The sequence below is a fragment of the Streptomyces laurentii genome (genome assembly GCF_040635425.1).
Taxonomy (GTDB): domain Bacteria; phylum Actinomycetota; class Actinomycetes; order Streptomycetales; family Streptomycetaceae; genus Streptomyces; species Streptomyces laurentii.
The window spans coordinates 1-56,693 of record NZ_JBEYHT010000005.1 but is presented as its reverse complement, the minus strand read 5'-3'; the positions used below and the strand labels follow the sequence as shown (position 1 = coordinate 56,693).

At 73.6% G+C, this 56,693-nt stretch carries 49 protein-coding genes (1 of these 49 running past the window's edge); 24 read left to right on the top strand and 25 right to left on the bottom strand.

Annotation, left to right across the window (positions count from 1 at the left end):
• Positions 1 to 6,757, bottom strand: the 5' portion of a protein-coding gene (locus tag ABZ693_RS04795; protein ID WP_359873385.1) for a type I polyketide synthase. Its footprint begins 1,544 nt before the window's first position; the window shows 6,757 of its 8,301 coding nt (coding positions 1–6,757); its start codon is at positions 6,755 to 6,757; its stop codon lies off the left edge, out of view.
• Positions 6,758 to 7,432: 675 nt separating this feature from the next.
• Between ABZ693_RS04795 and ABZ693_RS04790 the strand changes: the two genes are divergently transcribed.
• The 9 genes from ABZ693_RS04790 to ABZ693_RS04750 all read left to right on the top strand — a co-directional run bounded on the left by ABZ693_RS04790 (position 7,433) and on the right by ABZ693_RS04750 (position 16,211).
• Complete coding sequence (locus ABZ693_RS04790; RefSeq protein WP_359873383.1) at positions 7,433 to 7,798, top strand: hypothetical protein; 366 nt, start codon at positions 7,433 to 7,435, stop codon at positions 7,796 to 7,798.
• Between the two features lie 438 nt (positions 7,799 to 8,236).
• A complete protein-coding gene (locus ABZ693_RS04785) occupies positions 8,237 to 8,506 on the top strand; it encodes a hypothetical protein (protein ID WP_359873381.1) in 270 nt (89 codons plus the stop codon).
• Positions 8,507 to 8,508: 2 nt separating this feature from the next.
• Complete coding sequence (locus ABZ693_RS04780) at positions 8,509 to 10,611, top strand: B12-binding domain-containing radical SAM protein (RefSeq protein WP_359873379.1); 2,103 nt, start codon at positions 8,509 to 8,511, stop codon at positions 10,609 to 10,611.
• On the top strand, positions 10,608 to 12,374 hold the full coding sequence (locus tag ABZ693_RS04775) for a B12-binding domain-containing radical SAM protein (RefSeq protein WP_359873377.1): 1,767 nt from the start codon (positions 10,608 to 10,610) through the stop codon (positions 12,372 to 12,374). The genes ABZ693_RS04780 and ABZ693_RS04775 overlap by 4 nt, the downstream gene beginning before the upstream one ends.
• Positions 12,367 to 13,266 (top strand): arginase family protein, encoded by a 900-nt coding sequence (locus ABZ693_RS04770; protein ID WP_359873375.1) that lies wholly within the window; start codon positions 12,367 to 12,369, stop codon positions 13,264 to 13,266. The genes ABZ693_RS04775 and ABZ693_RS04770 overlap by 8 nt, the downstream gene beginning before the upstream one ends.
• Entirely contained in the window at positions 13,263 to 13,823 is a 561-nt protein-coding gene (locus ABZ693_RS04765) for a GNAT family N-acetyltransferase (RefSeq protein ID WP_359873373.1), read from the top strand. Before ABZ693_RS04770 ends, ABZ693_RS04765 begins: the two co-directional genes overlap by 4 nt.
• Positions 13,820 to 14,752, top strand: coding sequence for a multinuclear nonheme iron-dependent oxidase (locus ABZ693_RS04760; RefSeq protein ID WP_359873371.1), 933 nt, complete (start codon positions 13,820 to 13,822; stop codon positions 14,750 to 14,752). The genes ABZ693_RS04765 and ABZ693_RS04760 overlap by 4 nt, the downstream gene beginning before the upstream one ends.
• Positions 14,749 to 15,390, top strand: a complete 642-nt coding sequence (locus tag ABZ693_RS04755) for a hypothetical protein (protein WP_359873369.1) — start codon at positions 14,749 to 14,751, stop codon at positions 15,388 to 15,390. Before ABZ693_RS04760 ends, ABZ693_RS04755 begins: the two co-directional genes overlap by 4 nt.
• Positions 15,387 to 16,211, top strand: a complete 825-nt coding sequence (locus ABZ693_RS04750; RefSeq protein WP_359873367.1) for a multinuclear nonheme iron-dependent oxidase — start codon at positions 15,387 to 15,389, stop codon at positions 16,209 to 16,211. Before ABZ693_RS04755 ends, ABZ693_RS04750 begins: the two co-directional genes overlap by 4 nt.
• A gap of 28 nt (positions 16,212 to 16,239) precedes the next feature.
• Here ABZ693_RS04750 and ABZ693_RS04745 read toward each other — a convergent pair whose 3' ends face one another.
• Complete coding sequence (locus tag ABZ693_RS04745; protein WP_359873365.1) at positions 16,240 to 17,337, bottom strand: NUDIX domain-containing protein; 1,098 nt, start codon at positions 17,335 to 17,337, stop codon at positions 16,240 to 16,242.
• Positions 17,338 to 17,738: 401 nt separating this feature from the next.
• Between ABZ693_RS04745 and ABZ693_RS04740 the strand changes: the two genes are divergently transcribed.
• Positions 17,739 to 18,431: a restriction endonuclease gene (locus ABZ693_RS04740; RefSeq protein ID WP_359873363.1), complete on the top strand. Its 693-nt coding sequence runs from the start codon at positions 17,739 to 17,741 to the stop codon at positions 18,429 to 18,431.
• Positions 18,432 to 18,505: 74 nt separating this feature from the next.
• Here ABZ693_RS04740 and ABZ693_RS04735 read toward each other — a convergent pair whose 3' ends face one another.
• The 3 genes from ABZ693_RS04735 to ABZ693_RS04725 form a co-directional block, all read right to left on the bottom strand.
• Positions 18,506 to 19,276 carry a DUF4232 domain-containing protein gene (locus ABZ693_RS04735; RefSeq protein ID WP_359873361.1) on the bottom strand — a complete coding sequence of 257 codons (771 nt, stop codon included), beginning with the start codon at positions 19,274 to 19,276 and terminating at the stop codon, positions 18,506 to 18,508.
• 227 nt (positions 19,277 to 19,503) lie between these two features.
• The gene (locus ABZ693_RS04730) at positions 19,504 to 21,957 is read right to left on the bottom strand and encodes an ADP-ribosyltransferase domain-containing protein (protein WP_359873359.1); all 2,454 of its coding nucleotides are present in this window, start codon (positions 21,955 to 21,957) and stop codon (positions 19,504 to 19,506) included.
• 115 nt (positions 21,958 to 22,072) lie between these two features.
• A complete protein-coding gene (locus ABZ693_RS04725) occupies positions 22,073 to 24,493 on the bottom strand; it encodes a SpoIIE family protein phosphatase (RefSeq protein ID WP_359873356.1) in 2,421 nt (806 codons plus the stop codon).
• 620 nt (positions 24,494 to 25,113) lie between these two features.
• Between ABZ693_RS04725 and ABZ693_RS04720 the strand changes: the two genes are divergently transcribed.
• The 4 genes from ABZ693_RS04720 to ABZ693_RS04705 all read left to right on the top strand — a co-directional run bounded on the left by ABZ693_RS04720 (position 25,114) and on the right by ABZ693_RS04705 (position 28,301).
• Entirely contained in the window at positions 25,114 to 25,455 is a 342-nt protein-coding gene (locus ABZ693_RS04720) for a GNAT family N-acetyltransferase (protein WP_359873354.1), read from the top strand.
• Positions 25,456 to 25,555: 100 nt separating this feature from the next.
• Positions 25,556 to 26,530, top strand: a complete 975-nt coding sequence (locus ABZ693_RS04715; protein WP_359873352.1) for a PfkB family carbohydrate kinase — start codon at positions 25,556 to 25,558, stop codon at positions 26,528 to 26,530.
• A gap of 69 nt (positions 26,531 to 26,599) precedes the next feature.
• The gene (locus ABZ693_RS04710; protein ID WP_359873350.1) at positions 26,600 to 27,310 is read left to right on the top strand and encodes a ribonuclease H family protein; all 711 of its coding nucleotides are present in this window, start codon (positions 26,600 to 26,602) and stop codon (positions 27,308 to 27,310) included.
• 265 nt (positions 27,311 to 27,575) lie between these two features.
• Positions 27,576 to 28,301, top strand: a complete 726-nt coding sequence (locus ABZ693_RS04705) for a GNAT family N-acetyltransferase (RefSeq protein ID WP_359873348.1) — start codon at positions 27,576 to 27,578, stop codon at positions 28,299 to 28,301.
• A gap of 132 nt (positions 28,302 to 28,433) precedes the next feature.
• Here the strand turns inward: ABZ693_RS04705 and ABZ693_RS04700 are convergent, their stop codons facing one another.
• The 4 genes from ABZ693_RS04700 to ABZ693_RS04685 all read right to left on the bottom strand — a co-directional run bounded on the left by ABZ693_RS04700 (position 28,434) and on the right by ABZ693_RS04685 (position 32,897).
• Positions 28,434 to 28,826, bottom strand: a complete 393-nt coding sequence (locus ABZ693_RS04700) for an STAS domain-containing protein (RefSeq protein ID WP_359873346.1) — start codon at positions 28,824 to 28,826, stop codon at positions 28,434 to 28,436.
• 161 nt (positions 28,827 to 28,987) lie between these two features.
• Entirely contained in the window at positions 28,988 to 29,920 is a 933-nt protein-coding gene (locus tag ABZ693_RS04695; protein WP_359873344.1) for a universal stress protein, read from the bottom strand.
• Between the two features lie 229 nt (positions 29,921 to 30,149).
• Positions 30,150 to 31,808 (bottom strand): FAD-dependent oxidoreductase, encoded by a 1,659-nt coding sequence (locus tag ABZ693_RS04690; protein WP_359873342.1) that lies wholly within the window; start codon positions 31,806 to 31,808, stop codon positions 30,150 to 30,152.
• A gap of 138 nt (positions 31,809 to 31,946) precedes the next feature.
• Positions 31,947 to 32,897, bottom strand: a complete 951-nt coding sequence (locus ABZ693_RS04685) for an AurF N-oxygenase family protein (RefSeq protein ID WP_359873340.1) — start codon at positions 32,895 to 32,897, stop codon at positions 31,947 to 31,949.
• A 173-nt stretch (positions 32,898 to 33,070) separates the two neighbouring features.
• Between ABZ693_RS04685 and ABZ693_RS04680 the strand changes: the two genes are divergently transcribed.
• Positions 33,071 to 33,508: a nuclear transport factor 2 family protein gene (locus tag ABZ693_RS04680; RefSeq protein ID WP_359873338.1), complete on the top strand. Its 438-nt coding sequence runs from the start codon at positions 33,071 to 33,073 to the stop codon at positions 33,506 to 33,508.
• Positions 33,509 to 33,586: 78 nt separating this feature from the next.
• Positions 33,587 to 34,486, top strand: a complete 900-nt coding sequence (locus ABZ693_RS04675; protein WP_359873336.1) for a sigma-70 family RNA polymerase sigma factor — start codon at positions 33,587 to 33,589, stop codon at positions 34,484 to 34,486.
• Positions 34,487 to 34,567: 81 nt separating this feature from the next.
• Here the strand turns inward: ABZ693_RS04675 and ABZ693_RS04670 are convergent, their stop codons facing one another.
• On the bottom strand, positions 34,568 to 36,223 hold the full coding sequence (locus ABZ693_RS04670; protein WP_359873334.1) for a serine protease: 1,656 nt from the start codon (positions 36,221 to 36,223) through the stop codon (positions 34,568 to 34,570).
• 132 nt (positions 36,224 to 36,355) lie between these two features.
• On the opposite strand from ABZ693_RS04670, the gene ABZ693_RS04665 reads away from it, so the two are divergent.
• Both ABZ693_RS04665 and ABZ693_RS04660 read left to right on the top strand, forming a co-directional pair.
• Positions 36,356 to 37,126 carry an RNA polymerase sigma factor gene (locus tag ABZ693_RS04665; protein WP_359873332.1) on the top strand — a complete coding sequence of 257 codons (771 nt, stop codon included), beginning with the start codon at positions 36,356 to 36,358 and terminating at the stop codon, positions 37,124 to 37,126.
• A 2-nt stretch (positions 37,127 to 37,128) separates the two neighbouring features.
• The gene (locus tag ABZ693_RS04660; RefSeq protein ID WP_359873330.1) at positions 37,129 to 38,163 is read left to right on the top strand and encodes a CU044_5270 family protein; all 1,035 of its coding nucleotides are present in this window, start codon (positions 37,129 to 37,131) and stop codon (positions 38,161 to 38,163) included.
• A gap of 40 nt (positions 38,164 to 38,203) precedes the next feature.
• On the opposite strand, the gene ABZ693_RS04655 is transcribed toward ABZ693_RS04660, so the two are convergent.
• A complete protein-coding gene (locus ABZ693_RS04655) occupies positions 38,204 to 38,392 on the bottom strand; it encodes a hypothetical protein (RefSeq protein ID WP_359873328.1) in 189 nt (62 codons plus the stop codon).
• A gap of 195 nt (positions 38,393 to 38,587) precedes the next feature.
• Between ABZ693_RS04655 and rpmG the strand changes: the two genes are divergently transcribed.
• From rpmG to ABZ693_RS04640, 3 genes are all read left to right on the top strand, one after another.
• Entirely contained in the window at positions 38,588 to 38,752 is a 165-nt protein-coding gene (gene rpmG / locus ABZ693_RS04650) for a 50S ribosomal protein L33 (protein ID WP_359873326.1), read from the top strand.
• 126 nt (positions 38,753 to 38,878) lie between these two features.
• Positions 38,879 to 39,901 carry a LysR family transcriptional regulator gene (locus ABZ693_RS04645; protein ID WP_359873324.1) on the top strand — a complete coding sequence of 341 codons (1,023 nt, stop codon included), beginning with the start codon at positions 38,879 to 38,881 and terminating at the stop codon, positions 39,899 to 39,901.
• A gap of 92 nt (positions 39,902 to 39,993) precedes the next feature.
• Positions 39,994 to 41,343, top strand: a complete 1,350-nt coding sequence (locus tag ABZ693_RS04640; RefSeq protein WP_359873322.1) for a carbohydrate-binding protein — start codon at positions 39,994 to 39,996, stop codon at positions 41,341 to 41,343.
• Between the two features lie 66 nt (positions 41,344 to 41,409).
• On the opposite strand, the gene ABZ693_RS04635 is transcribed toward ABZ693_RS04640, so the two are convergent.
• From ABZ693_RS04635 to ABZ693_RS04620, 4 genes are all read right to left on the bottom strand, one after another.
• Positions 41,410 to 42,729 (bottom strand): FAD-dependent oxidoreductase, encoded by a 1,320-nt coding sequence (locus ABZ693_RS04635; protein ID WP_359873320.1) that lies wholly within the window; start codon positions 42,727 to 42,729, stop codon positions 41,410 to 41,412.
• Between the two features lie 135 nt (positions 42,730 to 42,864).
• Positions 42,865 to 43,197: a hypothetical protein gene (locus ABZ693_RS04630; RefSeq protein WP_359873318.1), complete on the bottom strand. Its 333-nt coding sequence runs from the start codon at positions 43,195 to 43,197 to the stop codon at positions 42,865 to 42,867.
• 48 nt (positions 43,198 to 43,245) lie between these two features.
• Entirely contained in the window at positions 43,246 to 43,500 is a 255-nt protein-coding gene (locus ABZ693_RS04625) for a DUF6296 family protein (protein ID WP_359873316.1), read from the bottom strand.
• 63 nt (positions 43,501 to 43,563) lie between these two features.
• A complete protein-coding gene (locus ABZ693_RS04620) occupies positions 43,564 to 44,373 on the bottom strand; it encodes an N-formylglutamate amidohydrolase (protein WP_359873314.1) in 810 nt (269 codons plus the stop codon).
• Between the two features lie 311 nt (positions 44,374 to 44,684).
• On the opposite strand from ABZ693_RS04620, the gene ABZ693_RS04615 reads away from it, so the two are divergent.
• Entirely contained in the window at positions 44,685 to 45,305 is a 621-nt protein-coding gene (locus tag ABZ693_RS04615) for an HPP family protein (RefSeq protein WP_359873309.1), read from the top strand.
• Positions 45,306 to 45,311: 6 nt separating this feature from the next.
• On the opposite strand, the gene ABZ693_RS04610 is transcribed toward ABZ693_RS04615, so the two are convergent.
• The 10 genes from ABZ693_RS04610 to ectA form a co-directional block, all read right to left on the bottom strand.
• Positions 45,312 to 46,013 (bottom strand): LamG domain-containing protein, encoded by a 702-nt coding sequence (locus tag ABZ693_RS04610; RefSeq protein WP_359873307.1) that lies wholly within the window; start codon positions 46,011 to 46,013, stop codon positions 45,312 to 45,314.
• 188 nt (positions 46,014 to 46,201) lie between these two features.
• A complete protein-coding gene (locus ABZ693_RS04605) occupies positions 46,202 to 48,394 on the bottom strand; it encodes a CASTOR/POLLUX-related putative ion channel (protein WP_359873305.1) in 2,193 nt (730 codons plus the stop codon).
• A gap of 166 nt (positions 48,395 to 48,560) precedes the next feature.
• Positions 48,561 to 49,454: an ectoine/hydroxyectoine ABC transporter ATP-binding protein EhuA gene (ehuA, locus tag ABZ693_RS04600; RefSeq protein WP_359873303.1), complete on the bottom strand. Its 894-nt coding sequence runs from the start codon at positions 49,452 to 49,454 to the stop codon at positions 48,561 to 48,563.
• A 13-nt stretch (positions 49,455 to 49,467) separates the two neighbouring features.
• Positions 49,468 to 50,103: an ectoine/hydroxyectoine ABC transporter permease subunit EhuD gene (gene ehuD / locus ABZ693_RS04595; protein ID WP_359873301.1), complete on the bottom strand. Its 636-nt coding sequence runs from the start codon at positions 50,101 to 50,103 to the stop codon at positions 49,468 to 49,470.
• Entirely contained in the window at positions 50,103 to 50,777 is a 675-nt protein-coding gene (ehuC, locus tag ABZ693_RS04590; protein ID WP_359873589.1) for an ectoine/hydroxyectoine ABC transporter permease subunit EhuC, read from the bottom strand. Before ehuC ends, ehuD begins: the two co-directional genes overlap by 1 nt.
• 116 nt (positions 50,778 to 50,893) lie before the next feature.
• The gene (gene ehuB / locus ABZ693_RS04585) at positions 50,894 to 51,814 is read right to left on the bottom strand and encodes an ectoine/hydroxyectoine ABC transporter substrate-binding protein EhuB (protein ID WP_359873299.1); all 921 of its coding nucleotides are present in this window, start codon (positions 51,812 to 51,814) and stop codon (positions 50,894 to 50,896) included.
• Between the two features lie 100 nt (positions 51,815 to 51,914).
• Complete coding sequence (gene thpD / locus ABZ693_RS04580) at positions 51,915 to 52,814, bottom strand: ectoine hydroxylase (protein WP_359873297.1); 900 nt, start codon at positions 52,812 to 52,814, stop codon at positions 51,915 to 51,917.
• A 74-nt stretch (positions 52,815 to 52,888) separates the two neighbouring features.
• Positions 52,889 to 53,320 (bottom strand): ectoine synthase, encoded by a 432-nt coding sequence (locus tag ABZ693_RS04575; protein WP_359873296.1) that lies wholly within the window; start codon positions 53,318 to 53,320, stop codon positions 52,889 to 52,891.
• 53 nt (positions 53,321 to 53,373) lie between these two features.
• On the bottom strand, positions 53,374 to 54,660 hold the full coding sequence (gene ectB, locus ABZ693_RS04570) for a diaminobutyrate--2-oxoglutarate transaminase (protein WP_359873294.1): 1,287 nt from the start codon (positions 54,658 to 54,660) through the stop codon (positions 53,374 to 53,376).
• 128 nt (positions 54,661 to 54,788) lie between these two features.
• Entirely contained in the window at positions 54,789 to 55,325 is a 537-nt protein-coding gene (ectA, locus tag ABZ693_RS04565; RefSeq protein ID WP_359873292.1) for a diaminobutyrate acetyltransferase, read from the bottom strand.
• Between the two features lie 401 nt (positions 55,326 to 55,726).
• Here ectA and ABZ693_RS04560 point away from each other — a divergent pair, with 401 nt between their 5' ends.
• Positions 55,727 to 55,852, top strand: coding sequence for a hypothetical protein (locus ABZ693_RS04560; RefSeq protein ID WP_359873290.1), 126 nt, complete (start codon positions 55,727 to 55,729; stop codon positions 55,850 to 55,852).
• Positions 55,853 to 56,439: 587 nt separating this feature from the next.
• Positions 56,440 to 56,693: hypothetical protein (locus tag ABZ693_RS04555; protein ID WP_359873288.1), on the top strand; the 254-nt coding region annotated here is incomplete at its 3' end.

Below are 56,693 nucleotides of genomic sequence, written 5' to 3'. Positions count from 1 at the left end.
CCACCGACGAGAACAGTGCGAAGACGGCCAGGTCGTGGCCCAGGGTCAGCTCGTGCAGCGCGAGCGCGGCATCCGCCTTGGGCCGCAGGACCTGCCGCAGTCGCTCGGTGGTGAGCGCCGGGACGACGCCGTCGTCGAGCACCCCCGCGGCGTGTACGACGCCGGTCAGCGGGTGGGCCGCCGGCACCGCGTCGAGCAAGGCCGCGAGCGCGGTCCGGTCCGCGACGTCGCAGGCGTGTACGGCCGCCTCGGCGCCCAGCCCACGCAGTTCCGCGACGAGCTCCCGGGCCCCCGGGGCGTCCGGCCCGCGCCGGCCGGCGAGCAGCAGATGCCGGACGCCGTGCGCGGTGACCAGATGCCGGGCCACCAGCGCGCCCAGCGAACCCGTGCCGCCGGTGACCAGGACGGTGCCCTCCGGGTCGAGCGGCCGGCGCGGATGCCCGTGCTCGCGCGGCTCCGGCGCCGGGTCGGCCGACGGCACCAGCTTCGGCACGTACACCGTCCCCCGGCGTACGGCCGCCTCCGGCACCGAGCCCGTCGACAGGCCCGGCAGCAGGGCGAGCAGACCGCGCCGGCCATCGGAACGCTCGTCCGTGTCGACCAGAGCGAAACGGTCCGGATTCTCCCGCAGGGCCGAGCGGACCAGTCCCCATACCGGGGCGTGCGGGGGTACGGGCGTGGTCGCGCCGTCCGTATCCTCACCGGCGCCGTCACCCGCCGCGGCAACGGCACCGGACGTCACCAGGACGAGGCGGGAACGCGACAACTGCGGTCGAGCCAGCCACTCTTGAACAAGCGTCAGTGCCCAGTCCGCCGACCGCAGCAGCGCGGCTGCCGAGTCCCGGACATCGCCGGCGGTGTCGGGCGGCGGGCAGGGAGCCAGGACGACCGCGGCCGACCCGTCGCAGTCCGCCGGGGCGCGGTACACGGGGACACCGGACCCCGGCGGCGCGAGGGCGTCGACCGGAGGGGTGCCGGGCGTGCCCAGCACCGCCCAACGCGGCAACGCCCCAGGCATGGAGGATTCCGGGGGCGACGGCACCCAGTCGGTCCGGTAGAGCGTGCGGGTGGCGGCCGGTGCCGGCGTGGAGCCGGTACGCGGAAGGGGCCGGAGGGCCAGCGAACGGATCGCCGCCACGGGCGAACCCGTCTCGTCGGTCAGCTCCACTCCCGTCTGCCCGTCGGGTCCGGGCGTCAGCCGCACCCGCACCCGCCGAACGCGGCCCGCGCGCCATACCCGTACGCCGCTGAAGGAGAAGGGGAGGGACAGGGGACCGTCGGCAGCGGCCGTTCCGGAGCCGCTCTCGTCGTCCACGCCACCCAAGTGGTGCAGGGCCAGAGCGTGCAACGCCGCGTCGAGCAGCGCCGGATGCAGGACGAACCCGGAGCCCTCCGCCCCAGAGCGCGCCGCCTGGGCCGCTTCGGGCAACTCGACGTCCGCGTACAGCTCTTCCCCCTGTCGCCAGGCGGCCCGCAGGCCCCGGAAGGCGGGGCCGTAGCTCAGTCCGGAGGCCGCCAGCCGCTCGTACGGTCCGCCCATGGAGGCATCGGAGTGCGGGGGAGGAACCGTCCTCGGCGGCCGCGGCGGGTGAGACAGGGACGCTGCCTCCTCCTCGGGCGGAGGCGCCGGCGACAGCACCCCGGTCGCGTGGCGGACCCAGGGCCGGTCGTCCGCCGGAGGCTGCGGCCGGGAATGGACGAACACGGCCCGCCGGCCCGTCTCGTCCGCCTTCGTCACCTTCACCTGAACGGCCACGGCGCCGTCGGCGGGCAAGGGCAGTGGTGCGGTCAGCACGAGTTCGCCGAGGATGGCCGTACCCGCCGACTCGCCGGCGTGCAGGGCCATGTCGACGAACGCGGTCGCGGGCACCAGAACGTCCCCGGCCACCGCGTGGTCGGCGAGCCACGGGTGTGCGCGCACCGAGAGCATCCCGCTCAGCAGCAGTCCGTCGTCGTCCGCCGTAGGGGTGACCGACCGGAGGAAAGGGTGGCCGGCTCCGGTCTCCGGGGAGGATACGGACGGCGACTCGGGGTCGGGCTCCAGCCAGTAACGGCGGCGCTGGAACGCGTAGGTGGGCAGGGCGACGCGCCGACCGCCGCGTCCGGCGAAGACCGCCTGCCAGTCGACGGACACGCCGGAGGCGTGCAACGCGGCCACCGTGTCGACCAGGGCGTCCGCTTCCGGCCGCTTCCGGCACAGAGTCGGCACCACCAGGGGTACCGGGCCCGGCCGGTCGCCGTCCCCCTCGGACTCCGCGCCCGCCCGCGTGCTCGCGCCGGTCGAGGCCGAGGCGAGGCACTCGCCGACCAGGCCGGTGAGCACCGGGTCCGGCCCCAGTTCGACGTACGAGGCGGCGCCCCGCTCACCGAGGTACGCCACCGTGTCGGCGAACAGCACCGGGCGGCGGATCTGGTCCACCCAGAACTCCGGCGCGCACAGCTCCTCGTCGGCGGCCGCCCGGCCCGACACGGCGCTGATCAGGGGCAGTCGAGGCGGAGCGAAGGACAGTCCCCGGACCACCTTCGCGAAGTCGGCCAGTACGGGTTCCATCCGGGCCGAGTGGAAGGCATGGCCGACCCGTAGCGGCGTCACCGTACGGCCCCGTGCCCGGAAGCGGTCCGCGACCTCCCGTACCGCGGGCGCGTCACCCGAGACGACCACCGAGGCGGGCCCGTTGACCGCCGCGATCTCCACCGTGCCCTCGATCGAGGCGAGTTGGGCGGCCACGTCGTCCGCTCCGGCGGCCACCGCCGCCATCGCACCACCCGGGGGCAGGGCGTCCATCAGCCGGCCCCAGGCCGCCACGAGCGTGCACGCGTCCGTGAGGGTCAGCACCCCGGCGACATGCGCCGCCGTCACCTCGCCCACCGAGTGCCCGGCCACGAGACCGGGCCGTACGCCCCAGGCCTCGAACTGCCGGAACAAGGCCGTCTCCAGGGCGAACAGAGCCGGCTGTGCGAACCGGGTCGTGTCCAGGAGCGCGCCCGTCTCCGTACCGGGCCCGGCGAACACGACATCGCGCAGGGGCGCGGGCAACAGCGGGTCGAGCAGCTCGCAGCACTCGTCCCACGACGCCGCGAACGCCGGATGCCGCGCCCGTGACATGTACAACTCCCGTCCCATGTCGATGCGTTGGCTGCCCTGGCCGGTGAACAGCACGGCCGTCAGGCCCGCGGAGCCCTGGCGGCGGGAGATGCCCGTACGCACGCCCGGGGCGCGGCCGTCCTCCGCCACCGCCCGCAGGGAGGCGAGCAGCCCGGCCCGGTCCCGGGCCACCACCACGGCCCGGTGCTCGAAGGACGCACGCGTGGTGGCCAGCGAGAATCCGAGGTCCACCGGGGCCGCGTCCGGGGCGGCGGTCACCTGCTCGTACAGCCGTCGCGCCTGGGCCCGCAGCGCCGGCCCGGTCCTGGCCGACACCGGGAAGGCCACGGCGAGCGGGCCGGCGGATGTGGCCTCTCCGTCTTCAGACCTCCCGCCCGTCGCCTCGCCGCCCTGGACCCCGCCGCTTTGGACCTCGCCGTCCACGTCCCCGGCGTGCGGAGGCTCTTCGAGTACCACATGGGCGTTGGTGCCGCTGATTCCGAACGAGGACACCCCGGCCCGGCGCGGACGGTCCGCGGCGGGCCAGGCCACCGCCCGGTTCAGCAGCTCGACGCGCGCCGACGACCAGTCGACCCGGGGCGTCGGTTCGTCGGCGTGCAGCGTCCGGGGCAGCAGGCCGTGCCGCATCGCCTGCACCATCTTGATCACTCCGGCCACCCCGGCGGCGGCCTGGGTGTGGCCGATGTTCGACTTCACCGAGCCGAGCCGGAGCGGCCGTTGCCGCTCCCATGGCCCCGTCCGTCCATACGTCGCGAGGAACGCCTCCGCCTCGATGACGTCCCCGAGCCGGGTGCCGGTGCCGTGCGCCTCCACGGCGTCGACGTCCCCGGGAGTCAGCCCCGCGTCCGCCAGCGCCTGCCGGATCACCCGCTGCTGCGCCGGTCCGTGCGGCGCGGTCAGCCCGTTGCTCGCGCCGTCCTGGTTCACCGCCGAACCGCGCACCACGGCCCGGACCGGAAGCCCCGCGCGGCGCGCCTCGGACAGCCGGGTCAGCAGGAGCATCCCGGCACCCTCGGCCCATCCCGTGCCGTCGGCGGCCGCCCCGAACGCCTTGCAGCGGCCGTCCGGCGCCAGCGCCCGCTGCCGGCTGAACTCCACGAACGACGAGGCCCCCGACATCACCGTGGCACCCCCGGCCAGCGCGAAGGCGCACTCGCCCCGGCGCAGCGCCTGGGCCGCCAGATGCAGGGCCACCAGCGACGAGGAGCACGCCGTGTCGACGGTGAGAGCCGGGCCCTCCAGGCCGAAGGTGTAGGCGATACGGCCCGAGGCGACGCTTCCGGCGTTGCCGAGGCCGAGGTACCCCTCGACCCGCTCGGGCGTCCGCGTCACCCGGCGGGCGTAGTCGCTGTACATCAGCCCGACGTACACCCCGGTCGCGGAACCGCGCAGGGTGCCAGGGACCAGGCCGGCGTCCTCGAAGGACTCCCACGCCACTTCGAGCAGCAGCCGGTGCTGCGGATCCATGGCGAGCGCCTCCCGCGGCGAGATGCCGAAGAAGCCGGGGTCGAAGCGGTCCGCGCCGGAGAGGAAGCCGCCCTCGCGCACGTACGTCCGCCCGGGCCGGCCGGGGTCCGGGTCGTACAGCGCCCGGGTGTCCCAGCCCCGGTCGGCGGGGAACGGCCCGATCGCGTCCGTCCCCTCGGCCACCAGCCGCCACAGGTCCTCGGGCGAGGCCACCTCCCCGGGATAGCGGCAGGCCATTCCCACGATCACCACGGGATCGTCGTCCGCCCGGGCCGTGCCCCGGTCCGTCCGCCCGCCGTCGGCACCCGGCTCGGCGCCGCTGCGCTGCCGGAGATGGGCGGCGAGCGCGGCGGCCGTGGGGAAGTCGAAGGCGACGGCCTCGGAGAGCGGCAGCCCGGTCGCCGCCGACAACCGCTCCCGCAGCACCGTCGCCGTCAGGGAGTCCATCCCCAGGTCCCGGAGCGCCGTGTCCGGTTCGACGGCCTGGACCGGACAGCCGAGGACGGCCGCGACCTCGCTTCGTACCAGGGCCGTCGGATCCTCCGGCGGCCGCGCGGCCGCGAGCGCGCCCACCCGCGCCGGGTGGGCGGCCAGGTCCCGTCGCCGGATCTTCCCCGAGGCGGTACGCGGAAGGTCCGCCACCTCGTACAGCTCGACGGGCACCTTGACGGCGGACAGTTCGGCACGGCAGGCGGCGAGGATCCGCCCCCGGTCGAGCCCGGCGCCCCCGGGGTCGGGGACCAGATAGCCCACCGGCACCTCGCCGAAGACGGGGTGCGGGCGCCCGGCGACGGCGGCGTCCGCCACCCCCGGCAGCCGGCGCAGCACCGCCTCCACCTCCGCGGGATGGACGTTGACCCCGCCCCGGATGATCAGATCGCTCACCCGGCCGATCAGGGCGAGTCCACCGGAGGCGTCGATCCTGGCCAGGTCGCCGGTGCGGAACCAGCCGTCGCGCAGCACCTCGGCGGTGGCGTCCGGCCTGCCGTGGTAACCGGCCATCACCCCCGGCCCGTTGACCCACAGCTCGCCCTCGCCCGTGTCCCGGCCGTCGGGACCCTCGCCGACCCGGATCCGGGTGCCGGGCAGCACCCGGCCGCACGCCCCGTCCGCCGTCGCCGCCTCGCCGGGCGCCGGCATGGTGACCGGGCCCGCCTCCGTACTGCCGTAATGCTCCAGGTAGGGGACGCCGCAGAGCGCCTCGAAGTCCTCGCGGAAGCCGGGTCCGGCCGCCGCGCCCCCGCTGACGCAGCCGCGCAGTGCGGGGGCGCCGAGGCCGCGGCTCTCCGAGCCCTCGCCGCGGACCGTGTCGAGCAGCGCCGAGAACGTCGTCGGCACCCCGCCGAGCAGAGTGAACGAGGCGTCCTCGCCCCGCAGTTCGTCGAGCACCCCGGTCACCGAGAACCGGGGGAGCAGCATCGCGCTCGCCCCCACCGCGGTCACTCCGAGGAAGCACACCACCTGGCTCATCGCGTGATGCAGGGGCAACGGCCACAGCACACGGTCCCGTTCGGACAGGCCCAGGACGCCGACGAGGCCCGTCGCCACCGGCGCGAGACGGTTGCGCTGGGTGGACAGCACGCCCTTGGGGACGCCGGAGGAGCCCGAGGTGTAGAGCAGCCAGGCCACGTCGTCGAGCGCGAGATCGTCCCGGGCCGGTGTGCGCGGCTCGGTGACCGACAACTCCTCATACGGCAAAACGCCGTTGGCCCTCGCGAGCGGTACGCCCCCGGTGCCGTCGCCCGTCCCGTCACCCGTATCACCGCCCTCGTCGCCGCCCTCGGCCACGATCACGGTCAGCCCGGTGCGCCGCGGCAGGGCCGGCCAACGCGTCACCCCGACGTCGTCGGTGACGAGGACGCGCGCCCCGCTGTCGTCCAGCAGGCGCGCCAGTTCGTCCGCGGAGCAGCCCGGGTCCAGCGGTACGCCCACACCGCTCGCCCGGGTGACGGCGAGCAGGCTCTCGACCGCCTCGACCCGGTTGCCGAGGAGCACGGCCGCCCGGTCGCCGGGGGCCAGGCCGAGCCCCGCCAGATGGCCGGCCAGCCGCGCGGTCCTCCGCTCCAGCTCCCGGTAGGTCAGCCGTCTCCGCCGGTCCTGGAAGCAGACCTTGTCCCCGAGGCGCCGGGCGTGGTCCTGGAGCAGTCGGGGCAACGGCCGGACGATGCCGGTGTACGGATCCATCGCGGGACCTCCTTCCAGCCGCCGGCGTACGCGGAAGGACCGCCCCGGAGGCCGACCCGGACGTCCCCCGGAAGGCACCGCGGCCCGGGGGCTCCTGACAGGACTCCGGCTCCGCCGTCGACGGCATCGGGCGGACGCCGGTGAGGGGTCACCGGCGTGCCCGGTGAAGTCTGCCATCCGGGGAACCGCCACGGTTCCGATCCGGTGGTGTCCACTCGATGGAGTGAGGCAGCGTCCCGAGGTCTTGTCAGGCCGCCGACCTGGGCAAGTCCGGTTGCTCGTGGGCTACTTCCGGGGCCGGCCCTCCCGCGTGGTTCTCGCCGCCGCAGGGCGGCATCGGGGCTGATCCCTCCGCCCGGGCGGTGGGCCGGCCGCGCTACCTTTGGCCGGATGCAGCCACAGCAGCCCCACACCCCTCAGGACGCCCGCCCCTCTCAGGACTCCTCCACCCCTCAGGACGCCCGTCCTCCCGAGGGTTCCTACGCCCCTCAGGACTCCTACACTCCTCAGAGCCCCTACGCCTCTCAGGGTCCCTATGCTCCCCAGAGTGCCTACACCCCTCAGGTCCCGGCCTCTCGGAATCCCTACGCCTCCCAGGCCCCCTCCACCCCTCAGGCCCCCTTCGTCCCCGCCCCGGCCGCCGCCGAGCAGCGGCCCGGAAACCGGACGAAGATCGTGGTGCTCTCCCTTGCCGCCGGACTCGTCTTGGGCGCCGCGGGGACGGGCGCCGCCTGGGCGTTGAGTTCCGGCCCCGCCCCCACCGGCGGCACTCCGGAGTCGGACGCGCGTGGCGCATGCGAGGCACTTGCCGGATTCGACGAGAAGAAGTACATGGGGGACGGTCCGGCCAGGGACATCGCCTTCAATCGCTACATGGCCGCCGGGGCGCTTTCCGCGGCCGCGGCAGCCGGTGACCCGGCGTACAAGGAGCTCGCCGAGGTCATCCGCCGGTCCCAGGACCGCCACAACGCTGTCTTCGGCTTCGACGCGAAGGTGAAGAAGGACCTCGACCGGGCCCGCGCGATCTGCAACGACCTTTAGCTCAGGCCGAATTCAGGCGCAAGGCCGGATTCGGCCCCGGTCCGGTGTCCCCTTTATGCGGCGATCACGGGATGCCGACCGAGCCTCCGAGGCGTCTGGGCCGCCGGCGCCGACCCCACGGACAAACCCGTTCACTCCTTCCCCGGCGCGGCATGGCCGGCGTGCTCGAACTCGTCCGCCGGCAGCCGCGCGACGCCGCCCCTCGCCCCGAGCCGCCGCCCTCGCCTTGACGCCCTTGCCGGCCCCCAGCGCGTGAACGCGCCCGGATCGGCGGGCCGCATCACGGTTTTTTGTTCCCAAGTAAGCGCTGTTCAGGGCGATTTGGTGAGGAGATAAGTGGTGCGTGCACCCTTGGCGTGGCTGGTGAGGCGCTGCTATAAAACCCCGGGCGTTGCTCATTCGGGTGACGTCAGGGAACGATGAGGAAGGGGTACCGCCATGAGCAAGGACGAACAGGCATCCGGCGGCGGCAGGAAGAAGATCGCCCGCGCAGCCGCGACCGCCGCGGTCGCCGCCGCGGCCGTGACGGCCATGGGTTCGCCGGCCGTCGCCGCCACCCAGGCCCAGGACGAGCGTCCGGCCTTCACGGTCGAGCAGCTCGACGACATGCTGGCGTCCGCGGACCTGGAGAACGCGGACAATGTCCGCGTCGTCCAGGCCCTTGAAGTCAACCCTGGCGCCATGATCGCCAGGCAGTACGACCGCTGATCATGTCTGTCCGGTTCGAGGGCGTCCTGCCCCGCGCCGTCACGGAGGTCCTCGACCGGCAGGACAGGGACTGGACGTCACGCACGGCGCACGTTGACAGTGACGGATCAGTCGTCTACCTGGCATGTTGCGGCACGACTGACATCACGCAGCCTTATCACAGCCTCGCGTACCTCGCGGGTGCGCTGGACCACTCCGGGCATTCCTATGTCGTGCGGGATCTCGCCATCGAGTTCTGGCACTACATGATGTCGCCCGCGGTCGTGGAGCAGTTGCGCGCCGAGTGCGTGAAGCGCTACGAAGAGGCTCCTGCGGAGGATTCGCTCCTCCCCCTGTTCATCGACGTGCTCGCGGACGGCGAACGGTTCCAGCGCGCGTTCGCGACCCTGCGTGACGAAACGGCGTTCTACGAGCTGCCCGCGTACCTGGCGGCCGTACGCGAACTCAGTCTGCTGCCGCGGCTGCTGACCCTGCTGTCCCGCTGCGCGACCTACCGTACGTTCAGCAGCGCCTCGCCTCCGGGCTCGGAGGACGACCGCATCAATCTGGTGACCCTGCGCCGCGAGGTCGAGGCCGGGTTCGGGATCGACGTCGTGGACGCGTTCTACGATCACCACGCCGACCGGATCGCCGCTCTGCGGCCGGCTCTGGTGGGACTGACGATCCCGTTCATCTCCCAGCTCGAGCATTCGATGGCGCTGGCGACCCGGCTGAAGCAGCGCGGCGTCAAGGTGGCGATCGGCGGACCGATCGCGGCGAAGTTCTACAAGTACATCGACGATGTCGACAAGCTGAGGATTCTGGACTTCGCCGTCGACTACCTGGTCACCGGTGAGGGCGAGACACTCATCGCGCGGCTGGCCGACCACCTTCAGAAGGGCGAGGAGCTGGGCGCGGTCGACAATCTCGTCGACATCCGCGATCCGCGTCCACTGAAGCGGTTCTTCTTCGAGAAGGTCGACTCCCTGCCCCCGCCCAACTACGGGGTGTGGGACTACAGCCTGTACGCCGCGCCGAAGCCGGGTGCGCTCTATTCGCCGACGCGCGGGTGCTACTGGAACAAGTGCTCGTTCTGCGATTACGGGCTGGCGATGAACGCGCCGACGTCGCCCTGGCGTACGCGCCGGCCGGAGACCGTCATCGCGGACCTGAAGGCGGCGTCCCAGTACTCCAAGCACTTCTTCTTCGCCGTCGACGTGCTCTCGCCCGCCTATGCCCTGAAGATCTCCGACGCGCTCATCGAGAGCGGTCTGGACATCAAGTGGATGGCGGACTTCCGGCTCGAGAAGAGCTTCCGGATGGAGAACACCGAGGTGTTCGCCCGGGCCGGATGCCTGGGCGCCGCGTTCGGCATGGAGAGCACGGACCAGGAGGTCCTCGACCTCATCAACAAGGGCACCGAGGTGCACCGCCTCGAGACGCTGGTGTCGGCGTTCGCGGACGTCGGCATCCCCGTGCAGCTCATGGGCTTCACCGGGCACCCCGGTGAGACCAGCCGACAGGCCCAGGTGACGCTGGACACGGCCGAGGCGATGCTCGAATCCGCCGCGACCGTGGCGCTGGGGAAGTTCGGGCTGACCCCGGGCGCGGACATCGCCCGGCGGCCCGAGCACTACGGGATCGAGGTCCATTACGACCCCTCCGGCGATGTGGCCATTCCGTGGGAGATGAACTGGTCCCACCGCGAGGAGATCGACACCTATCCCGAGGACGACTTCGCGCACTCGCTCCGGCTGATCAGGGGCTTTCCCTACCCCTTCCTCGGGTCGACGTCCACGCTGCACAGCCTGCTGTACTTCGAACGGAATCCCAAGGCGCCGTTCCCCATTCCCCAGTGGGGATACGTGGACACGTGGAAGGCGTTCGACGTCATTCCCTTCTACCACGCGCACGAGGAGTCGGGCACGACCACGTTGCTGAGCGGGCTGACCGGGCGCGCGGTCGTCCTCCATCCCGAGCAGGCGAAGCTGTTCGCCGCGCTGTTCGACGGCGGCACGTGGCTGCGGCTCCAGGCCAAGGAAGGTCTCTCCCGACAGGTGCGGGTCCTGCTCGACTTCCTGGTGAAGAACTCGCTGGCGATGTTCCTGCCGGTGGAGACGGCATGACGCGGCCCAGACTTCTCGTCGTCGTCCCGCCGCAGGCGGTGAGCATGGTCAACGGTCCGCCGTTGGCCCCGCTCCTGCTCGACTACGCGCTCACGCCACACGGCGTGGACGTCGAGTTCTTCGATGCCAACCTGGACTTCTTCGGCTGGCTGTGCGGCGACGACGTACGGGCGGCGGTGACCACCCGGCTGAAGCAGCTCGCCGTCGCCGAACTGTCCAGCGACGTCCTGGAATCGGAGGACCTCACCCGTGTCGGCCGGTACCTGTCGTTCCTCGAAAGCCCTTACTGCCGGGGCGGGGAGGTCAGTGCGGCCCGGGCGGGCATGGACTGGGACGCCGCGCACGAACTGCTGGTCAACCCGCGTGCCACGGTGCCCGATCCGGAGTTCCGGGACACCTGGCTCGGTGTGGCCATGGACCGGCTGTGCGAGGAGATCCTGCGGCGCGAGCCGGACCACCTGGCGTTCTCGACGCTGTTCCACACGCAGACCGAGGCGACGGCCGAGCTGTGCCGGAGACTGCGCGCGGCCGGATTCGCCGGGCGGATCGTGCTCGGCGGAGCGGCCGTCAAACTGACCGACGACCTCGCGCTCGAACAGCTGCTGACCGGCTGCTCGGCCGACCTCGCCTACAAGTACAGCCTGTACGGGGAGTTCCCCACGCTCGCGGCGTTCCTGCGCGGCGCGTGCGAGGCCGGCGAGGTGGCGAACGCCAGCTACCTCGACGGCACGGGCAGACTGCGCCATGCCTCGGCGAAGGGCGGCGCGGTCCGGTCCATGGTGCGCGCCCTCTCGTACGACCTGGTCACCGAGGTGGACTACCTTCCGGAACACATCTATCCCGTCCTCCTGTCGGAGGGCTGCTACTGGGGCAAGTGCGATTTCTGCGACTACCCCTTCCTGTCCTCGCAGGACCCGTTCAAGGTCAGCGCCTTCTTCCGCAAGGCGTCCGATGTCGTCCACGACATCGGCGTGCTGGTCGAGAAGCTCGGCGTCTCGCGGATCGACCTGATCTCGGACGCCGTTCCGATGGGGTATTTCCGGCTGCTGGCGGACGCCGGCGCGGGCCGGCTGCGGGACCTCGGCGCGCGGCTCGAATGCTCGATCCGGGCCGAGCCCAAGGCGAAGGCCCATCACTTCGAGGCGATGGCGGCGGCCGGGGTCGATCTGGTGACGATCGGCGTCGAGTCGCTGGCGGACGAGGTCCTCGACGGGATGGGGAAGGGCAACACGTACGCCGACATCATGCGGTCGATGCGGCTGGCGCGCGAGCAGGGCATCAAGGTGAAGGCCAACCTCATCTTCGACCACCCGCGCATGCAGATACGCCACGTCGACGAGACGCTCGAACGGCTGGAGGAGGTCCTGCCGTACGTGGAGTCCCTCGGCGTGCACTCGTTCGGGCTGACGCCGCACGCTCCGCTCGCGTTCACTCCCGAGAGCGCGAATCTGGTGATCCTCAAGGACCAGAAGACGACCAACGACCACGGAGAACACCATCTCCGGTTCGTCCGCACCGACATGACACCCGACCTGAAGAGCCGGCTGTCGGAGCTGCGGACGGTCGTCGAGGAGGCCGCCTACCGGCTGGAGGCCGCCCGGTCCGGCGGTGCCGCGGTCGAGCGCCCGCGGAGGATCGTCCACCTGCCCTACCGCTGGGACGGCCACCGCGCGGTCCGGGACACCGTGCCCGATCTGAGTGTCAGCATCCCGGGCGCCGTCGCACCCTTCTCGTACTTCGTGAAGGGCCGCGCGGATGGGTGAGGCGCTCGACGATCCCGGCGGCGCCGGGCTGGTGGGATTCGGGGGCGCGCCGGTCGTGGCCCTCGACGCCCTCGCACCCGCAAAGTCCGCGGCCGCCTGCTTCTTCGGGGTCGACATCGACCTGTCGAAGCGGTTCGGGGACAGTTCCGACGGCGCCGCCGCCTTCGTGCGGCGCTGGTCGGCCCGGATGGGCCCGTGGACGCGGGGCCACCGGCCCTCGGCCGTCGACGTCGGGGTCCTGACGGGCGAGGCGGCGGACGTGATCCGCGGCGCGTCCGAGGTCACGGCACGGGCCTTCGCGGCCGGATATGTTCCCGTCGCCGTGGGCTGCGACCACACGGTGAGCTACCCGGTGGCGATGACCGCGGCCCGGCGGCACCAGGATCTGACGTACGTCTACCTGGACGCCCATCTGGACCTGGGGCTGCATCTCGACCACGACCGTGACGGACCCGCCGGGGCCGGCGCCCCCGCCGGAGTCCACAACGGCAATTTCGTGGCCGCGATGGCCGCGGGCGGTGCCTTCCGGGAGATCGTGAACGTCGGCGCCCGTGCCTGGACCACGTACGACGACGTCTACGGTGCAGGCTGCCCGGTCACGATCGTCCGCGAGGTCGATCCCGCCGGCCTGTCGGCGCTGCGCGGCAGGAAGGTCCACGTCAGCCTGGACATCGACGTGCTCGATCCGGTCCACGTGCCCAACACCGGCAGCCGGGAGCCCTTCGGAGCCACCCCCGAGCAGGTCGTGAACGTGCTGTCCTGGCTCGCGGACCACTGCACCGTCGTCAGCGCCGACGTGTCGGAGGTCCTGCCCGACCCCGCCCACCGTACGACCGCCGAGATCGCGATGCGCTGCGCCCACGAACTCGTCAAGGAGCGAAAGACCCGATGAACGACAGGCCGATGTCCCCGGCGAGCGACGGCGTCGTCGAGCTGCGCCCGCACACACCGGCGAGCCTCGAACCGCTCGTCCGCTGGAAGAACGACCTCGAGATCCAGCGGATGAGCGACGACGAGATCCACACCTACAGCCGTGAACAGGTCGCCGCGACGCTGGAGCGGTGGATGCGGCCGAGCGAGGACGTCGTCCACCTCGCGATCGGGCTCACCGGCCGCGCGGAGCCCATCGGGTTCCTCCATCTGGCGCTCATCGAGCGGGCGCACCAGCGGTGCCGGCTGGGCATCGTCGTCGGCGAGAAGGAGCTGTGGGGACACGGTTACGGACACCAGGCGGTCGTCCAGGCGGTCGGCCACGCCTTCGACGTGCTCGGCCTGGAGCGGATCACCGCGGAGGTCTTCGGGGACAACCCGCGCTCCGCACGCCTGCTCGAAGGCGCCGGATTCGTCCAGGAAGGCGTGATGCGCGCGAGCATGCTCCGCGACGGGCGGCGCGTCGACGAGCTGGTGTACGGACTGCTGCGGCACGAGTGGAGCAAGGGGCGCAAGTGACGAGGACAGGGACGACGGCGCGCGCGGGGACGGCGGAGGCCGAGGCGCCCGCGCCGGAGCGGGGCACGGATCAAGGCACGGAGCAGGGTACGGACTCGGAGCAGGAGACCGAGGCGGAGCCGGGGGCGGTCAGGCTCGGGATCAGCCTGTCCGACTTCGTGCCGGAGCGCGGTCACACGGACGACGTGTACCGGCGGGTCTCGTACGTCGAGTACGGCGGGCACCACCCGCCGGCGAAGGACGCCGGGGTGCGCCACCTCCTCGACGAGGGCGTCGTCGCGGACCTGGGCCGTCACCTGGTGTCGGTGGAACTGCCCGACGTCCTCGACATCGAGGACGAGGCCCGGCGGATCGCCGAGAACCACGCGGGCACCGCGCCCCGCTACATGGTCACCGACTTCGGCTTCTGGCGGCTGGGCGGACGCGACGAGCGCAACCTGTGGTTCCGCCCCGCGTCGCTCACCCACGAGGTCGCCGAGCGGATCGCCCGTAACGTCGAGGGCCTGTCCCGCGAGCTGGGGGCGCCGGTCCACGCCGAGAACCCCTTCAGCCTGACGCACGCCGGCGAGCTGAGCCCGGTCGGCTTCATGCGGGAGCTCGTGGCGCGCGGGGCGACGCTGTGCTTCGACATCGGGCACTTCTACGCCGGGTGCGTCAATGCGGGCATGGACGTGTGGCGGGAACTGGAGCAGGTGCCGTTCGAGGCCATCCGCGTCGCGCACATCGCCGGGCTGAGCAAGGTCGGTTACGGCGGCAGGCCGCTGGTGATCGACAACCACAACGTCCCGCCCCTGAAGGGGTGCCTGGAGGTCCTGCGGATCGTGAAGGAACGGTCGCCGGGTCTCGGCTGGGTGACGTACGAAGCCGAGCTGGCCTCCACCGAGGTCCAGCACCGGGGACTCGACGCGATAGAGAGGGCGATGGCATGACCACGTCGGAAGAGCTCGTCCACGACGTGCCGGCCGAGGACTGTTTCCGGACCCTGGTCCGCACGCCTCCGCACGACGAGAAGACGACGGAATACCTGGCCTGGGCCCGTTTGATGGCGCAGGTCGTCGACGACCTCCACCGCTGGGCCCCCAACTTCGCCGCCGCCGTCGCGTCCTCGTTCCGCTCCCTCGACGGTCTGCGCCCGTACTGCGAGTCCGGCGACTACGAGCGGGCCTACACCGAGCCCGTCGCCCACGCCGTGAACTTCGTACGCCACTTCCTCGCACAGGAACACCCGGCGTGGCTGAAGGACCTCGCCCGCTGTGAGATGTGGGCCAGTCCCCAGCGGCAGAAGCTCGACGCGGGGGAGCAGGCGGTCCTGAAGGAGGCGCTGGGCGTCCAGGAACGCGCGGGCAAGGAGTTCGTCGTCGTCGGCCACGACGTCCTGGAGACGCTCCAGCAGGTCGTCGGCTACCGCGACATGACCTTCGTCCGCTCCGCGCCGCTCATGTGGCTGCTGCGCGTACCGCCGCTGGACGTGACGCCCGATCCCGAGCCGCGGCCGGGCATCGTCGTCTTCCGGAGCGGGGAGACGGCCGTCTCCCTGTCCTACGTCCCCGCGGGCGGCGCGCGGTGACCGGCGCCGTCCGCATCGGGGTGGCGGTCGAGGCGGCGTGCGACCAGTACACCCAGGGCGAGGCGGCCGGCGGCTGGACCACCGGCTTCGTGGAGTACGGCGTCCATGCGGCCACCGGCATCCCCGACTGGGTGATCGACACCCGGCGCGCCCTGGGGTGCGGTCTGACCCTCCACCCTCTGGACATGAACATGGCCCAGCCCGAACAGGGCACGGGGCCCTGGCTGGAGTCGCTGGCCGCTCTCGTACGCGAGCACGAGGTCTCCGCGCTCATCAGCGACGCCGGTTTCTGGTACCACGGGCGGCGCGAGGGCACCTGGTTCCGTCCGCCGGACATGAACGTGGCCGCCCCGCGCTGCCGGGAGAGCGCGACGGCGATCGCCGCCGCGTGCGGGATCCCGTTCCGGGTCGAGAACCCGCCCCTGGAGTGGCTTCCGGACGCCCCCTCGCTGTGGTCGTTCCTCGACGAGGCCTCGGACGCCGAGGGCGTGCAGATCTGTCTCGACCTGTCCCACGTCCTGCAGTTCGAGCGCAATGTGCATGGGCGCAGCCCTGTACTGCCCCGCTCGTTCCCCTGGGAGCGCGTGGCCGAGATCCACCTCGCCGGTTACGTGAAGGCGGAATTCGGCGGCCGGACCATGTACTTGGACCAGCACCTCGCCGACATCCCGCCCGAGGAGTTCCGGTTGCTGGCCGAGGTCGTCGAACTGCGCGGACCGGAAAGCCCGTTGGACATCTGCCTGGAGATGGAACCGCGCGAGCCGGGCGCGTTCGTCTCCGCGGTCGACAACATCCGGACCGCTCTCGGCGCCGCCGTCTGATCCTCCGCTCCCGCCTCCCGCCACCGGGCTACCAGGTGGTGGTACCGGCGAGTTCGGTCACGGACTGCGGGGCGGCCCGGGGGAGGCCGAGGCGGGCGCGGGCCTGGTGGACGGCGGCGAGCTGATCGGCGCCCGCCGGACCCCAGTCGAAGAGCTGCAGGGCCTGTTCCGGGGTGGCCAGGACACGGACGTACGGGTGACCGGTGGCCGGGTCGGCGCCGGCGGCGCCCAGGGCGGTGAGGCGGGCGGCGTAGCGGACGCGCGTGCGGCCCGCGCCCGGATCGGGCAGGTGGCCGAGGTACGTGATCCCGGTCAGCCGTGCCGCCGCCTCCTCGGCGGCTTCCCGGCGCACGGTGACCACGGGGTCCTCGCCGTCGGTGGGTTCGGGCGTGCCGCCGGGCAGACAGGCCCCGCCGGTTTCGGGATCGAGCAGGACCAGAACGCGCCCGTCCGGGGCGAAGGCCCAGACCCAGGCCTGCCGGATCGGCGTGTCCGGGTCGGGCACGGGCGAGGGATCGAAGGCGTACGGGTGCCGGGGGCGGGGCGTGCGCAGGACGCCCGCCCGGTCGAGGACGGTCGGGACGAGGGGGACACCGTCCGCCAGGAGCACGGTGCCCGCCGCGTCGATCCGGGCGCGCAGCGCGGCGAGGGCACGGCGGGCGTCCCTGGGGGCGAGAAGATCGGGGAGTCGGGCGGGTTCGACGAACTCGACGGCCGTGATCTCGCTCGGGGGCAGCCGGATGGCGGCGATCCGCACGTCGTCCCAGGTGCCGCCGTCGAACACATGGATGATCTCGCCGGGGAAGCGCATGACCGCGGCCGCGCTCATCCCGCCGGGGGAGACCCAGTCGACGGCGAGACCGCGCTCGACCACGACGGTGACCCCGAGCTCCTCGTGCAGCTCGCGGGCGGCGCCCCGCGCCGGGGGCTCGCCCCGGTCGAGAGCACCGCCGGGCAGCAGACAGGTGTCGAGATAGTCGACATGCTGGATGAGGACCCGCCCCCGCGCGTCGGTGATCAGCACCGAGGTGCCGGCCCACAGGGCGTGCGCCGCCCGGTGGTTCCCGTACTCTTCGTCGGTCATCTTCGCGCCGGGGGACTCGTCCGGAGTGCTCGTCGTGGCCATGCTGCTCGTGTTCCCTTCTTCCCGTGCGGCCCGGTGTCGGTCACGGCCGGGTCGCGGTTCCCCGCGTACAGGGTGCCCAGCCCCGTACGCCACAAAGGCCCGTGCCGAGCCATGAGTCGGCCAAAACACCGGAGCTCGGCAGTCGCCGTGCCACGTGGGGCGGGGCGGCTTCGTGGTGCGTGTGTTCCGGACGCGGCGTGGGATCCGGCCAGATCCGATGACTTTGTGCCATTCGATGACAATCCACCGCCGGGGGTGCCGGGGCACGACTACACAAGAGGGCCGGGACGGGAAAGTCCCGGGGTGGTGCCGGTACGCCGGTCGGGCAGGGCAGGGGGCTCAGGACAGGTGACGACCATGAACGGGGCTGTGGCGAGCGCGGCCGTCGCGGGGGAGCGGCGGTGAGCGGGCGGTCGCCCGTACGGCGTCGGTCCCGGCGGCCGGCCCCGCGGCGCGGGCCGGAGCGGCTGGTCGGGCTGGGTGTCGCGGCGGTGGCGGGGTTCGCGCTCGTGACGGCGGTCGTCCGATGGATGCTGGTCCACTGGTGGGTCCCGGTGGTTCTCGTCGTGCTCGCGGTGCCGGCCGGCTGGGCGTGGCTCCAGTGGCGGCGGCAGCGGGCCCGGGAGGAGACGGAGCGGGCCCGCGCGCTGCGGTACGCGCTGTCCCAGCTGGACGGCCTGCACCACACCCGGTTCGAGGACGCGGTACGGGACCTGATGTACCGGGACGGCTGCACGGACGCGGTCCGGGTGGGCGGCGGCGGCGACCTCGGCGCGGACGTGAAGGCCACCGACCCCTTCGGGCGGCGCTGGGTGATCCAGTGCAAGCACCGCCGGAAGGGGCTCGACGGGGCGGCGGTCGGCACGCCGGACTTCCAGGTCCTGAACGGCACCGCGCGACCGGTCCACGGCGCCGACGTCGCCGTGCTGGTGACGAACGGCCGGGTCACCGCCCCGGCCGTGGCCTTCGCCCGGCAGCAGCGGCTGTACGTGGTCGACCGGCACACGCTCGGCGCGTGGGCGTCCGGCGAGCGCCCGCTCTGGGAGGTACTGCGGACCGTTCCGCCCCCGCGCCGTCCGACCGCGCGTTCCTGACCGGGTGTTGCCACCGGGGTACCCGCTTTCGCGTGCGGGCCCCGGCGGGATTCCGGCGGGACGTGGTGCCGTGCTCAGCGCGACATGATGAAGCGCAGCGCCAGGCCGGACGCGGTCGGGATCCAGTGGGTGACGAGGGCACCGTTGTCGATGTCCACCACCTTCACGCCGGCGGGCAGAGCGACGGTGACCGTCCGCCCCAGCGCGCTGTCGGACGTGCTGCCCTGGAGACGTACGGGGATGCTCTTCGCGCCGTACGTGTCCATGTGGCCGCCGCCGGCGAGCAGCGCGGCGTACGCCACCTCGCCCGGAGCGAGGGTGGCGGGCTCCTTCAGGTCGCTGTCCTTGATGACGGCGACCGAGCCCGCGTCGGTGGCGAAGCGCACGTCGGGGTAACGGTAGAGGCTGCACTTCTTGTGGCTGACGTTCTTGGCGGCGAGGAGAAGGTGCCGGACCTCCTTGCCCTTCTCGTCCTCGTTCGTGGAGGAGAAGGACAAGTCCGCAGTGGTGCACACGGCGATCGTGCTGCCGCCACCCCCGTTTCCGCCTCCGCCGCCGTTCCCGCCGTTGCCGTCGTCCGAGCCGCCACTCGGAGTCGGCTTCGGTGCTGGCTTCGAGGTCGGAGTCGGCTTCGGTGCCGGCGCGGTCGTCGGCTCCCCGGGCTTCGCCGAACCCGTGGCGCTCGGCGGGTCCGCGGGCGTGGTGCCGTCCGCCCCGTCCGTCCCGGACGGATCGCACGCCGTGGTCGCGAGCAGCGCGGCGACCGCCGCGGCTCCGAGGACACAGGACTTCCGGCGCCTGGAGCCGGTGAGGGACGGGTGGTTCTTGCGAGAAAAGGCATGCATGGTGGTTCCCCCGTGGTCGGCCGCACGCGGCCCTCTGCTTCGATGCCACGTCGAGTGTGCGGCGGGACGCGGTGACGGGCTCCGCGCCGCAGCGTTCTGTTACCGACCGCGGACAGGGAGGCGATACGTCCGCCGGACAGGCCACCGGAGCGGCCCCGTCCCCCGGTACAGCCGAGGGCCCCTGGAAACCGCTCTGGTGCGGCCGGCGGGGGCCCTCGGCCACCCCGTTACGACACCAGTCCCTGGCCTTCCAGCTCGGTCAGCCGCACGGTGCACAGCCCGCCCCGCTCGGCCTTCACCTCCGTCACCTCCAACTGCGTGCCGGGCGCGAGGATGTACTCCTCCTCACCCGTGAACGCGGAGAACCGCCGGATGCCCACCGCCCGCGCCGGCGTGACCTCGAACAGGGTCCGCTTGCCCCGGCTTCCGAGGAACGCCCGCGCCACGCTCGGCTCGGAGGTGCACGACGACACACCCCACCACGTCACGGTCCGGCCGAGCGGGTACTGGGACCGCAGGTCCAGCGCGACACCCCGCCACAGCGGCTGCGTCCGCGCCGGCAGCGCCGACACCGCCGAGAACAGCAGGCGCAGATACGGCAGATACGGCACCAGCCGCTCCCGGTCGGGGGAGCGCAGCACGGCGTTGATCTCGCGGTAGAACGCCGACTCGCAGGTGTACAGGTACAACGCCGAGATCGCGTCGGCGGACAGGCCCGCCGCAGCCCCGGCCGTCGCGCCGTCCGCTGTCGCCTCCGCCGCCGCCTTGGTCTCACCGAAGCGGCTCGACCGCTCGATGTAGGGCCCGAGCTGGGTGAGGACCTGCGAGACGGGATCGACAGCCTTGCGGAAGTCCATCAACGGCGTGTCGAACACCCCGGTGACCGGCGGCAGGACGAGACCCTCGTCCTTGACGCTGGTGAGGCGCTCCAGATACAGCTGGTGCAGCTCCATCGTCGACGCGATGAACGCCCCCATCCGCTCCGCGACCTCCCCGCCCGCGGCGCCTGTGGCCCCAGCCGCCTGCTGGTTCCAGCCCTTCCGCGGCAGCCAGTCCACCGGCTCGGTGCCCACGGCCGCCAGCGCGTCGTTCACCTGGGCGAAGTGGTCGCCCTCGCAGAAGATGTCCCCCTGCGCCGCCGGATTCGCGTGGTCCAGGTGCCGTACCGCGACACTCGGGTACTTCTTCTCCAGACGCTGCACGACCCGCTTCAGGCTCCGGGCGTGCGCGCCCCACCAGGCGAACACCACACCGCGGTCCTCCTCGTCGGCGTCCTGCTTCGCCCGCAGGATCTCCTCGACGATCTGCTCGGCCACGGGCCGCCAGAACGCGGTGTGCCGGTCGGTCGGCACCGACCCGTCGGCGCTCGCGGTGAGGGAGGAGTTCAGCAGCAGCACGCCCTGCGTCAGCATCGCCTGGAACCACTCCGGCGGCTGGACCGTGTCCTCCTTCTTCAGCAGGGCCCGGACATCGGCGATCGGCGTCTTCTTGACGATGCCGTACTTCCACATGGCCGCCGCCTTGATGAGGCAGCGGATGCTCACCACCCGGCCGAACTGGCTGTCCTGCCAGTCGTGGAAGGTGTTGTCGAACATCGCGATGCCGGTCGCGCTCTCCGCCCGCGGATACGGGTTCTGGCCGAAGACGACCACCTTCCACTTGTGCGGCGGATGCGGCTTCAGCGCCTGGAAGGTCAGCTCGCGCACCGGGACCACCTCGGAGCTGCGCTGCGGACCGATGAAGTCGGCGGCACCCGGCCGGGCCTCGATCACCGGACGCAGCAACGGCAGCCACGGCTCCCCGCCGCCGGTGAACAGCTCGGCGAGCTTCAGCGGGTCGTCGGCCGAGGCGGCCGGCTCGCCGGCGGCCGGAGCCTGCGCGTCGTTCACGGGGGTGGAACCTCCAGGAGTGGTGTCGGAAGAGACAGAAGAAGCGGAGGGAACAGAAGGAACAGAAGGAGCAGAAGGAATGGAGGAATCAGCAGGCGCCGCGGCAGGGGCGGGGTCCTCGTGCTCAGGGACGAAAGGGAGGCGGCTCCGGATGTCGATCCGCACCCGTCGCGCGGACCCCGCGGCCTCGATGTCGGCCAGCTGGGCCAGCACCGCGGCCCGCAACTCGTCGTAGTCCGTGAACCCGTGGTCCTGGAACAGGGTGTAGCCCGTCCACATCAGGTTGGCGCACACCTGCGCCGGCACCCGCCCGGTCTGCGCGCCCATCCCCACCAGCGCCACCGACCGGATGCTGCCGGGCTTCGCGCGGTTCTGCAGATGCACCGCCTGGAACGCGGCCGCGCACGCCAGGGCCACGTTCATGGTCTCGCTGACGTTCTGCGACGACTGACGCATTGTCGGCGTCGAGATCAGGAATCGGGGGACGGCCGCGCCGGACGGGACGCACACCGCGCTGCCCACCGGCAGGCTCCCGCCGAACCGGTTCCGGATCGCGCGCTGCACCCGTACCTGGATCCCGGCACCGAGGTGCCGCTTGACGATCGCGTCGACCCCGCCGTCCATCCGGCCGCGCGCGTTGGTGGGGGACACCCACGCGTCGACGTCCACGTCCAGGAGCGAACCCCGCCGGATCTCGACCCCCGGTGTGTCCGCGAACGCGGACCGCCAGGCCCCCACCACCGCGTCGTTGACATCGACCAGAACGACTCTCAAGGCATGCTGGACACCCACGAGTCCACCCCTCTCGCACAGCTTCTCGAACAACTCCGAAGCTATAGCGCCCCACTGACAGCGCCCGGTCGCGCAGCCGACCGTCCCGCCGGCCCCTGCGCCGTGTGCCCCGCGACTACACCCCGAGCCCGTCCCCGCCCGGCAGATCCTGCTCCGCCCAGATGGTCTTGCCGTTCCGGTTGTACCGGGTCCCCCAGCGCTGGGTGAGCTGGGCGACGAGGAGCAGCCCGCGTCCCCCTTCGTCGTAGGTCCGGGCCCGCTTGAGGTGCGGCGCGGTGCTGCTGCTGTCCTGGACCTCGCAGATGAGCGCGCGGTCGTGGATCAGCCGCATGCGGATCGGGGCCTCCCCGTAGCGGATCGCGTTGGTGACCAGTTCGCTGACGACGAGTTCGGTGATGAAGACGAGGTCGTCGAGCCCCCACGCGGCCAGCTGGGCGGACGCGTCCTTGCGGGCCTGCGCGACACTCGACGGCTCGTCCGGTACGTCCCAGACCGCGACGCGGTCGGCCGGCAGCACCCGGGTCCGGGCCAGGAGCAGGGCGATGTCGTCGTCGTGATGGTCCGTGAGCATCGCGTTCATGACGGTGTCGCAGGCATCCTGAAGGGACTCCGCGGGCCGCGCGAGCGTCGCGCGCAGCATGTCGAGCCGCTCGCCGGGATCGCGGTCGCGGCGTTCGATCAGCCCGTCGGTGTACAGGGCGAGTGTGGTGCCCTCGGGCAGTTCGACCTCCGTGGCCTCGAACGGCAGACCGCCGAGGCCGAGGGGCGGCCCTTCGGGCAGGTCCAGGAAGTGCACACGGCCGTCCGGCCGGCGCAGCATCGGCGGGAGATGGCCGGCGCGGGCGCACACGCAGCGCCGCGTGACCGGGTCGTACACGGCGTACAGACAGGTGGCGCCGATGTCCCCCTGCGTGCCGGAGTCGCCGGACTCCGCCGTCAGCCGCAGGACGAGATCGTCGAGGTGGGTGAGGAGTTCGTCGGGCGGCAGGTCGATGTCGGCCAGGGTGCGGACGGCGGTCCGCAGCCGCCCCATGGTCGCGGAGGCATGGACGCCGTGCCCGACGACGTCCCCGATGACCAGCGCGACCCGGGCGCCCGAGAGGGGGATGACGTCGAACCAGTCGCCGCCGATCCCGGCCTGCGCGCTGGCGGGCAGATAGCGGGCCGCGGCCTCGATCGCCGTCTGCTCCGCAAGCCGCTGCGGCATCAGGCTTTCCTGCAGGGTCACGGCGGTGGTGCGTTCGTGGGTGTAGAGCCGGGCGTTGTCGACGCAGACGGCGGTACGGGCGGCGAGTTCCTGCGCGAGCAGCAGGTCGTCGTGGACGAACGGGTCCGGGCGCCGGTGACGGACGAACAGGACCGAACCCAGGGTGGCCCCGCGGGCCCGCAGCGGCACCGCGAGCACCGAGTGGGCGCCCAGGTCGCGCAGCCGCGCGCCCTGGTCCGGGTCCTGCTCCGCCCACCGTACGAGGCCGGGGTCGTCCCGCTGGTACAGGACGGGGCCCGGCGCCGCCAGCCAGTCGGCGGCGGGCCCGTCGGCGGGAAGGGTCAGCGCCGCGCCCGGGACGGCGGCGGACTCGGGTGCGCCCCGCAGGATGGACCGCTGGGCGGCACGGCGCACGGTGGCCGGGCCGGTGACCGGCGCCGTCGGTGGCTCGCTGCCGCCGTCGATGCTGGTCAGCAGGTCGACGCAGGTGTAGTCGGCGAACCGGGGCACGGCCAGGTCGGCCAGTTGCTGCGCGGTGAGCGACACGTCGAGACTGGTGCCGATCCGGGTGCCCGCCTCGTTGAGGAGCGTCAGCCGCTGTCGGGCCTCCCACTGCTCGGTGGTGTCCTGCGCCGCGAAGCCCACTCCGATCAGCTTCCCGGCCGGGTCGTGCAGCGGGGCGAGGTGAGCCGTCCACGAGTGTTCCCGCTCCTCGCCGGCGACCCGGACGTACGCCTCCAGATACTCCGGCCGGCCGGTCCGCGCCACCCGCCGCTGGGCCTCCTCGATCCGTTCGCTGTCGGGGTGCGGCACCGCCTCCGGGAGGCGCAGCCCGTACAGCTGGTCGCCGGTGAGGGCGAGGGCGCGTTCCTCTCCGAGGTTCGACCACACGTAACGCTGGTCGAGGTCGAAGACCCCGAGGATGCTCGGCGCCTGCTCGAAGCACCAGGAGAGCGGGAAGTCGGCGCGCGACGGGAGTTCCTTGTGGGCGGGGCGCCACACCAGGAGCCAGTCCGTGCCGATCGGCGACACCCGGCGGTGCGCGAGCAGCTCGCCCGCCACCAGGCTGCCGTCCTGACGCCGCAGGACGACCGGGCCGGTCCAGCGCTGCTGCCCGGAGAGACGCGCGCGGAACGCGGCGGCGTCCTCGGCGAGCAGATCGGTGGCCGGACGGCCCACGACGTCCTCGGACCGGTAGCCGAGCAGCCACCGCGCACCCGCGCTCCACGTGGTCAGCGTGCCCTCCCGGTCGGCCGCGGCCGTGACGACCCGCGGCAGGCCGGACGGGCCGGCGGGCGACTCCGGAGGGGTGGTGCCGTCAGAGGTCATGGCAGCTCCTGGGTGGGGCCGCCGGCGGCGTCGGCCGGGGCCGGCGGCCTCGGCCCGGGGCGGACCCGGGCGCGGGTCGGAGGTTCCGTTTCATCGCGCCGGTCGCGGGTCCGGTCCCTCACCCGGGACGGCCGTCGCCCGCCCGGTGGACCTCCGCCGAGGGAGACCCGGGGGAGCCTCGGCCACCCCGCCTCCGGGCGGGGGCCGGGCCCGTGCCCGGGCGGTCGGGGTACGCGCGGCGCACCTGTGCTCATGGTCGCGATCCTTCCCCGTGACGCGCCCGCGCGCGAGTCGAGGGGCTCGCGTCGGCGCAGGTCGCTGACCGGCCGGACGTGTGCGCCCGGAGACAACTGCCGTGCGGGCGGGCCGACTATATTCGGAACGACCCGCACACCGGCCCTGACCAGGACCGCTGCCCCACGACCGTTCATCCCTGTCCAGCCCCGTCCCTCCCGCCCGAGCCCCGCCCCGATCGCGCGCCGCCACCACTCCGCTTTCGTATCCGGCACTCTTCGTCCCGTATCCGGTTTTCGTATTCCGCTTCCGCTTTCCGTTTCGCTTCCGCTCTCCCCCCCCGGTTCCCCGTACCCGTACGGCCCCGAGGACCAGAAAGGACCGCCATGACCGAGCAGGACACCACCCCCGTCGTCCACCGCGTCGACGACCGGCACCGCTACGAGATCGCCGTCGACGGCCAGCGCGCCGGGCTGACCGCCTACCGCGACCAGGGCGACCGGCGCGTCTTCTTCCACACCGAGATCGGCGACGCGTACGCGGGCCGCGGCCTCGCCTCCGTTCTCGTCGAATACGCCCTGAACGACGTGCGCGCCGCCGGGATGCGGATCGTCCCGGTCTGCCCGTACGTGGCGAAGTTCCTGAAGAAGCACGAGGAGTTCGCGGACATCACCGACCCGGTGACGCCCGAGGTCATGGAGTGGCTGGACGGGCAGCTGAAGCGCTGAACCCGCCCGCCCTCCCGCCACACGGCCGCTGCTTGCAGGTGTTTGCGGAAAAATCTGAAAACTCTTGCGAGCGGTCGGTCGTCGTTGCTTGACTGCCCGCATGAGCGACCACGGCAGCGACTTCGGCAACGGCCCCGGCACCGGCACCGATCGGGACATCGACGTCCTCGTCCTCGGCGGCGCCGGGGTCGACACCATCGTGTACGTCCCCGAGCTGCCCGTGCCCTTCGCGGACAGCCATATGATCCGCCCCGGCATCCGGACCCGGGCCGGGCAGAGCGGAGACTTCGTCGCGCTCGGCCTGCACCGCCTCGGCCTGCGCACCCACCACCTCGACATGGTCGGCGCCGACCCCGAGGGCGACCTGGTCCGCGCCTTCCACCGCGACCAGGGCATCCCGCTCACCGAGGTGCCCCAGCCCGCCGGCACCAAGCGGGCCGTCAACCTCGTCGACCCCGAGGGGCGCCGGCTCTCCCTCTACGACGCCACCCGCGGCCACGACGACGACCGGCTGCCCCCGGCCACCGTCAAGGCCCTAGCCGCCCGCAGCCGGCACGCCCACGTCTCGCTCACCCAGCCATGTGCCCATGCCCTGCCGCTGCTCCGCGACGCCGGCCTCACCGTCTCCACCGACCTGCACAACTGGGACGGCCGGGACGCCTACCACCAGCCCTTCGCCTACGAGGCCGACCTCGTCTTCCTGTCGGCCACCGCCCTCGACGACCCCGGCGCCACGCTCCGCGACATCGCCGCGCGCGGCCGCGCCCGCGTGGTCGTCGTCACCGACGGAGCCGCCGGCGCGTGGTACCTCGCCGGATCCGGCGCGGAACCGGTCCACGTCCCCACCGCCGTCCCGCCCGCGCCCGTCGTCGACAGCAACGGCGCCGGCGACGCCTTCGCCGCCGCCTTCCTCTACGCCTGGCTCGCCGGCGAACCCGTCGACCGCTGCGCCCGGTACGGCGCGGTGGCCGGCGCGTACGCCTGCACCGTGCCCGCCACCCGGGCCGACGCCATCGGCCGCGCCGCCCTCCTGGCGGCAGCCGGAGACGAGGCCGCGGCCGAGGACGGGGCCTGAGGCCGTGGCCAGGGCGGACCCCGGAGCCGGGCGGTTCGGCGGGCCCGCGAGGCATGCCAGGATCGAGGGATGACAGTAAAGATCACCGCGGCGTGCGACGGCGCGTCCAAGGGCAACCCCGGGCCCGCCGCCTGGGCCTGGGTCATCGGCGACGAGAACGGCGGCGTGGCCCACTGGGAGGCCGGCCCGCTCGGCACCGCGACCAACAACGTGGCGGAGCTGACCGCGCTCCTCAGACTCCTGGAGTACCTCGACCCCGCCGTGCCCGCCGAGGTCCGGATGGACTCGCAGTACGCGATGAAGGCCGTCACCACCTGGCTTCCCGGCTGGCGCCGCAAGGGCTGGAAGACCTCGGCCGGCACCCCGGTGGCCAACAAGGAACTGGTCGTACGGATCGACGAACTGCTCGCCGACCGCAGTGTCGAGTTCGTCTACACCCCCGCCCACCAGGTCGACGGCGACCCCCTCAACGACGCCGCCGACCGCGCCGCCAGCCACACCGCCCGCAGTCAGGAGCCCGCCGGATCCGCCGCCGGCTCCCCGCTCCCGCCGCCCGAACCCGGCTCGGCGCGGCCCGCCACCGCCAAGCGCGCCCCCAAGCGCGCCGGTGGCTCCGGCGCGGCCCGCCCGCGCGGTGCGGGCTCCGGCGCGTCGGCGCCCACGCTCAAGGCCCGTTTCCCCGGGAAATGCCGCTGCGGACAGGCGTACGAGAAGGGCGCGACGATCACGAAGAACTCCACCGGCTGGGGCCACCCCACCTGCGTGGACGCCGTTTCGTAGGGTCTTTCCGAGGCTCTTCGGAGCCGGGCGGGGGACCGGGGCGAACCGGACATTCATCCAGCCGTGTGGGCGGGTTCGTGTGGGGTTCTGTTCTCCGGGCGCTCGGGGCTGCATACTGTTCCTCCCCGCTCCGGTGACGGACCGATTCCCTGGCTATTTCGCCTTTCTGGCGAGGGGAAGCGGCACCGGGCACGCGGGCCTTCCCTTTCATCGTCGCCGTGATCCGGCGTGCGATGACCCCTGCCCGTGAAAGACCCGAGGTTCCGTGCCAGTACCTGTAGTCCTTGCCGGGCGCACCGTGCGCCTGGAACCGCTGGCCATGCGCCACGCCGAGGGCATCGCCTGGGCGGGCGCACTGGATCGTGCGGCCTATGCCTACACCTCCGTGCCCCACGGCCTTGATGCTTCCTGCGACTACATCGCCCGTGCCCTCGCCGAACAGGCGGCGGGCCGGGTGCTGCCCTTCGCCCTGGTGAATCCGCTCAACGGGCGGGTGCTCGGGGCGACCCGCTTCCTCGAACTCGACTATTGGCGCGGACCCCTGGTCTGGCCCCCGGTCACCGGCGTACCGGACGGGGATCCGCTGACCGCGGTGCCCGACGCCGTCGAGATCGGCAACACCTGGATCTCCAGCGAGGCGCGCGGCACCGGTGTCAACACCGAGGCCAAGTACCTCATGCTGCGCCACGCCTTCGAGACCTGGGGCGTGCGCAGGATCTCGATGCGCGCCGATGCCCGCAACGCCCGCTCCCGGGTCGCGATCGAGCGGCTCGGCGCCACCTGCGAGGGGGTGCGCCGGGCCCACTCGCGCGGCCTGGACGGAGTGGTCCGCGACACCGCGTTCTACTCCGTGCTCGACGAGGAGTGGTCGGCCGTCCGGGGCATGATCGAGCTGCGGATGGCGGGCGTACGGCCCCCGTCCGTCCTGCCGTCGGCGTATCCGGGCGAGACCCGCGAACACGGCGGCGCGGGGGAACTCCTCCCCGCGTGACGGAGGACGGGAGCAGGGCCCCGGCCTCGCGCCGTACCCGTCCCGCGTCTCCCGTCAGGCACCTCCCGCCCTGCGTCTCCCGTCCGGCCTCACCGGGCGGGAGACGCGGGTACGGCACCGGGCCCGGCCGGGTCAGGCCGGCAGCCGGCCGCCGTCCGGCAAGGGGCCGCGCGGACGCGGCGGCGCGCCCGCGCCCCTCGTCCCGGACGGCCGCAGGATCTCGTCGAGTGCCGACAGCCGGATCAGCCGGAGCAGCGCCGGCTGGTCGCACAGCAGCGCCCAGGCCGCCCCGCGGGCCCGGACCCGCCGGGCGCAGCGCACCAGCAGACCGAGCCCCGAGGCGTCGCAGAACGCGAGACGGCGCACGTCGACGGTGAGGGCCGGCTCCTCGCGGGCCAGCACGTCGAGTTCGGGCCGGACGCGCTGCGCCAGCACCAGGTCGAGTTCGCCGTACAGCACGACGGTGGTCGAGCCCTCACTCGACCGCACCGCCAGGTGCGGATCGCCGCGTCGGATCAGAGTCATGGAACGCTCCACTGGATCAGCCCCCCGTCGCGTCGAGGTTCGCGGCCTCTCCGGAGGCAGACACGTTTCTCCACCCGCGCATCACCCGAAGTGGTGAAATCCGCCGTGTATGCGTCCATGCGTTCGCCTGCGGTACGGGCCCCGAAGGCCGGTTCCGCGGGTCAGTCCGTCGGGGCCGGCGCGGGCGGCGGGGGCACGATCGCGACGGGGCAGGCGGCGTGCTGGAGGACGGCGTTCGCGACCGAGCCCACGAGCAGTCTCGCGACCCGGTGCCTGCGATGCCGGCCCACCACCACCAGGCCCGCCTCCTGCGAGTCGTCGACCAGCCGGCCGGCCGCGTCGACCGGCGAGACGACCGGCTGCACCTCGACCTCCGGATGCCGCTTGCTGAACGGCAGCAGCCGCTCCGCCTGGCGCTGCCGGGTCTCCTCGACGAGCTCCGGCGTCTCGTCCGGGGACGTCGGCGGTACGTCGAACTTGGGCGAGGGAGGGGCGAGCAGCAGCACCGGATTGGGCGGCACCGGGTAGGAGGTCACCACCTGCAACGGCACCCCGCGCTGCCGTGCCGCCCGGAACGCGAACTCGACGACCTCGTCCCCGGTCTCCTCCGGGTGCAGCCCCAGCAGGACCCGGCCGGCCCGGGAACTGCCGTCCAGCGTCGCGATCCGGGCCTCGTGCGGGACGACGATCAGCGGGCAGGGCGACGCGGCGGCCAGCGCGCGGCTGTTCGACCCGAGCAGCAGGCTCTTGAAGCCGCCCCGGCCCCGCGAGCCGACCACCAGCAGCCGGGCCCGCGCCGCCGCCCCGACCAGGGCGTCGACGATGGAGCCCTCCAGCGAGGCGTATCCGATGTCGAGGCCTTCGGCGCGCGGTCCGATCTGCGCGGCCAGGGAGTTCACGACGGTGTCCGGCAGGTCGGGCGCCGGACCGAGCGAGGAGATCCGGGCGCTGCCGAGCTGGAGGGCCTCGGAACGGACATGGGCGACGGTGAGCGGGGCGGACAGGCTGCGCGCGACCCGCAGCGCCCACTCCAGGGCGCGCAGGCTGTGCTCGGAACCGTCGACCCCCACCACAACAGCTGACTTCTGACTCATGCTTCGCACTCATATCGGGAGGTATCGGCCGAAACCGGATGCCACGCCGAATGGGCCGCCGAGTCGACGAGCGCGCCGCACCCGGCCGCCGTAGCCGACCGACCGGGGCGCGGGGCCCGGCCCCGTACCGCCGCGCCGTCGTCCGTACGTACTGCCGTACGTACTGCCATACGCGCGGCCATACGGACCGTTGTGCGGGCTCGGCCCCGAGCCGCCCCGCGCCGGGCCGTCAGCGCAGCAGCCGGCGCCGCGCCCGGGCCGCCGCGACCAGCTCCGGTACGGTGCCGAGCTTCACGCGCGGGCGGCCGGACTCCTTGCCGCGCGCCCGCTCGGCCCGCTCGATGGCCGCGAGACCGCGCGCGTCGACCACGTGCCGGACCCGGCCGCGGACCAGCCGGTCGAAGGCCCGGGCCGTACCCGTCGGGGCCGGCAGCGTGCCGTCGACCGCGTCGGCCAGGAGCGAGCCCACCGTCTCGGCCGCGCAGGTGCGGTTGGCGCCGATGCCGCCCGAGGGGCCGCGCTTGATCCAGCCGGCGACGTAGCCGCCGGGCATCCCTTCGACCCGGCCGCCCAGGTGCGGGACGGTGCCCGTCGCCTCGTCGAACGGCAGACCGGCCACCGGCACCCCGCGATAGCCGACCGCCCGCAGGACGAGACCGGCCGGCACGGCGACCGGACCGGCCGCGCCCGTCACCCGTACCGCGGCGTCCAGGATCTCCTCGGGCGCGGAATGGAAGCGGAACACGATCCGCCGCTCGCCCGCGCCCGCCCGAGCGCCCGGCGCCGCGCCCCAGTCCACCCGCTCGTGCTCCGCGTCCCGCAGCAGCGCCGCCTTGTCCGCCGGTGAGGCCGCCTCGATCGCCGCCCGGATCCGCGGATCGTGGTCGTCCACGACCAGACGCACGCCCGGCAGCCGCCCCAGGGCGAGCAGTTCGGACGCGGTGCAGGCGAGGTCCTCGGGGCCGCGCCGGGCGAGCAGCACCACCTCGCGTACGGCGGAGTCCCGCAGCGCCGCCAGCGCGTGGTCGGCGATGTCCGTCGAGGCGAGCGCGTCCGGGTCCGCGACGAGGACGCGGGCGGCGTCGAGCGCGACGTTCCCGGTGCCGACCACCACGACCCGCGCGGTGCCGGACAGGCCGACCGCGTCCGGCGCGACCTCGGGGTGCGCGTTGTACCAGGCGACGAAGGAGCCCGCCGGGACGCTGCCGGGCAGCTCCTCGCCGGGGATGCCGAGCCGCCGGTCGCCGGCCGCGCCGACCGCGTACACGACGGCGTCGTGATGCGCGGCCAGTTCCTCCGCCGTGACGTCCGTACCGATGTCGACACCGAGGTACATGCGGACCCGCGGGTGGGTGTGGAAGCGGGCGAAGGTGTCGCCGATCCGCTTGGTCGCCGGGTGGTCGGGCGCCACGCCGTAGCGGACGAGGCCGCCGGCCACCGGCAGCCGGTCGATCAGGGTCACCTCGGCGCCGGTGTGAAGGAGCAGGTCCTCCGCGGCGTACATCCCGGCCGGGCCGGTGCCGACGACAGCGACCCGGATCGGCGCGAAGTCGGCGGGGAGCGTCCGCGCGAACGACGGCGCGCCCCAGGCGTGGAAGACGGGCCCGTCCTCGGGAGCGGTGCGGGGCGCGCCCCGCTCGTAGAAGGCCGCGTTGATCTCCGCGTACCGCTCCAGCCCGGCGGCGGCCAGGGCGTCCGCGGGCAGGATCGCGTCGACCGGGCAGGCGTCGGCGCAGGCGCCGCAGTCGATGCAGGCCGCCGGGTCGACGTAGAGCATCTCGGTCCGGCCGAAGTCGGGCTCGTCGGGCGTGGGATGGATGCAGTTGACGGGGCAGACGGCGACGCAGGTGGCGTCGTTGCAGCACGTCTGGGTGATGGCGTAGGTCATGGCGTCGTCAGCTCGCGGGGCTCGGTGGGGCGGACGGACGGACGGACGGGCGGACGGGCTGGGCCGGGTCCGGGTCCCTGGGGCGGCGGTCCGGTGGACCGGTCGGCGGGACCTGTGACGGGGCCCGCGGCGGCCGGGTCAGATGAGGTGGGCGCGCCGGAAGACGGCGACGGCGGGCCGGGTCAGCAGCCCCGCCGAGGACAGGAACTCCATCAGGCCCGCGCAGCTCGACCGCATCAGTGACTTGTGGTGCTCGTTGGCCTTCGCCTCCGCGAGGGCGCGCTCGACGTCGAGTCCGGCGTTCGCGTACACGTCGCGGTGGATCATGCTGGTGACGATGAAGTACGAGGCGATCGAGACCACCAGCGCCTGGACGCGGCGGCGCAGCGGACCGGCCGCGCGCAGCCGGGCGCGGGTCTCCTCGCGGGCGAACTTCATGTGCCGTGATTCCTCCACGACATGGATGTTGTTGATGGTCCGGATGAAGGGGACCACCCGCTCGTCGCGCATCCAGTCGCGCTGCATCACGTCCAGGACCTCCTCGGCGACGAGGATCGAGGCGTACGCGGCTTCGCCGACCGCGACGGTCTTGAAAAGGCGGCCGAGTTCGAGGACGGGGCGCGGCGGGCGGTAGGCGGGCGCGCCGAGCTTCGCGGCGGCCCGGCCGAACATGATCGAGTGCCGGCACTCGTCGGCGATCTCCGTCAGCGCCCACTGGAACCGCGGATCGGTCGGGTCCTTGGCGTACATGTCGCGCAGCACCATCTGTTGGAGGATCATCTCGAACCAGATGCCCGTGCTGGCCACGGAGGCGGCCTCCTGCCGGGTCAGCTCCTTGCGCTGTGCCTCCGTCATCTCCTGCCAGTAGCCGGTGCCGTAGAGGCTGCACCACTCGGGGCTCATGCCGTGGAAGTCCTGATCGAGCGGGGTGTCCCAGTCGACCTCGGTGGCGGGGTCGTAGGAGAGTCGGGCCGAGGAGTCGAGCAGCCGGCGAGCCGCGTCGCGCTCGGGCCGCCGGTCCTGGTCCGGGTGCTGCTCCCGGTCCCGGTCCCGGTCCTGGTCCGCCGGGCGGACGGTGCTGCTGGCCATGGTCGGCTCCTTGAAGACCTCGGGGGGCGGGGACGGTCGAGGGGCTGGCGGGCTTGTTAGACGCATTGTCTAGTAAGCCTTTTGACGGAAGGTACAACAAGACCGGCCCCGCGCCTACCCGTCGGTGCCGAAAACGATTGCCGCGGATGTCCGGGGGCGGAGAGAATGCGCTCATGATCGACACCGCAGACACTGCAGACACCCCGGACGGCGCGGACGGCGCGCACCGCGCGGGCGACGCCGAAGTCCTCGCGGTCGAGGCCGCCATCGCCGGTGAACTCCGCCTCCTGGAGCCCGCCGTGCGGTCCAGCGGGACCGAGGCCCGGAAGCTGTTCGATCCCGAGTTCACCGAGGTCGGCTCCTCGGGGCGGCGCTGGACGTACGAGGAGATGCTGGCCGAGCTTCCCGGGTTCGACGACGCCCAGCCGGACGGTCCGCGCATCGAGGCGTCCGCGATGCGCGGCGTCCTGCTCGCACCCGGCCTCGTCCATCTGACGTACGAGACCGTCTTCGAGGGGCGGCGGGCGCGCCGCAGTTCCCTCTGGCGCCAGGACGAGAACGGCGCCTGGCGGATGTACTACCACCAGGGCACCCCGGTTCCGGAGGGCTGAACTCGCCCTGCTCCGCAGGGGAGTCGGCGAGTCATTGAGGTCGGGGTCGGGGTCGGGGCTGACGGGGGAGCGCGGGCGATGGACGACGGTGAGCTGCTGATCCGGCGGTTCGAACAGGACCGGCCGCGTCTGCGGGCGGTCGCCTACCGCATGCTCGGCTCGCTCGCCGAGGCCGACGACGCCCTCCAGGAGGCGTGGCTGCGGGCCGAAGCCGCCGGTCTCGCGGGCGTCGAGAACCCCGGTGGCTGGCTCACCACCATCGTGTCGAGGGTCTGCCTCAACATGCTGCGGTCCCGTGACCGCCGCCGCGAGGACTCCCTCGACGACCGGCCGACCGAACCCGGCGCCGATGACGGGTCCTCGGGGACCGACCCCGAGGAAGAGGCGATGACGGCCGACTCCGTCGGCGTCGCCCTGCTCGTCGTCCTCGACACCCTGGGCCCCGCCGAACGCCTCGCCTTCGTCCTGCACGACCTGTTCGCCGTCCCCTTCGAGGACATCGCCCCGATGCTGGAGCGCACCCCGGCCGCCGTACGGCAGCTCGCCAGCCGCGCCCGCCGCCGGGTGCGGGGTGGCGCTCCCGGGCCGGGGACCGGGGCCGCCGGGACGGACGCGCCGCGGCGGCGCCAGGTGGTGACGGCCTTCCTGGCCGCCACCCGGGGCGGCGACTTCGAGGCGCTGGTCTCCCTCCTCCACCCCGACGTCGTGCTGCACGCCGACCGGTGGGTCGTGCCGACCCCCGAGCCGATCGTCGTGGCCGGCGGCCGGGCCGTCGCCGAGGGCGCCCTGGCCGCGATGGGCCGGGCCAGCTTCACCGGGCTGGCGCTCCTCGACGGCGCGATGGGCCTCGTGATGGCTCCGGCGGGCCGGCTCCGGCTGGTGCTGGCCTTCGAGATGACGGACGGTCTGATCGCCGCCATCGAGGTCGTCGCCGCGCCGGAGCGGCTGGCCGCGCTGGAGGTCGGCGTCCCCGAGTGAGCCGCCAGGAGCGAGTCACCCTGACCAGGGCCGCCCGGCGCGCACGCCGGGCGGCCCTGATCGGGGCGGGCTTGGGGCCGGTCAGGAGGCCTTGGCCGCGGCCCTCGTCCCGTACGCGTCGATGTGCGTCTGCGTGACGGTGTTGCCGAACGTGTCGGTCAGCTCCGCCCGGAGCGACACCGCCCCGCCGTCCCCGGGCGTCGTGAACGCGATCCGCCCGCCGGTCACCGGCACCGCCGTCCAGGAAGCCCCTTGGTCAGTTGACACCGACACCACCAGCGACCGCACCCCCGACCGCTCGGCCGCGCCGAGCACCGTCACCCCCACCGTGCTCGCGGTACGCGCCGGAGCCGTGCCGTCGATCCCGAGCTCCGGGCTGAACCGGACGGCGCTGAGCGGCAGTTCGGTGGCCGTGGTCGTCTTGGCGGACGTGAACGTCCAGGCCGCCGTGACACTTCCGCGCGGCCGCGTGGCGGTCGCCGTCAGCAGATAGGTGGCGCGCCCCGACGGGAGCGTGAACGAGCCCTGCCCGGGCGTGCCGCGCCGGGTGCCGACGAGCGCGCCGTCGCGGTACAGCGTCGTGGTGGCGGCGGTGAACAGCGGGGCGGACGGCCGGTGGCCGTCGCCGTCGGCGAGCAGCGGCACCGTCACGTCGAGGGCGTTGCCGGTGCGCTGCGCGGCGGACCGGGCGCCGGGCGAGGAGTCCAGGGCGGGCCCGAAGACCGGGGTGTCGAAGGTGACCACCTTGGTGGTGCCGGCCGTGAGCCCGACCCCGAGCGCGTAGTAGATGTTCGGGGTCTTCTCGGGCTCGGCCGAGGAGGCGTACACGAGGTCGAAGGGCCCGCGTTCGGGCGTGACCAGGTACGTCAGGCTGTCGGGCGGCGTCAGCGCCCGGGCGATCGAGGGGGAGGGGCCGGACGACGGGGAGACGTCCAGGGTCGCCGCGCCCGCTCCCGGCTCGCCCGGCGCCGCCCGCACGACCAGGGTGGTGAGGTCCCCGGGCGCCGGATGCCGGACCAGACCGTCCAGCGCCCGGTCGGTCCGGAAGGTGTAGCCGAGGATGCAGGTCCCGACCGTCCGGTTCCAGTACGCGTCGACCCAGGTCCGGACCGCGCCGGACTCGGTGGCCGGGCCCAGGTGCGCGAGCCGCGTGTCCGGCGTGTAGGACACCAGGTTCGCGAACCCCGTCGTCCCCTCGTACGTGACCTCGATGAACGCCCCGCAGGTCTCGAACTCGGCGTCCGCGACCGGCGGCCGGATGTCCACCGGGTGGGTGGTGCGGGCGTCGAGCACGATCGTCGCGTCGCGGTCCACGTCCAGGCGGGGCTGCACCAGCCAGTCGATGCCCCGGTGTTCGGTGTCGTCCGTCTCCTTGGTGGAGATGGTGCTGTCCAGCAGGTAACGGCCTGCCGGCACCTGGACGGTGACGGTGCCGGAGGCGGCCTCCGGGGCCAGCAGACTCGTCCCGGCGTCAGGTCCGGACAGCGCGGTGAGCTGGGTGCGGAAAGAGGAGGTCGGCGCGCCCGTACGGCTGCGGTGGACCAGCGTCAGCGTGTACGTCGCGGACGTGGCACCCGCCTTCGGGCGACGCGCGCCGGGAGTGGCGGGAGTGGCGGAGGCGGCCGCCGGGATGCAGAGGGCGGCGGTCGCGGCCGTGGTGACGGCGAGTCCGCGCAGCACGCGCCGCCGCGTGGTGGTGGAGGTCGCCGGGGCGGGGGAGTTCGAGGAATCGTTCATGACCTGCACTGGAACGAGCGGGCGCCGCGTTCCCGTGACCTGCGCCACAGTCCGGAAGGAGCGCCCGCCGGTGTGGCGGGCGTCACGGGAACCCCGACGAACCCGCGCCCAGTACCCAGTGTGGAATCAGTTATGAGAGATCGTTTCCGTGCCGGGGATCTCGCGGCACTCGGCGAGGCGTACGACGAGCACGCGGGCGTGCTCTACCGGTACGCCCTGCGGGTGTGCGGCGATCCGGCCACGGCCGAGGACGTCGTGTCCTCGGCCTTCCTGGAGGCCTGGCGTGGCCGGGGCCGGCTGCACGCCGACGGCGGAAGTCTGCGCCCCTGGCTCCTCGGCATCGTCACCAACGTGCTGCGCGGCACCGCCCGCCAGGCCCGCCGCCGCGACGCCGCGCACGCCAGACTCGCCGACCGCGGCGTCCTGCCCGACTTCTCCGAGGACGTGGTGGCCCGCCTCGCCGACGCCGAACAACTGCGCGCCGCGCGCGTCGCCCTGACCCGGCTGCGCCGCCGCGACCGGGAGGTCTTCTCCCTGGTGGTGTGGGCCGGCCTCGACTACGCGGCGGCGGCCGAAGCGCTCGGCATCCCCGTCGGCACGGTCCGCTCCCGCCTCTCCCGCGCCCGGGACCGGCTGCGGGCCCTCGCCGACGAGGAACTGCGCGCGGGCCGCCGTGCCCGGGCCCGTGCCGGGGCCGCCACCGCAACCTCGGCGGCGGGCGCCGGTCCGGCCCCTCGTACCGACGCCGCCGGCCCTGCCACCTTCGCCGACGTAGCCGGCTCTGCCATGTTCGCCGATGCCGAAGCCGCCGACCGCGCCGGCGGTCCAGTCCCAGGGGACCACGGCTCCGCCGCCACCCCCGCCCCCCTTCTCGTGTCCCACCGTCCCTCCCCGGAGTGCTGATCATGACGACCCCCGCCGACGACGCCCGCCTCCGCGACGACCTCGCGCGCCTGCTGCCGCCCCCGGCCGTCCCCGACCTGTCGCCGCTGCGTCACCAGACGCTGAAGCACCGCGTCCTGAACGCCGCCGAGGCCCGGCCGCACCACGGCCGCTCCCGCCGGTTCGTACTGCCCGTCGCGACCGGTGCCGCGCTCACCGCCGCCCTCACCCTCGCCGTGGTCAACGTCGAGTCGGCCCCGCAGCCCGCCCCGCGCCGGGACGCGGCCGTCACCGCGTCCAGCGCCTCCCAGGTGCTCGGCCGGGCCGCGCTCGCCGCCTCCGAGACCCCCCAGGCCACCGTCCGCCCCGACCAGTTCGTCTACATCGAGAGCGTGGTGGCCCACGCCGGACGCTCGGCCGGCGGCGGCCCCGCCACCACGGCACCGGCCCACCGCAGGCAGGTGTGGCTGTCCGCCGACGGCACGCGCGAGGGTCTGCTGCGCGAGGAGGGCTCACCCGACACGGCGCTCGGCGTGAGCGGCCCGGTCGAGACGATCGACCACCGGGGCGCCACCCCCCGCCCCGGCGTCCTCGGCCGGCCGGAGCCCTCGGTCACCGACCCGACGCACACCTTCGTGGCCGCGCTGCCCACCGACCCCGAGGCCCTGCTCCGTCTCGTCTACGACCAGACGCGGCCCGCCGACGCCGGCACCGACCCGCATCAGCGGGCGTTCACCGCCATCGGCACGCTGCTCGCCGAGACCTGGGCGCCGCCGCGGGTGACCGCCGCGCTGTACGAGGCGGCGGCCCGGATCCCGGGCACCACCGTGCTGCCGGCCGCGACCGACGCGGCCGGACGCGAGGGCGTCGCCGTGGCCCGTACGGCCGAGGGCGAGCAGACCCAGTGGATCTTCGACCGCGGCACCTCCGCCTTCCTCGGCGAACGCACGGTCCTCACCCGCGCCACCTCCGCGGGCCCGGCCGGCACGGTGCTCGGCACGACCGCCGTCCTCACCAAGGCGGCGGCCGGCCGGCCGGGAATCCGCCCGGCCGGCTGAACGGCGGCGGGACGGGCGGGGCGCGGGTCGTGCGGGCCGGTCAGCCGCCGCCCGGACCCGACGGCGCGCCGTGCCGCCACACCGCCACGTCGAGGGCCAGGTATGTGTCGGGCGAGTCCTCCGGCGAGAGGCCCTTCACGATGACCAGACCCAGGTGGACGGAACCTCCCCGTACGGAATCACGGACATCCCGGGTCTCGCCCGGCACCATATCGGCTGGACGCCGCATGGCTGAATCGGTGCGCACGAGCGCCTCGGCGGGCCTCCTGGGAGGGGTGGTGAGGCGGCCCGCCAACGTGTCCGAAAGGCGTGCGGAACGGCAGGGACGTGCGGGAATGCGTGAGCGGGTGCCGCTGTTGCAGGGGGCGAGACCGACCGGGCCGAGGCGAAGAGCCTCGGCGTCCGGCGGCCGGAAGGAGTCCCCATGCCCCGTAGTACCCAGCGCCCCGTGATCACCCTCCGGTCGACGGCGGGCACCGGCGTCACCTATGTGACGCGCAAGAACCGCCGGAACGACCCCGACCGTCTCGTCCTGCGCAAGTTCGACCCGGTCGCCGGCGCCCACGTCGCGTTCCGCGAGCAGCGCTGACCCGTACGCCTCAGGCCCCGCCCCGACCGAAGGGGCGGGGCCTGAGGCGCGTTCGCCGGAACCGCCGGCCCATTCGATCGTTGCACTGGTCTGGACCTGACAGGAGCGGGGCGGCAAGCTCGCTGCATGAATCTGGAGCTGAGGCACCTCAAAACGATCCGGGCCATCGCGGACGCCGGCAGCCTCACCCGGGCCGCCACCGCCCTGGGGCTCGCCCAGCCCGCCCTCAGCGCCCAGCTCAAGCGCATCGAACGGGCCCTGGGCGGGATGCTGTTCGAGCGCGGCCGTGACGGCGTACGGGCCACCGCGCTCGGCGACCTCATCCTGGACCGGGCCCGTGTCGTGCTGCCCGCCGTCAGCGAACTCCAGGAGGAGGCCGTGCGGTTCGCCCGAGAGGGCGCGCTCGGCCACCGCCTCGGCGGCACTCACGGGCCGCTCCTCGGCGGTCTCGTCGACCGGCTCGCCCGCTCCGGCCCCGGCGCCCCGGTCACCACCTACACCTCCTGGTCGGAACGCGAGATCGCGGGCGGGGTCGTGGCCGGCCGACTGGACTTCGCCCTGGTCGGGGTGTGCGGCGACAGCAGCCCGCCCGAGGCGGGGCGGCTCGCCTGGACCGAGGTCGCCCGCGACCCGGTCTACGTGATGCTCGCCGAAGGCCATCCGCTCGCCTCCCGGTCCGAGATCGCCCTCGCCGAACTCTCCGGCGAGGCGTGGACCGACGTCCCCGGCGACGGCTGTTTCGGCGACTGTTTCGCCGCCGCCTGCGTCCGGGCCGGCTTCCTGCCCGGCTGCGTGTACGAGACGGACACCACCTCCTGCGTCCATCTGGTGCAGGTGGGCCGGGCCGTCGGTCTGTGCCGGGCCACCTTCCCCGCCACCCCCGGCCTGGTCACCCGCCCGCTCGCGGGCACCCCGCTGATCTGGCGCCATCTGCTCGGCTGGCATCCGGAGGGCCGCGCCGCGAGCCGTGCCCCCGACGCCCTCGCGCACGCCCGGACGGCCCACGCCGAGGCCCTGGCCCGCAGCGCCGCCCGTACCCCCGCCACGTCGGCGGCCATTCCGGCGGCTACTCCGGCGGCCGCTTCGAACGCCGCTTCGGCCGCCCTCGCTCCCGGGCTCCGGCCGGTCCGGCCGCCCGCCGGGTCATAACGCGAAGGCAGGGGCCGACTGACAACTCCCCTGGGAGCCCCGGCGTTTCTACGGTTTCGGCAGTTCCCCCACCGAAACCGAGGAGAGCACCGATGCTCCGACGATCCGCCCGGGCGGCCGGCACAGCGCTGGCCGCCGCCGGACTGGCGCTGGCCGGCGCCCAGGCCGTCCCCGCCGCCGCGGCCCCCGCCCCCGCGTCGGCCCGTACCGCCGCCGACACGCTCGCCGTGGACGCCGCCCAGCCCGAACTGCTGCGGGCCCTCCAGCGCGACCTGGGACTCACCCGCCCCCAGGCCGAGGAGCGTCTCACCAACGAGGCCGAGGCCGGCGCCACGGCCGCCCGCCTGCGCCAGGGGCTCGGCGGCGGGTTCGCCGGCGCCTGGGTGGACGGGCCCGAGTCCGCCACCCTCACCGTGGCCACCACCCGGGCCGCCGACCTGCCCGCGATACGGGCCACGGGCGCCCGGGCCCGCCTGGTGACCCACGGCCTGACCAGTCTGGAAAGCGCCAAGGACACCCTCGACCGGGCCGCCACCGCCGAGGCCCCGGTCCGCTACGTCGACGTCCGCGCCAACCGTCTCGTCGTCGAGGAGACCCGCCCCGGTGCCGCCGACCGGCTGGCCGCCGCCGCCGGCGTGCCGCGCTCGCTCGTCCAGGCGGTTCGCGCCACCGAGGCGCCCCGCCCGCTGTACGACATCCGCGGCGGCGACGCGTACTACATGGGCGGCGGACGCTGCTCGGTCGGCTTCCCGGTCACCCGCGGCGCCACCCAGGGCTTCGCCACCGCCGGGCACTGCGGCCGTGCCGGCACCGCGACCAGCGGCTTCAACCAAGTTGCCCAAGGCACCTTCCAGGCGTCCATCTTCCCCGGCAACGACATGGCCTGGGTCGCCGCCAACTCCAGCTGGACCGCCACCCCGTACGTCAAGAGATCCGGCGGTGCCAACGTCCAGGTCACCGGCTCCGTGCCGCAGCCCGTCGGCTCCTCGGTGTGCCGCTCCGGCTCCACCACCGGCTGGCACTGCGGCACCATCCAGCAGCACAACACCAGCGTCACCTACCAGGAGGGCACCGTCTCCGGCGTGACCCGGACGACGGTGTGCGCCGAACCGGGCGACTCCGGCGGCTCGTACCTCTCCGGCAGCCAGGCCCAGGGCGTCACCTCGGGCGGCACCGGCGACTGCTCCAGCGGCGGCACCACCTTCTTCCAGCCGCTCAACCCGATCCTCCAGGGGTACGGTCTGACCCTGAAGACCAGCGGCACCGACCCCGGCCCGGGGCCGGGCGAGCCGCAGCCGCGCGGCACCTGGAAGGCCGGCACGGTGTACGCGGCCGGTGACACGGTCACCCACGGCGGCGCCACCTACCGCTGTCTCCAGGGCCACCAGGCGCAGGCGGGCTGGGAGCCGCCGAACGTCCCCGCCATCTGGCAGCGCGTCTGACCCACCACCGGCCGGGGGGATCACCGCTCACCCCGGCCGGCGCCCGCGCCCGGTCCGCAAAAGCTGTTACAGGGTGTCCCGCCCCGCCTCCGAGAGCAGCGCCCGCGCCGCCTGCAGCAGCAGCCGCGGTCGGGTGAGGGCGCGCGGGTGCTCCATCATGTTCACCACGTTCAGATACGTCGCGCCGACCTCCGCGTCCACGATCGACGCCTCCGTGATCCGGTCGCCCGCCCACCGCAGCAGCCGGTAGCCCGGCGGGTACGGCCCCGTCACATGCGGCTGGGCCAGGTCGGCGGTGGTCGACAGCTGCCAGGCCGCGCCGACGACGGCCGACGCCCGCCGGAAGTACCCCCACGCCGGTTCCGTCGCGTCCGCGCCCGAACGCAGGTGCGCGGCAAGCGAGTTGGCCTCCAAGGCGGCGAGCGTGAGCCCTTGTCCGTACACCGGGTTCACACTGGCGAGCGCGTCCCCGACGACCACCAGACCGCCCGGGAAGCGCCCGAGCCGTCCGTAGCCGCGGCGCAGGCTCTCCGCGAAGCGGTACGTGGTCACGTCGGCCGTCATCTCGCAGACGTCGGCCACCGTGCGCAGCGGCTCCACGGCCCGGCGCATGCGCGCCCGGAACTCCTCGGGATCCGGTCCGGGCCGCAGGTCCGCGTAGCCGGCGAGGACCACCGACCAGCGTGCGCCCTCCACCGCGACCAGCCCGCCGGGCTCGAGGTGGGTCGGCTGGTAGCCGGTCGCGGGGCCGGGCCCGGAGTGGACGACGGTCAGCTCGCCCAGCTCGTCCCCGCGCCGGAACGTGCCCGTCGCGTATCCGAGGTCGACCCTCATCCGGTCGACCGGCGGCCGCTCCCAGCCCGCGCCCTCCAGCCAGCTGCCGAGCCGGCTGGACCGGCCCATGGCGTCCACGGCGAATTCCGTCTCCAGGACCTCGCCGGCGGCCGTGGCCACGCCACGGACCCGGCCGCGCTCCAGGACGAGGCCGGTGGCCTGCCCGGTGGTCAGCCGGACGTTCGGCAGCGCGGCGACCCGGCGGCGTACGGCCGATTCGAGGTACGGGCGGGTGACGCCGAGCATCCGCGTCCCCGGGACCGGGGCCTTGAGCCGCCCGTCCACGTAGTACCGGACCGCGTCCCCCTCGCCGAGCCGGGCGCCGCCCGCCACCAGTTCGGCGGTGAGCCCCGGGAACCAGCGCCCCAACTGGGCGCGTCCCATGGCCAGCAGGGCGTGCAGCTGCCGCCGCTGCGGCGCCGCCCGCCCGACCCCGTCCGCGCCGATCGTGTCGTCGGCCTCCAGGACGACGACCTCCTCGGCGACGTCGCTCAGCACCCGCGCGGCGAACAGCCCCGCGTAGCTCCCACCCATGACGACGGCACGTTTCACGCGACCCCCTGCGTCCGTTCCCGGCTGAACTTTTGCCGGGAACCTATCGCCCGGCCGCCGGGTCCGCGAACCCCGCGCGACACGCGCGGGCCGCGCGGACGGGGGGCGGGAACCGCGAGGGCCGGGCGGCCGGGCTCAGTCCTCCAGGGAGTGCTCCTCCCAGGTCTCCTCGTCGGCGTCGTACTCGGTGTGGGCGGACTCCCAGGTCGCGGAGGTCAGCTCCACGCCGGGGACGGAGCCGAGCAGGGCGATCGGGTCGATGAAGTGGGCGAGGGAACCGGACGGGTCCAGCTCGATCGCCTCGACGGACTGGGCGCGCTCCGCGTCGTCCAGGTACTCGTCGTCCCGCACCTGGTCGAGCGCGGCGGCCTTGAGGGCCCGCTCGTCGGTGATCTCGGCGACGAGTTCGATGGTGACGCGGACGTAGCGCGGCTCGGACGGTGCGGAAGAGGGGTCGTTCGTGGTCATCCGGGAAGCTTAGGCGACGTCCGGGGTGTCCGAGGCCGGGGCCTCGGCTCAGGAGGGCAGGCGCCGGGCCACCACGCCCCGGGGCGGTTCCTGATGGCCTCCGGAGGCCAGGACGCGCACCTCGTCGCGTGCGCTGATCTCGGCGCGGATGATCCCGGTCGGGTCCGTGTAGACCGGGTGGCCGCCCGGTCCGGTGGCCGTGGTCCGTTCGACGACCACGACGTCCTCGTCCCTGGTCCCGTCCTCGGTGTCCGCCCCGGCGGTGAAGACCAGCGCGTATCGGAGAGAGCTCACCCGGCTCATTCTACGCCGGGACGCGTCCCCCGTCCGGGCGTGCGCGCGGCCGGGATTCCGGCCCCGGGCCGGTCAGGACACGGCGTCGACGAGCGCCGCGAGGGCCGAGCCGAGGCCCCGCACCGCGGGCTCGGCGGCCTCGCCGGGGCCCGTCAGGTAGAGGTCGCGGCGGATCTCCACCATCAGCGCGGTGACCCGCGGATCCCGCCCGTGATGGGCCAGAGGCACGTAGGCCCCGGCGAACGGACTGTCCGTGCCCGTTGCGCCGAACCCGGCGAACGCCCGCCGAGCCGCCGCCACCAGCGCGGGCGGCGTGTGGACGGAGTCGGTGCCCAGGCAGACGGGCGGCCGCGGACCGTCGCCGTGCAGTTCGTACGGGAGCGGTGCCTTCGGGTACGAGTGGACGTCCAGGATCACCGCCCGCCCGGTCGCCGCGAGCCGCGCGTCCACGGCGCGGGTCATGGCCTCGGCGTACGGAGTGAAATAGCGCTCCACGAGGGGCGCGGGGTCGACGTCGGCGGGCCGCAGCTCGCCCCGGTGGGTGGTGCGCGTGTATACCACGCCCATTCCGGCGGCCGTCATCTCCTCACGTTCGTCCGGCAGCCGCTCCGGATCGACGACCAGCCGGGACAGCAGGTTGACGAACCGCCAGGGCGCCGTGACGGCCGACCGCGCGGCCCAGGCCGCGATCTCGTCGGTACGGGCGTCGGTGAGGTGGTCGAGTTCCCGCTCCAGCCCCGCGTCGTCCGGCAGGAGGCCCGCGCGCACCTCCGGGGGGACCACCCGGGAGGAGTGCGGCACATGGAGCAGCACCGGGGAATCGGGGTCTCCGGCGAGCAGCTGGAAGGACGGCGGCTGGGCGGGGGCCATCTCGGGGGTCATCTCGGGCGCGCTCCCTGGGCGTTGGACGGCGGGCGTGCGGACAGGCGGGTCGACGGGCTGTTCCCCGGCGGGGTCCAGTGGTCTTCTTCCCCGTGATCCGCCCGTTTCCACGGTGGGGGAGCGATGCGCGGGGCGGGCCACCCCTTCCATGCTTTGTATACAATCGGTCGTGATCGCGTCGCCCGCTGGGCGGCGCAGGCGTGGCGCGAGGGCGGGCCGGCTGTCGTTCACAGGGTCCGTACGCCTGCCCTTTCACCGATCCCCGCCCCGCTTCCCCCGGCCCCAGGCCGCCCACCCGGAAACACCTGAGCTTGAGTATCGACATCGCAGCGCCCGACAACACGACGATTCCCACTGGTCCGACCACGACCACGACCACGACCACGACCACGACCACGACCGCGGCCGTGCCGCCGGCTCCGGCTCCGGCCGTCCCCCGTCCCCGCAGGGCCGGCCGCGCCCCCGCCCGTCCCGCCCCCGCGGCGGCGTTCCACAGCGTCGGTGCCGTCACCGTCGTCCTGCTCGGCCTCGTCGCCCTTGGCGCGCTCCTCCACGAGCCCGTCCTGATCCCCCCGCTCGCCGCGAGCGCCGCCCTGGTCCACAGCGCCCCGACGCTCCCGCTCTCCCAGCCGCGCAGCGTCGTCCTCGGCCACCTGCTGGCCGCCGGAGCCGGCTACGCGGCCCTGGCGGTGGCCGGCGCCAGCGCGTGGACCGCGGCCGTCGCGGCCGGCGCGACCCTCGGGCTCACTCACCTCGCCCGTACCCCGCACGCGCCGGCCTGCGCCACCGCCGTGGTCATCGGCCTCCAGGCGCCCGCACCGGCCCGCTTCGTCCCGCTGCTCTTCGGAGCCACGGTCGTGCTCGTCCTGATGGAACTCGCCGTCTCCCGGATCCGCCGCGGCGCGCCGACGTACCCCGCCTACTGGTGGTGACCCCGGTCACCGCGCCGGCCACCCGACCGGAGGGACGGCGTCGGGCCGGTACACCCGCAGGTCGGCGACCTCGTACGACAGTTCCGTCGTGTCCGGGGACGGCGCCGGGTGATAGCGGCCCGCGCACACCGAGAGGCTGACGATCAGCGAGGCGTGCCAGCCCCGGCCGACGCCACGCCCGTCGGCGAAGATCGGGGCGTCGTCGAGCCACCACACCACGGAATGCGCGCCGAACTCGGTGCGCAGCCGGATCCGGGCGCCCGGATAGACGGAGGGGGAGTGGTGGTAGCGGTACGTCCCCCGGACCCGGTTGGACAGTTCCAGCAGGTCGGGGTTGTCGGGGTGGTACTCGAACACGTCGACCTCGTGCCCGCCGTCCCGCCAGGTCCAGATCGCCGGCCACGCCCCGGCCCGCTCGGGCAGCCGCACCCGCGCCTCCAGGACGTCGCCCGTGCGCAGCTCGAACTCCCCGGGACTGTCCTCCGTCGTCAGCAGCCCCGTGTCCCACAGCCCGTCGGGACGGCGGGTCGCGCGGAACACCCCGTCGCGGGTGTACGCGGGATCCGCGACCAGACGGTCGAGTTTGTCGTCCGCCGGATTGACGGGGCCGCCGTGGGGATACGCCCAGGTCCGGCCCGCGACCCACTGCTCTCGTGAGCCGAAGTCGGCGGTGAAGACCGGCTCGCCGGCCGGAGAGAGACTCGTCATGGATGCTCCTCGTGTCCCTCGGCGCGACGGGGCGCCCCGCCGCGCCGTCACCGTGGGCGCGGGCCGCCCGTACGTCGCTGTCGGGTTCCGCGCCGGTACCGGCCGCCGGTCACCGGCGCTCTGTCACCGGCGTTTGTGCCCACCGAATCGGGCCGGATGCGGAAGCCCGGGCTTGTGTCGAGAACTCGTCACCCAGGATTGACGCCGCCCAAACCGTTCAGGCCGTCCGAGCCGTCCACGCCGGACCGGCCGCCCGCAGCGTCCGCACTGTCCGGATCCGCCGGGGCGATCACGATCACCTCGTCCCCGACGGCCCAGCACCGCGTCTCGCCCTTCGGCGGGTTGAGCCGTACGCCGTGCCGCGGCGGCCGGTCCGCGTCGGCCGCCGCGCGGTAGCCGACGGCACAGGCGCCCTGCCGCGCCGCCGCCGCGACGACCGTGGCGAAGGACGCCTCGGCGCCGTGACGGATCAGGTCGCCCGCGGGCCACAGCCGTACGGAGGTGCCGCCCGGCGCGAACAGGTCGGCGAAGGCGGCGGCGAGCGCGGCGTTCTGCGAGATCTGCGCCATCAGCAGGCCGACGAGCCGCCCGCCGGCCACCAGGTCCGCGCCGGGGCCGGCCGGCGCGATGGCCCGGCTGCGCTCGTCGGCCAGCTCGGCGACGAGCGGGAGGACCCGGCCGGTCCGTGCCTCCCACGCGCGCAGCTGCAGCAGCGTGACGAGCGTGTGGTCGTCCGGCTGGTCCGCCCCCGGCGCCCGGTCCGGCCCGAGGACGACCACATGGTCGTACCGCTCGTCGATCCGGCCGACCGTGGCGGCCGCCAGCGGATCGCCCCGGTGGAACACCACCGGCACCGTGCCGGGATCCTCGCCGCCGTCCCCGCCGTCCCCGCCGTCCCCGCCGTCCCCGCCGTCCCCTCGGCCCTCGCCGCACGCACCGCCGTTCGTGCCGAGGCGGCCGTCCGGCGCGAACACGTCCACGGAGGATCCGGGCGCGGCACCCCGCGCGAGGAGGCCCACCACCCGGGCGCCGCGCCGGTTCCAGCCGAGCACCACCACCCGGTACGGGCGCGGGGCCCCGGCGCGCTCCCGCGTCACCATCACCGACGGGTCGGCGGCGGCCGCTGCCGTGCCGCCGACCGCCCGCGCGCCGCCGTCCTCGGCGACCACGACCAGCGCGTCACCGGGCCCGAACTCCGTGCCGGGCGCCGGATTCAGGAGCAGCCCGCCACCGGCCCGTACGATCCCCACCGCGCACGCGTCGGGGCAGCCGGCCCGGACCGCGCCGAACCGCCGTCCGGCGAGCCGGGGATCGTGGAGCGTGTGCAGCTCGGCGCCCGCGAAGTCGAGCAGGTCCTCCAGGACCAGCGACAGACCGGGCTCGCGGACGCACTGCGCCAGGAGCCGCGCCGCGATGTCGTCCGCGTCGAGGACCGTCGCGCCCTCGCCCGCGGCCAGTGCGGCGGCGTCCCGGAACCGGCCGTCGCGGACCGCGGCGACCACCCGGACCGGCTCCCCGTCGCCGGCCGCGGCGCGCAGCGCCAGCAGCGTTTTCACCACCTGCGCGTCCCCGGCGTCCGGCCACGCGCCCGCACCGCTCGCCGCGTCGTGCGCGGAAGTCCCCGTCGGCTCCGGCCGGCCGTCCGAGGGCAGGACCACCACCGCCCCGGCCGTCGCGGGCCCGATCCGCGCCAGCGCCACCGGATCGGCCGGACGCCCGCTGCGGCAGAGCAGCCGCACCCGGGCGGCGCCGCCGGTCAGGCCCGCGCGCAGCTCCGCCTCCATCTCGGCCTTGTCCCGGTCGGCCAGGACCGCGACCGCGCCCCGCCGCCGTTGCGCGTGCGCGGCCAGCACCTCCGCGACCACCGTCGGCGCCTGCTCGGACCAGCCGAGGACCACCGTGTGCCCGTCCTCCACCACCGTGGAGTGCCCGCGCTGGAGCGCGGTCAGCCGTTCGGTGAGCGCCGACGTCACGATCCCGACCAGCGTGGAGACGTACAGCAGGGCCACCAGCGCGAGCAGCAGCGACAGCGCGAACCGCAACGGCGTCCCGGCCTCGCCGCCCAGCCGCAGCGTCTGCCCGGCGGTACGCCACACCGCCGCCAGTTTGCCCCCGAAGCTCTCGGGCGCCCGGCGGTCCGTCCACACCAGGAGCGTGCTGGCCGGCGTCACGACCGCCAGACACGCCAGGGCCAGCCAGCCGACCAGCGCCGACACACCCCGGACGACGGTCCGGTCCACCCAGTACCGCAGCCGCTCCCGGCTGCCGGTCCGCCGCCGGCCCCGCGCGGTCCGGCCCGCCGGCCGTCCCCGCCCCACCCGCGCTTCCGCCACCACGGGCCGGCGTGGCCGTGGGACGGTGATCTCGCGCTCCTTACGCACGGCAGCAGGGTGACGCCCGGGCGGGCCCGATACGCGGAGGTCGGGGTGCGTTCATCCTTTCGTGCAAGGCGGAAGGAAGCGGGAGTTCGAGCCGGGTGCGGGGGCGTGCCCCGCACCCGGGACCGCGCGCCCGGCACCTCGTACCGGGCGGACCGTCAGCGGCCGGTCAGCGGACCGACTTCAGGAACGCCTGCGTCCGCTCGTGCGCCGGCGTGTCCAGCAGCCGGCCGGCCGGGCCGGACTCCACGATCCTTCCCCGGTCGAACATCAGGATCCGGTCGGAGACGTCCCGCGCGAACCCCATCTCGTGCGTCACGCACAGCAGCGTGATGTCGGTGTCCCGCGCGATGTCCCGCAGCACGTCGAGCACCTCCGCCACCAGCTCCGGGTCCAGCGCCGACGTCACCTCGTCGAGCAGCAGGATCTCCGGCCGCATGGCCAGCGCGCGGGCGATCGCCACCCGCTGCTGCTGGCCGCCGGACAGCCGGGTCGGCCGGGCGCCGGCCTTGTCGGCGAGGCCGACCATGCCGAGCAGTTCACGGGCCCGGGCGGCCGCCGCGTCCCGGCTCTCGCCGAGCACGTGCACCGGCGCCTCGACGATGTTGTCGAGGACGCTCATATGCGGGAACAGGTTGAAGTGCTGGAACACCATGCCGATCCCGCGCCGGCGTTCCGCGAGATACCGCTCGCTCGCCGGTACCAGCCCGCCGCCGTCCGCGCCGCCCGCCGGCATGTGCGAGTAGGGGCGGCCGTCCACATGGATGACGCCCTCCGTGACCCGCTCCAGCGTCATCAGGAGCCGCAGGATCGTCGTCTTGCCCGAGCCGCTCGGCCCGATCAGCGTCACCCGCTCGCCGCGCCCGACCACCAGGTCGAGACCGTCGAGGACGACCTGTTCCCCGTACCGCTTCGTCACCCGCTCGAAGCGGACCGCCTCGCCCGCCGTCCCGCCGCCCGCCGTCCCGCCGCCCGCAGTTTCGGACGTCGCGTTCTTCGCGACGCTCACCGGTCGCGGTACGGCCGCCGCCGAGGGCTTGTCGGCGGGCGGGGGCTGCTTCATGGGCGGGGCCTTCTCACTGGGCAAGGCGTGCCTCCAGTCGTCGCACGAGCACGGACGTCGGCCAGCTCGCGAGCAGGAAGACCGCGCCGGCCAGGGTGAAACTCTCCAGATAGGCGAAGTGCGTACTGCCGAACGTGTTCGCCTCGTGCACCATCTCGTGCACGGTGATCACCGAGAGCAGGGGCGTCTCCTTGAACATGGAGACGGCGTAATTGCCCAGCGGCGGCAGCACGTTGCGCACCGCCTGCGGCAGCACCACGGCCCGCCACACGCGCCGCCGCGGCAGCGACAGCGCCGTGCACGCCTCCCACTGGCCCTTCGGCACGGACTCGATGCCCGCCCGGTACACCTCCGACAGATACGCCCCGTAGTGCACACCGAGCACCACGACGCCCAGCGTCAGCGCGTCCAGGCCCGGCACGAGCACCCACGCCGCGAACAGCTGCACCAGCAGCGGCGTCGACCGCACGAACGCGGCGACCCCGTTCACCGGCAGCGCCACCCACCGCGGCGCCGAGCGCCCCACGAGCGCGAGGAGCAGTCCGAGAAGCGCCGCCACCGCGAAGCCGAGCACGGTCGCGAGGAGCGTGATGCCGAAGCCCTCCAGTACGGCCGGCAGCGCGGCCCAGGCCGCCTCCCCGTCCCACATCACGCACCACCTCCCGTCCCGAGCCGGGCCCGGGCGGCCCGCTCCAGCGCGTTCATCGCCAGGCTGATCAGCCCGGCCAGGACGCCGTACACCACCAGCAACAGCAGGTACGCGGCGGCGGTGTTACCGGTCGCCGAGCGCAACTGGTCGATCTCGAAGGTGAGATCGGGCACCGTGACCAGCGACAGCAGGGGCGTCGCCTTCAGCAGCTGCACCAGCAGGTTCTTGAACGGCGCCACCATCAGCGGGTGCGCCTGCGGCAGCACCACGCGGCGCAGCCGCAGCCACGGCCTCATGCCGAGCGCCACCGCCGCCTCCCGCTGGGCCGCGGGCACGGCGGCGACCGCGCCGCGGACCACCTCGGCCCCGTACGCCCCGTAGTTGAGGCCGAGGGCCGCCACGGCACAGGCCAGCGGTTCGAGCCGGAATCCGAGCATCGGCAGTGCGAAGAACAGCCAGAACAACTGCACGTACAACGACGTGCCCCGGAAGAACTCCACGACTACTCGGGCCCCGCCGCGCACCGGCAGCCTCCGCGAGCCGGACATCAGCCCGAGTACGTAGGAGAGCACCAGCGCGAGGGCGGCCCCGAGCACGGTGGCCTCCAGGGTGACCAGCAGCCCCTGCCCCAGCCGGGGCAGGGCCTCCTGGAGCGCCGGCAGGAAGTCGCTCAGCGCGAGGTCCGAGATCGCCAGCGACGACCCGGGCGGGTGCGAGCCGGCGAGGTCGGGCCCCGCGAGGCCGGCCATGCCGGACTCCGGCGGACCGGACCCCCTCGCCAGGAGACCCGTCACGCCGGGCCTCCTCCGGGCTTGCACAGATCGGCCGTACGCAGCGAACGGGGCGGCGCCTCCCGCTCGGTGAAGCCGTACTCGCCGACCAGCCGGACGAAGCGCGCCGGATCACCGGTGATCTTCGCCAGCTCGCCGTCGAACGCCTTCCGCAGCGCCTCCGCTCCGGGCCGGAACACCGCCCCGCCCGCGCTCCACTGCTTCGCCCCGTCGACCACCGGTACGAACGGCGTGGTGACCTCCACCGCCGCGCCCTTGTTCGTCCGGGCGAGCCAGCGCAGCGAGATCGCGGTCAGCGCGAAGGCGTCGATCCGGCCGGCCAGCAGCGCGTCGAGCCCGTCCTGCTGCTTGGCCAGTGTCTTCACATGCCCGTCACCGACCCCCGCCGCCTTCGCGTAGCCCGCCTCCACGGCGGCGGTGAGCACCCCGACCGTGGCCCCGGCCCGCGCGCAGGACGCGAAGTCGGTGAGCCGCTTGGGGTTGCCCTCGCGGACCATCAGCGCCGTCGTGGACACGAACTCGGGCTCCGAGAAGATGACCTTGCCACACCGGTCGGGGGTGATCGACATGCCCGCGCTCACCACGTCGAACCGGCCGGCCAGCAGCCCCGGGATCAGGGCGCCGAACTCGGTGAGCGTCGGCCGTAGTTCGGGTACGCCGAGCGCCTTGAAGACCTCGCGGTGCAGCGTCGGCGCCTCACCGGCGAGCTCGCCTCCGTCCTGGAAGCCGTACGGCGCCTCGCCGGCGAACCCCACCCGGACGAAGCCCTGGTCACGCAGCCTCGCGAGCAGTCCGGCGTCCTCCTTCGGGGCGCCCGAGCCGACCTCGGTGCGGCTGCACGCGGTCAGCACTCCGGCGACCCCGCAGGCGGAGGCCAGGGAGAGGAAGCCACGCCGGTCGAGACGTATGGGACGGGACATAGGGGTCCTTCCGTAAGGAGGGGACGAGAAACCGGGGGTGCGGGAAGACCGCGGGCCGGGACCGGGGCCGCAGCCCGCGGCCCCGGTCCCGGCCCGCGGGTCACCCGACGGGAGTGAACTCGCGCGAGGCGATGAAGGACGGGCGCCGCACGGGTGCGGCGAACGGCGCCTCCGGCCGGTTCTCGACACTGTTGAAGACGAAGAACACATTGCTGCGCGGGTACGGGGTGATGTTGTCGCCCGAGCCGTGCATGGCGTTGCAGTCGAACCAGGTCGCGGAGCCCGCGGGCCCGGTGAACTGGCGGATCCCGCAGGCGTCGGCGAACGTGCCCAGGGCCTCGTGCGACGGCGTCCCGGCGTCCTGCATCTGCAAGGACTGCTTGTAGTTGTCCTTCGGGGTGGCGCCGGCGCAGCCGAGGAACGTCCGGTGCGAGCCCGGCATGATCATCAGGCTGCCGTTGGTGGCGTAGTTCGCGGTCAGCGCGATCGACACCGACACGGTCCGCATCTGCGGCAGTCCGTCCTCGGCGTGCCAGGTCTCGAAGTCGGAGTGCCAGTAGAAGCCGCTGGCGCCGAAGCCGGGCTTGACGTTGACGCGCGACTGGTGGACGTACACGTCCGAACCGAGGATCTGCCGGGCCCGCCCGGCGACCCGCGGATCGGCGGCGAGCGCGGCGAAGACCTCGCTGATCCGGTGCACCTCGAAGACGGAGCGGATCTCCCGCGAGTGCGGCTCCACGATCGCCCGCTCGTCCTGCCGTACGGCCGGATCCGTGACCAGCCGGTCCAGTTCGGTCCGCAGGGTGACGACCTCGTCGGCGGTCACGAGCTCGTCGACGGTGACGAAGCCGTCGCGCTCGTACTCCTCCAGCTCCCGGGCCCAGAACGGGCCGGGGGTGCCGGGGGCGGACCAGACGACGGGGTCCTTGCGGCCGACGAGCGCCTCCTCGGAGCCGCGGGTCGGGTAGAGGTCGATGGGACGGGTCGGGGCGGAGGCCATGGGTGGGACTGCCTTCCTTTCACGGATGCCGGGACGGGGGAGGGAAGGGGGGGAAGAGGGGGAAGAGGGGGACGTCAGCTCTGGGCGGCGGCGTCCGCCTCGGGCTCGGGGTCCGGCTCGGTGAGGAGCGGGTACACGCCGTTCTCGTCGTGGTCCTCGCGGCCCGTGACGGGCGGGTTGAAGACGCACAGACAGCGGAAGTCCCGCAGAACCTTGAGGGTGTGCCGCTCGTGCCCGTCGAGCAGGTACATCGTGCCGGGCACGATCGTGTGGGTGCGGCCCGTCTCGTGGTCGGTGAGCTCGGCCTCGCCCTCGGTGCAGACGACGGCCTCGACGTGGTTCGCGTACCACATGGACGTCTCGGTCCCGGCGTACAGCACGGTCTCGTGCAGGGAGAAGCCGACGCGCTCGCGGGCGAGCACGATGCGCTTGCTCTCCCAGGTGCCGGAGGCGGCGCGGACGTGCCGGTCGGTGCCCTCGATGTCGGCGAAGCTACGGACGATCATGATGGGTCCTCTCCTACGAAGGGGGTGCGGGGGTGGGGGATACGGGGTGCGGGTCAGCTCGCGGCCCGGCCGGCGGTGTGCCGCACCGCGCGGGTCAGGACGCCGAGTCCCTCGTCGAGCTCGTCGTCGGTCGCGGTGAGCGGCGGCAGCAGCTTGACCACCTCGTCGTACGGGCCGGAGGTCTCCAGGAGCAGCCCGAGTTCGAAGGCCCGCCGGCACACGGCCGCGGCCCGCTCGCCGTCGGCGAACTCCAGGCCCCAGACGAGGCCGCGGCCCCGGTACCCGAGCGCGGTCCGTCCGTCGTCGCCGCACAGCTCGCTCAGCGCCTGCTCGACGCGCGCGGCCCGGCCGAGGGTGCGGTCGCGCAGCGTGCTGTCGCGCCAGTACGCGTCGAGGGCGGCGGTGGCGGTGACGAAGGCCGGGTTGTTGCCGCGGAAGGTGCCGTTGTGCTCGCCCGGCTGCCACACGTCCAGCTCCGGGCGGAACAGGCAGAGCGCCATCGGCAGGCCGTAGCCGCTGATGGACTTCGACAGGGTGACGATGTCGGGCGTGATCCCGGCCTCCTCGAAGGAGAAGAAGTCGCCGGTGCGGCCGCAGCCCATCTGGATGTCGTCGACGACGAGCAGCATGTCGTGGCGCCGGCACAGGTCGGCGAGCCCGCGCAGCCACTCGGCGCGCGCCACGTTGATGCCGCCCTCGCCCTGCACCGTCTCGACGATCACGGCCGCCGGGTGGTCCAGGCCGGAGCCGGGGTCGGCCAGCATCCGCTCGAACCACAGGAAGTCCGGCATCGCCCCGTCGAGGTACCGGTCGTACGGCATCCGGGTGGCGTGCGGCAGCGGCACCCCGGCGCCGGCGCGCTTGGCGGAGTTGCCGGTGACGGCGAGCGAGCCGAGCGACATGCCGTGGAAGGCGTTGGTGAAGGAGACGACGGTCTCCCGTCCGGTCACCTTGCGGGCCAGCTTGAGCGCGGCCTCGACGGCGTTGGTGCCGGTCGGCCCGGGGAACATCACCTTGTAGGGCAGGGCGCGGGGTTCGAGGACGGTCGCGCGGAAGGCCTCCAGGAAGTCGCGTTTGGCGGTGGTCGACATGTCGAGGCCGTGCGTGATGCCGTCGGAGGCGAGATAGTCGAGCAACGCCCGCTTGAGGACGGGGTTGTTGTGGCCGTAGTTGAGCGAGCCGGCGCCGGCGAAGAAGTCGAGGAAGGGCCGCCCGTGCTCGTCGTGCAGCCGGCTGCCGCTGGCCCGTTCGAAGACGACGGGCCAGGCGCGGCAGTAGCTGCGCACCTCCGACTCGACGGTCTCGAAGACGGAGGGGACGAGGGGGCTGAGGGTGGTCACGCGTACTCCCGCAATCGGTTCGGTGGCGGTGGGGGGTGGATGAGGGGCGTGGCGGTGCGACGCCCTGGAAGCCTGATGTGTCGTCAAATCTGCTCGGGTGCAGGCCGGATGGGGGTGCAGGTCCATGGTCAGAACGACAAGGGGCCGATGGAATACAGCAGTTCGGGCTCGTGGGTGTCGTCGGCGTCGGCCGTCCCGGGGAACGCGGCGGACGGAAACAGGACCTCCCGGATCACACCGGCGCCGTGCCGGCGGGCGAACGAGCGGAACATCCGGTCGGAGGCCACGTTTCCCGGGGTGACCGTCGCCTCGATCCGGACGAGCCCGGGTCCGGCCGCCACACGGGCGGCCAGAGCGTCGAGCAGTGCTCCGGCTACCCCGGTTCCGCGGTACGAATCCTCGACGGCGACCTGCCACACGAACAGTGCCCCCGGAGCCTCCGGCCGCAGATAGCCGGTGATGAACCCGACCGCCCGCCCCGCGTCGTCGCGTGCGACGGCCGTCGTCCCGGCGAAGTCCCGGCACCACAACAGGTAGCTGTAGGGCGAGTTGACGTCGAGTCCGCCCGCGTCACGGGCGAGCCGCCAGAGGTCGGCACCGTCCCTGAGCTGGGCCGGACCGATGTCGAGGCCGGTGAGCGCGGAGATCGGGTGTGCTGTGGTCATGGGGGCCGAAGCTACCGAGCGGGTCGGCGAACTTCCTGGCGAGGCGGGGTTGTGGGCGTCCGAGGGGAGTGATAGTCGCGCGAGCCGTCGCCGCGCGGAATTCCCGCCGAGGCGGCGTGGGAAACAGGGAGGAATGCGAATGAAATGCCCGTTTATAACGGCTGGGTAACGGCTCCTGATGAAGGTGGTGACTCGTGCGTGCGGCGTGAGACGTGCGTGTCATTCGGGTTTGGGGGCGGCCGGAGGGGTGAGGCGTAGGGGTTGGGAACCGGCGCGCGGCGGTCGTGCGCACCCGAGTCGGCCGTCTCACGGACCTCCTCGCCCGAACCACGCTTCGCCGCGGCGCACACAGTGCGCCGTCGAGCGCCCATGAGGGCGCGGGCCGCTCCAGGTGTTCACGGATGTGGCGCCGCGAAGACGTTCCGCTGGTATCCCGGGTGGAACTGGACGAGGACGACGAGGTCGAGTCCGAGCCCCTGGGGCACTACGCACGGCGGTCGGTGTCGGTGACCTTCGGTCACGGCTGATGGACGTTTCCGCGTGTGCTCCGTATGGGGTCCGTTGTGCTCTGGTGGCCCAGCGGGCGGGAGTGTAGCCACGCCCGGCGGCGTGCGGCGGGCGATGATCGGGGAGCCGGCATCGGACTTGGCTGGGACGTCCCGTTGGAGCTGCCGGCCTGGGATGGGGAGTGCGGGTTCCTTCTCCTGTCCACCGCCTTGCCTCACCGCAGGTGGCCGCTGGAGGCGCCGACGGCGGACGGGTGTGTGCGGGGTCGGTTCTCGGTTCGATGGAGACTTCCAGCAGAGGAGGACGGAATGGCGGCGATGTGGGCGTCCGTGTCGAAGATCTCGGTGGTGCTTGACACGGGTGGGCGGCAAGGAGAGGCGTCCCCGATCATCGGAGTCGTCGTCAGCGTCCAGCCGGTCGATGGAAGCGGCGAGCCCGTTGATGTGACGGAAAGTGGGCTGGTGGAGAGTGTGTCGCTCATCGATTACGTGGACGAGTCACCCATCCCCGTGAAAGAGGACAAGCCGGACTGGTACTGCGGGAAAGGCGAGGCGACAGTGAGGCCAGGCCGGACTCCGCAGGTGAGATACGAGGTGGGTTGGGGAGGGTGGCGAACCCGAAATCCACGATCAAGGCAGTCGGGGTTCGGGTCGAACCTGATCCGACCAATCCCGCCCCACTCAAGGACGCCATCTACTGCTCGCTGAACGGCACCTACAACAGCATGGTCCAGAGACAGGCTGGAGAGGAGTCAAGACTGGGGCAACTAGTAGGGCTTGGTCAGGTTCGTGTTGGTGTTGCGTGTCCTGCGGGTTTGGTGTGTCGTTGGGGACGTGTGACGCCGGAGGAAATGTCAGCTGT

What these genes read in the sequence shown, in the direction of transcription:
- ABZ693_RS04715 (WP_359873352.1), top strand. Translation starts at nt 25,556, where the DNA reads ATGAGCGACCACGGCAGCGACTTCGGCAACGGCCCCGGCACCGGCACC.
- ABZ693_RS04665 (WP_359873332.1), top strand. Translation starts at nt 36,356, where the DNA reads ATGAGAGATCGTTTCCGTGCCGGGGATCTCGCGGCACTCGGCGAGGCG.
- ABZ693_RS04560 (WP_359873290.1), top strand. Translation starts at nt 55,727, where the DNA reads ATGTGGCGCCGCGAAGACGTTCCGCTGGTATCCCGGGTGGAACTGGAC.
- rpmG (WP_359873326.1), top strand. Translation starts at nt 38,588, where the DNA reads ATGCCCCGTAGTACCCAGCGCCCCGTGATCACCCTCCGGTCGACGGCG.
- ABZ693_RS04755 (WP_359873369.1), top strand. Translation starts at nt 14,749, where the DNA reads ATGACCACGTCGGAAGAGCTCGTCCACGACGTGCCGGCCGAGGACTGT.
- ABZ693_RS04720 (WP_359873354.1), top strand. Translation starts at nt 25,114, where the DNA reads ATGACCGAGCAGGACACCACCCCCGTCGTCCACCGCGTCGACGACCGG.
- ABZ693_RS04700 (WP_359873346.1), bottom strand. Translation starts at nt 28,826, where the DNA reads ATGACTCTGATCCGACGCGGCGATCCGCACCTGGCGGTGCGGTCGAGT.
- ABZ693_RS04620 (WP_359873314.1), bottom strand. Translation starts at nt 44,373, where the DNA reads ATGACCCCCGAGATGGCCCCCGCCCAGCCGCCGTCCTTCCAGCTGCTC.
- ABZ693_RS04625 (WP_359873316.1), bottom strand. Translation starts at nt 43,500, where the DNA reads ATGAGCCGGGTGAGCTCTCTCCGATACGCGCTGGTCTTCACCGCCGGG.
- ABZ693_RS04575 (WP_359873296.1), bottom strand. Translation starts at nt 53,320, where the DNA reads ATGATCGTCCGTAGCTTCGCCGACATCGAGGGCACCGACCGGCACGTC.
- ABZ693_RS04710 (WP_359873350.1), top strand. Translation starts at nt 26,600, where the DNA reads ATGACAGTAAAGATCACCGCGGCGTGCGACGGCGCGTCCAAGGGCAAC.
- ABZ693_RS04675 (WP_359873336.1), top strand. Translation starts at nt 33,587, where the DNA reads ATGGACGACGGTGAGCTGCTGATCCGGCGGTTCGAACAGGACCGGCCG.
- ABZ693_RS04630 (WP_359873318.1), bottom strand. Translation starts at nt 43,197, where the DNA reads ATGACCACGAACGACCCCTCTTCCGCACCGTCCGAGCCGCGCTACGTC.
- ABZ693_RS04725 (WP_359873356.1), bottom strand. Translation starts at nt 24,493, where the DNA reads ATGACCTCTGACGGCACCACCCCTCCGGAGTCGCCCGCCGGCCCGTCC.
- ABZ693_RS04745 (WP_359873365.1), bottom strand. Translation starts at nt 17,337, where the DNA reads ATGGCCACGACGAGCACTCCGGACGAGTCCCCCGGCGCGAAGATGACC.
- ABZ693_RS04780 (WP_359873379.1), top strand. Translation starts at nt 8,509, where the DNA reads ATGTCTGTCCGGTTCGAGGGCGTCCTGCCCCGCGCCGTCACGGAGGTC.
- ehuA (WP_359873303.1), bottom strand. Translation starts at nt 49,454, where the DNA reads ATGAAGCAGCCCCCGCCCGCCGACAAGCCCTCGGCGGCGGCCGTACCG.
- ABZ693_RS04685 (WP_359873340.1), bottom strand. Translation starts at nt 32,897, where the DNA reads ATGGCCAGCAGCACCGTCCGCCCGGCGGACCAGGACCGGGACCGGGAC.
- ehuD (WP_359873301.1), bottom strand. Translation starts at nt 50,103, where the DNA reads ATGTGGGACGGGGAGGCGGCCTGGGCCGCGCTGCCGGCCGTACTGGAG.
- ABZ693_RS04640 (WP_359873322.1), top strand. Translation starts at nt 39,994, where the DNA reads ATGCTCCGACGATCCGCCCGGGCGGCCGGCACAGCGCTGGCCGCCGCC.
- ABZ693_RS04775 (WP_359873377.1), top strand. Translation starts at nt 10,608, where the DNA reads ATGACGCGGCCCAGACTTCTCGTCGTCGTCCCGCCGCAGGCGGTGAGC.
- ABZ693_RS04610 (WP_359873307.1), bottom strand. Translation starts at nt 46,013, where the DNA reads ATGACGAGTCTCTCTCCGGCCGGCGAGCCGGTCTTCACCGCCGACTTC.
- ABZ693_RS04645 (WP_359873324.1), top strand. Translation starts at nt 38,879, where the DNA reads ATGAATCTGGAGCTGAGGCACCTCAAAACGATCCGGGCCATCGCGGAC.
- ABZ693_RS04690 (WP_359873342.1), bottom strand. Translation starts at nt 31,808, where the DNA reads ATGACCTACGCCATCACCCAGACGTGCTGCAACGACGCCACCTGCGTC.
- ABZ693_RS04680 (WP_359873338.1), top strand. Translation starts at nt 33,071, where the DNA reads ATGATCGACACCGCAGACACTGCAGACACCCCGGACGGCGCGGACGGC.
- ABZ693_RS04660 (WP_359873330.1), top strand. Translation starts at nt 37,129, where the DNA reads ATGACGACCCCCGCCGACGACGCCCGCCTCCGCGACGACCTCGCGCGC.
- ABZ693_RS04655 (WP_359873328.1), bottom strand. Translation starts at nt 38,392, where the DNA reads ATGCGGCGTCCAGCCGATATGGTGCCGGGCGAGACCCGGGATGTCCGT.
- ABZ693_RS04785 (WP_359873381.1), top strand. Translation starts at nt 8,237, where the DNA reads ATGAGCAAGGACGAACAGGCATCCGGCGGCGGCAGGAAGAAGATCGCC.
- thpD (WP_359873297.1), bottom strand. Translation starts at nt 52,814, where the DNA reads ATGGCCTCCGCCCCGACCCGTCCCATCGACCTCTACCCGACCCGCGGC.
- ehuB (WP_359873299.1), bottom strand. Translation starts at nt 51,814, where the DNA reads ATGTCCCGTCCCATACGTCTCGACCGGCGTGGCTTCCTCTCCCTGGCC.
- ABZ693_RS04670 (WP_359873334.1), bottom strand. Translation starts at nt 36,223, where the DNA reads ATGAACGATTCCTCGAACTCCCCCGCCCCGGCGACCTCCACCACCACG.
- ABZ693_RS04735 (WP_359873361.1), bottom strand. Translation starts at nt 19,276, where the DNA reads ATGCATGCCTTTTCTCGCAAGAACCACCCGTCCCTCACCGGCTCCAGG.
- ABZ693_RS04770 (WP_359873375.1), top strand. Translation starts at nt 12,367, where the DNA reads ATGGGTGAGGCGCTCGACGATCCCGGCGGCGCCGGGCTGGTGGGATTC.
- ABZ693_RS04765 (WP_359873373.1), top strand. Translation starts at nt 13,263, where the DNA reads ATGAACGACAGGCCGATGTCCCCGGCGAGCGACGGCGTCGTCGAGCTG.
- ectA (WP_359873292.1), bottom strand. Translation starts at nt 55,325, where the DNA reads ATGACCACAGCACACCCGATCTCCGCGCTCACCGGCCTCGACATCGGT.
- ABZ693_RS04695 (WP_359873344.1), bottom strand. Translation starts at nt 29,920, where the DNA reads ATGAGTCAGAAGTCAGCTGTTGTGGTGGGGGTCGACGGTTCCGAGCAC.